This is a genomic window from Actinoplanes sp. GCM10030250, assembly GCF_042666575.1.
Classification (GTDB): Bacteria; Actinomycetota; Actinomycetes; order Mycobacteriales; family Micromonosporaceae; genus Actinoplanes.
In genome coordinates, this window is record NZ_JBHTDO010000005.1 from 171,012 (window position 1) to 226,879 (window position 55,868).

At 70.0% G+C, this 55,868-nt stretch carries 54 protein-coding genes and 1 pseudogene (2 of these 55 cut by a window edge); 18 read left to right on the forward strand and 37 right to left on the reverse strand.

Annotated features, from left to right (window positions below):
- Positions 1-2,545: the 5' portion of a hypothetical protein gene (locus ACFQV6_RS10155; RefSeq protein ID WP_378027123.1), read on the reverse strand. 2,024 nt of this gene lie to the left of the window's left edge; 2,545 of the gene's 4,569 nt are visible here — the first part of the coding sequence; it begins with the start codon at positions 2,543-2,545; its stop codon lies beyond the left edge, outside the window.
- A 385-nt stretch (positions 2,546-2,930) separates the two neighbouring features.
- Here ACFQV6_RS10155 and dnaB point away from each other — a divergent pair, with 385 nt between their 5' ends.
- Entirely contained in the window at positions 2,931-4,439 is a 1,509-nt protein-coding gene (dnaB, locus tag ACFQV6_RS10160; protein WP_378027124.1) for a replicative DNA helicase, read from the forward strand.
- Positions 4,440-4,528: 89 nt separating this feature from the next.
- Here the strand turns inward: dnaB and ACFQV6_RS10165 are convergent, their stop codons facing one another.
- The 4 genes from ACFQV6_RS10165 to ACFQV6_RS10180 form a co-directional block, all read right to left on the reverse strand.
- A complete protein-coding gene (locus tag ACFQV6_RS10165) occupies positions 4,529-4,870 on the reverse strand; it encodes a YbaB/EbfC family nucleoid-associated protein (protein WP_378027125.1) in 342 nt (113 codons plus the stop codon).
- A 609-nt stretch (positions 4,871-5,479) separates the two neighbouring features.
- Complete coding sequence (locus tag ACFQV6_RS10170; RefSeq protein ID WP_378027126.1) at positions 5,480-5,878, reverse strand: zf-TFIIB domain-containing protein; 399 nt, start codon at positions 5,876-5,878, stop codon at positions 5,480-5,482.
- A gap of 1 nt (position 5,879) precedes the next feature.
- On the reverse strand, positions 5,880-7,124 hold the full coding sequence (locus ACFQV6_RS10175) for a glycosyltransferase 87 family protein (RefSeq protein WP_378027127.1): 1,245 nt from the start codon (positions 7,122-7,124) through the stop codon (positions 5,880-5,882).
- A gap of 22 nt (positions 7,125-7,146) precedes the next feature.
- Positions 7,147-9,672 (reverse strand): putative bifunctional diguanylate cyclase/phosphodiesterase, encoded by a 2,526-nt coding sequence (locus tag ACFQV6_RS10180; RefSeq protein ID WP_378027244.1) that lies wholly within the window; start codon positions 9,670-9,672, stop codon positions 7,147-7,149.
- Positions 9,673-10,102: 430 nt separating this feature from the next.
- Here ACFQV6_RS10180 and moaC point away from each other — a divergent pair, with 430 nt between their 5' ends.
- The 4 genes from moaC to ACFQV6_RS10200 are packed head-to-tail and all read left to right on the forward strand — an operon-like array spanning position 10,103 to position 12,755.
- Positions 10,103-10,594, forward strand: coding sequence for a cyclic pyranopterin monophosphate synthase MoaC (gene moaC / locus ACFQV6_RS10185; protein ID WP_378027128.1), 492 nt, complete (start codon positions 10,103-10,105; stop codon positions 10,592-10,594).
- On the forward strand, positions 10,567-11,058 hold the full coding sequence (locus ACFQV6_RS10190; protein WP_378027129.1) for a molybdenum cofactor biosynthesis protein B: 492 nt from the start codon (positions 10,567-10,569) through the stop codon (positions 11,056-11,058). Before moaC ends, ACFQV6_RS10190 begins: the two co-directional genes overlap by 28 nt.
- 24 nt (positions 11,059-11,082) lie before the next feature.
- Entirely contained in the window at positions 11,083-12,300 is a 1,218-nt protein-coding gene (locus ACFQV6_RS10195; protein WP_378027130.1) for a molybdopterin molybdotransferase MoeA, read from the forward strand.
- Positions 12,301-12,326: 26 nt separating this feature from the next.
- Positions 12,327-12,755 (forward strand): molybdenum cofactor biosynthesis protein MoaE, encoded by a 429-nt coding sequence (locus ACFQV6_RS10200; protein ID WP_378027245.1) that lies wholly within the window; start codon positions 12,327-12,329, stop codon positions 12,753-12,755.
- A gap of 78 nt (positions 12,756-12,833) precedes the next feature.
- Here the strand turns inward: ACFQV6_RS10200 and ACFQV6_RS10205 are convergent, their stop codons facing one another.
- The 4 genes from ACFQV6_RS10205 to ACFQV6_RS10220 form a co-directional block, all read right to left on the reverse strand.
- A complete protein-coding gene (locus ACFQV6_RS10205) occupies positions 12,834-14,114 on the reverse strand; it encodes a glycosyltransferase family 87 protein (RefSeq protein WP_378027131.1) in 1,281 nt (426 codons plus the stop codon).
- A gap of 379 nt (positions 14,115-14,493) precedes the next feature.
- Entirely contained in the window at positions 14,494-15,072 is a 579-nt protein-coding gene (locus ACFQV6_RS10210) for a DoxX family protein (RefSeq protein WP_378027132.1), read from the reverse strand.
- Positions 15,073-15,100: 28 nt separating this feature from the next.
- A complete protein-coding gene (locus ACFQV6_RS10215; RefSeq protein WP_378027133.1) occupies positions 15,101-16,306 on the reverse strand; it encodes an AAA family ATPase in 1,206 nt (401 codons plus the stop codon).
- A gap of 91 nt (positions 16,307-16,397) precedes the next feature.
- Positions 16,398-17,021: a hypothetical protein gene (locus ACFQV6_RS10220; RefSeq protein ID WP_378027134.1), complete on the reverse strand. Its 624-nt coding sequence runs from the start codon at positions 17,019-17,021 to the stop codon at positions 16,398-16,400.
- A gap of 157 nt (positions 17,022-17,178) precedes the next feature.
- Between ACFQV6_RS10220 and ACFQV6_RS10225 the strand changes: the two genes are divergently transcribed.
- The gene (locus ACFQV6_RS10225; protein ID WP_378027135.1) at positions 17,179-17,865 is read left to right on the forward strand and encodes a prepilin peptidase; all 687 of its coding nucleotides are present in this window, start codon (positions 17,179-17,181) and stop codon (positions 17,863-17,865) included.
- On the opposite strand, the gene ACFQV6_RS10230 is transcribed toward ACFQV6_RS10225, so the two are convergent.
- The 5 genes from ACFQV6_RS10230 to ACFQV6_RS10250 all read right to left on the reverse strand — a co-directional run bounded on the left by ACFQV6_RS10230 (position 17,852) and on the right by ACFQV6_RS10250 (position 25,016).
- Positions 17,852-20,977 carry a UvrD-helicase domain-containing protein gene (locus ACFQV6_RS10230; RefSeq protein WP_378027246.1) on the reverse strand — a complete coding sequence of 1,042 codons (3,126 nt, stop codon included), beginning with the start codon at positions 20,975-20,977 and terminating at the stop codon, positions 17,852-17,854. The two genes, ACFQV6_RS10225 and ACFQV6_RS10230, sit on opposite strands and share 14 nt — an antisense overlap.
- A 65-nt stretch (positions 20,978-21,042) precedes the next feature.
- Positions 21,043-22,389, reverse strand: coding sequence for a metallophosphoesterase (locus ACFQV6_RS10235; RefSeq protein ID WP_378027136.1), 1,347 nt, complete (start codon positions 22,387-22,389; stop codon positions 21,043-21,045).
- Between the two features lie 291 nt (positions 22,390-22,680).
- Positions 22,681-22,923 (reverse strand): MoaD/ThiS family protein, encoded by a 243-nt coding sequence (locus ACFQV6_RS10240; RefSeq protein WP_378027137.1) that lies wholly within the window; start codon positions 22,921-22,923, stop codon positions 22,681-22,683.
- 3 nt (positions 22,924-22,926) lie between these two features.
- A complete protein-coding gene (moaA, locus tag ACFQV6_RS10245) occupies positions 22,927-23,982 on the reverse strand; it encodes a GTP 3',8-cyclase MoaA (protein ID WP_378027138.1) in 1,056 nt (351 codons plus the stop codon).
- A 155-nt stretch (positions 23,983-24,137) separates the two neighbouring features.
- Positions 24,138-25,016, reverse strand: coding sequence for a fructosamine kinase family protein (locus ACFQV6_RS10250; protein ID WP_378027139.1), 879 nt, complete (start codon positions 25,014-25,016; stop codon positions 24,138-24,140).
- Between the two features lie 56 nt (positions 25,017-25,072).
- Between ACFQV6_RS10250 and ACFQV6_RS10255 the strand changes: the two genes are divergently transcribed.
- Together ACFQV6_RS10255 and ACFQV6_RS10260 are read left to right on the forward strand one after the other, a co-directional pair.
- The gene (locus ACFQV6_RS10255) at positions 25,073-25,576 is read left to right on the forward strand and encodes a GNAT family N-acetyltransferase (RefSeq protein WP_378027140.1); all 504 of its coding nucleotides are present in this window, start codon (positions 25,073-25,075) and stop codon (positions 25,574-25,576) included.
- A 101-nt stretch (positions 25,577-25,677) separates the two neighbouring features.
- Positions 25,678-26,748: a DUF4192 domain-containing protein gene (locus ACFQV6_RS10260; protein WP_378027141.1), complete on the forward strand. Its 1,071-nt coding sequence runs from the start codon at positions 25,678-25,680 to the stop codon at positions 26,746-26,748.
- Between the two features lie 29 nt (positions 26,749-26,777).
- On the opposite strand, the gene ACFQV6_RS10265 is transcribed toward ACFQV6_RS10260, so the two are convergent.
- Positions 26,778-28,424: an alkaline phosphatase D family protein gene (locus tag ACFQV6_RS10265; protein WP_378027142.1), complete on the reverse strand. Its 1,647-nt coding sequence runs from the start codon at positions 28,422-28,424 to the stop codon at positions 26,778-26,780.
- Positions 28,425-28,495: 71 nt separating this feature from the next.
- Positions 28,496-29,323 carry a formate dehydrogenase accessory sulfurtransferase FdhD gene (gene fdhD / locus ACFQV6_RS10270; protein ID WP_378027143.1) on the reverse strand — a complete coding sequence of 276 codons (828 nt, stop codon included), beginning with the start codon at positions 29,321-29,323 and terminating at the stop codon, positions 28,496-28,498.
- 72 nt (positions 29,324-29,395) lie between these two features.
- Here fdhD and ACFQV6_RS10275 point away from each other — a divergent pair, with 72 nt between their 5' ends.
- The 3 genes from ACFQV6_RS10275 to ACFQV6_RS10285 are packed head-to-tail and all read left to right on the forward strand — an operon-like array spanning position 29,396 to position 31,410.
- Positions 29,396-29,995 (forward strand): molybdenum cofactor guanylyltransferase, encoded by a 600-nt coding sequence (locus tag ACFQV6_RS10275; protein ID WP_378027144.1) that lies wholly within the window; start codon positions 29,396-29,398, stop codon positions 29,993-29,995.
- A 37-nt stretch (positions 29,996-30,032) separates the two neighbouring features.
- Positions 30,033-30,269 carry a DUF6457 domain-containing protein gene (locus ACFQV6_RS10280; protein ID WP_378027145.1) on the forward strand — a complete coding sequence of 79 codons (237 nt, stop codon included), beginning with the start codon at positions 30,033-30,035 and terminating at the stop codon, positions 30,267-30,269.
- Between the two features lie 52 nt (positions 30,270-30,321).
- Positions 30,322-31,410 carry a hypothetical protein gene (locus ACFQV6_RS10285; protein ID WP_378027146.1) on the forward strand — a complete coding sequence of 363 codons (1,089 nt, stop codon included), beginning with the start codon at positions 30,322-30,324 and terminating at the stop codon, positions 31,408-31,410.
- A 51-nt stretch (positions 31,411-31,461) separates the two neighbouring features.
- On the opposite strand, the gene ACFQV6_RS10290 is transcribed toward ACFQV6_RS10285, so the two are convergent.
- Positions 31,462-31,923: an Lrp/AsnC family transcriptional regulator gene (locus ACFQV6_RS10290; protein ID WP_378027147.1), complete on the reverse strand. Its 462-nt coding sequence runs from the start codon at positions 31,921-31,923 to the stop codon at positions 31,462-31,464.
- 68 nt (positions 31,924-31,991) lie between these two features.
- Between ACFQV6_RS10290 and ddaH the strand changes: the two genes are divergently transcribed.
- Both ddaH and ACFQV6_RS10300 read left to right on the forward strand, forming a co-directional pair.
- Positions 31,992-32,822 carry a dimethylargininase gene (ddaH, locus tag ACFQV6_RS10295; RefSeq protein WP_378027148.1) on the forward strand — a complete coding sequence of 277 codons (831 nt, stop codon included), beginning with the start codon at positions 31,992-31,994 and terminating at the stop codon, positions 32,820-32,822.
- A 25-nt stretch (positions 32,823-32,847) separates the two neighbouring features.
- Entirely contained in the window at positions 32,848-33,411 is a 564-nt protein-coding gene (locus ACFQV6_RS10300; RefSeq protein WP_378027149.1) for a bacterial proteasome activator family protein, read from the forward strand.
- 267 nt (positions 33,412-33,678) lie between these two features.
- Here the strand turns inward: ACFQV6_RS10300 and ACFQV6_RS10305 are convergent, their stop codons facing one another.
- The 4 genes from ACFQV6_RS10305 to ACFQV6_RS10320 all read right to left on the reverse strand — a co-directional run bounded on the left by ACFQV6_RS10305 (position 33,679) and on the right by ACFQV6_RS10320 (position 37,415).
- Positions 33,679-34,473: an HAD family hydrolase gene (locus tag ACFQV6_RS10305; RefSeq protein ID WP_378027150.1), complete on the reverse strand. Its 795-nt coding sequence runs from the start codon at positions 34,471-34,473 to the stop codon at positions 33,679-33,681.
- Entirely contained in the window at positions 34,473-35,285 is an 813-nt protein-coding gene (locus ACFQV6_RS10310) for an HAD family hydrolase (RefSeq protein WP_378027151.1), read from the reverse strand. Before ACFQV6_RS10310 ends, ACFQV6_RS10305 begins: the two co-directional genes overlap by 1 nt.
- Positions 35,286-35,389: 104 nt before the next feature.
- Positions 35,390-36,652 (reverse strand): serine--tRNA ligase, encoded by a 1,263-nt coding sequence (gene serS, locus ACFQV6_RS10315; RefSeq protein ID WP_378027152.1) that lies wholly within the window; start codon positions 36,650-36,652, stop codon positions 35,390-35,392.
- A 55-nt stretch (positions 36,653-36,707) separates the two neighbouring features.
- The gene (locus tag ACFQV6_RS10320) at positions 36,708-37,415 is read right to left on the reverse strand and encodes a hypothetical protein (RefSeq protein ID WP_378027153.1); all 708 of its coding nucleotides are present in this window, start codon (positions 37,413-37,415) and stop codon (positions 36,708-36,710) included.
- A 66-nt stretch (positions 37,416-37,481) separates the two neighbouring features.
- On the opposite strand from ACFQV6_RS10320, the gene ACFQV6_RS10325 reads away from it, so the two are divergent.
- The 3 genes from ACFQV6_RS10325 to ACFQV6_RS10335 all read left to right on the forward strand — a co-directional run bounded on the left by ACFQV6_RS10325 (position 37,482) and on the right by ACFQV6_RS10335 (position 39,197).
- Positions 37,482-37,910 carry an OsmC family protein gene (locus tag ACFQV6_RS10325; protein WP_378027154.1) on the forward strand — a complete coding sequence of 143 codons (429 nt, stop codon included), beginning with the start codon at positions 37,482-37,484 and terminating at the stop codon, positions 37,908-37,910.
- Between the two features lie 84 nt (positions 37,911-37,994).
- Positions 37,995-38,336 carry a metallopeptidase family protein gene (locus tag ACFQV6_RS10330; protein WP_378027247.1) on the forward strand — a complete coding sequence of 114 codons (342 nt, stop codon included), beginning with the start codon at positions 37,995-37,997 and terminating at the stop codon, positions 38,334-38,336.
- A 123-nt stretch (positions 38,337-38,459) separates the two neighbouring features.
- Positions 38,460-39,197 (forward strand): AIM24 family protein, encoded by a 738-nt coding sequence (locus ACFQV6_RS10335; protein WP_378027155.1) that lies wholly within the window; start codon positions 38,460-38,462, stop codon positions 39,195-39,197.
- An 85-nt stretch (positions 39,198-39,282) separates the two neighbouring features.
- Here the strand turns inward: ACFQV6_RS10335 and pheA are convergent, their stop codons facing one another.
- From pheA to ACFQV6_RS10360, 5 genes are all read right to left on the reverse strand, one after another.
- Entirely contained in the window at positions 39,283-40,227 is a 945-nt protein-coding gene (pheA, locus tag ACFQV6_RS10340) for a prephenate dehydratase (RefSeq protein WP_378027156.1), read from the reverse strand.
- Between the two features lie 25 nt (positions 40,228-40,252).
- Positions 40,253-40,873 (reverse strand): hypothetical protein, encoded by a 621-nt coding sequence (locus ACFQV6_RS10345; RefSeq protein WP_378027157.1) that lies wholly within the window; start codon positions 40,871-40,873, stop codon positions 40,253-40,255.
- Positions 40,874-40,898: 25 nt separating this feature from the next.
- Positions 40,899-41,285 carry an ACT domain-containing protein gene (locus ACFQV6_RS10350; RefSeq protein WP_378027158.1) on the reverse strand — a complete coding sequence of 129 codons (387 nt, stop codon included), beginning with the start codon at positions 41,283-41,285 and terminating at the stop codon, positions 40,899-40,901.
- An 83-nt stretch (positions 41,286-41,368) separates the two neighbouring features.
- Entirely contained in the window at positions 41,369-41,827 is a 459-nt protein-coding gene (locus tag ACFQV6_RS10355; protein ID WP_378027159.1) for a hypothetical protein, read from the reverse strand.
- A gap of 90 nt (positions 41,828-41,917) precedes the next feature.
- The gene (locus ACFQV6_RS10360) at positions 41,918-42,655 is read right to left on the reverse strand and encodes a hypothetical protein (protein ID WP_378027160.1); all 738 of its coding nucleotides are present in this window, start codon (positions 42,653-42,655) and stop codon (positions 41,918-41,920) included.
- A 287-nt stretch (positions 42,656-42,942) separates the two neighbouring features.
- Between ACFQV6_RS10360 and ACFQV6_RS10365 the strand changes: the two genes are divergently transcribed.
- Complete coding sequence (locus tag ACFQV6_RS10365; RefSeq protein WP_378027161.1) at positions 42,943-44,190, forward strand: arginine deiminase; 1,248 nt, start codon at positions 42,943-42,945, stop codon at positions 44,188-44,190.
- Positions 44,191-44,203: 13 nt separating this feature from the next.
- Here the strand turns inward: ACFQV6_RS10365 and ACFQV6_RS10370 are convergent, their stop codons facing one another.
- From ACFQV6_RS10370 to ACFQV6_RS10415, 10 genes and pseudogenes are all read right to left on the reverse strand, one after another.
- Complete coding sequence (locus ACFQV6_RS10370) at positions 44,204-44,944, reverse strand: glycoside hydrolase family 16 protein (protein ID WP_378027162.1); 741 nt, start codon at positions 44,942-44,944, stop codon at positions 44,204-44,206.
- On the reverse strand, positions 44,941-45,819 hold the full coding sequence (locus ACFQV6_RS10375; protein WP_378027163.1) for a DUF5926 family protein: 879 nt from the start codon (positions 45,817-45,819) through the stop codon (positions 44,941-44,943). The genes ACFQV6_RS10370 and ACFQV6_RS10375 overlap by 4 nt, the downstream gene beginning before the upstream one ends.
- A gap of 71 nt (positions 45,820-45,890) precedes the next feature.
- Positions 45,891-47,093 carry a sensor histidine kinase gene (locus tag ACFQV6_RS10380; RefSeq protein WP_378027164.1) on the reverse strand — a complete coding sequence of 401 codons (1,203 nt, stop codon included), beginning with the start codon at positions 47,091-47,093 and terminating at the stop codon, positions 45,891-45,893.
- An 83-nt stretch (positions 47,094-47,176) separates the two neighbouring features.
- Positions 47,177-47,971 (reverse strand): glycerophosphodiester phosphodiesterase, encoded by a 795-nt coding sequence (locus ACFQV6_RS10385; protein ID WP_378027165.1) that lies wholly within the window; start codon positions 47,969-47,971, stop codon positions 47,177-47,179.
- A complete protein-coding gene (locus ACFQV6_RS10390; RefSeq protein WP_378027166.1) occupies positions 47,968-48,303 on the reverse strand; it encodes a rhodanese-like domain-containing protein in 336 nt (111 codons plus the stop codon). The genes ACFQV6_RS10385 and ACFQV6_RS10390 overlap by 4 nt, the downstream gene beginning before the upstream one ends.
- A 64-nt stretch (positions 48,304-48,367) precedes the next feature.
- Entirely contained in the window at positions 48,368-49,525 is a 1,158-nt protein-coding gene (locus tag ACFQV6_RS10395; RefSeq protein ID WP_378027167.1) for an LCP family protein, read from the reverse strand.
- Positions 49,526-49,632: 107 nt separating this feature from the next.
- Positions 49,633-50,844: an LCP family protein gene (locus tag ACFQV6_RS10400; RefSeq protein WP_378027168.1), complete on the reverse strand. Its 1,212-nt coding sequence runs from the start codon at positions 50,842-50,844 to the stop codon at positions 49,633-49,635.
- A gap of 144 nt (positions 50,845-50,988) precedes the next feature.
- Positions 50,989-52,665, reverse strand: coding sequence for a cation acetate symporter (locus tag ACFQV6_RS10405; protein ID WP_378027169.1), 1,677 nt, complete (start codon positions 52,663-52,665; stop codon positions 50,989-50,991).
- 134 nt (positions 52,666-52,799) lie between these two features.
- Positions 52,800-53,123: pseudogene (locus ACFQV6_RS10410) on the reverse strand (DUF485 domain-containing protein); the annotation flags it as partial.
- Between the two features lie 117 nt (positions 53,124-53,240).
- On the reverse strand, positions 53,241-53,765 hold the full coding sequence (locus ACFQV6_RS10415) for a flavin reductase family protein (protein WP_378027170.1): 525 nt from the start codon (positions 53,763-53,765) through the stop codon (positions 53,241-53,243).
- Positions 53,766-53,860: 95 nt separating this feature from the next.
- On the opposite strand from ACFQV6_RS10415, the gene ACFQV6_RS10420 reads away from it, so the two are divergent.
- Positions 53,861-54,157 (forward strand): hypothetical protein, encoded by a 297-nt coding sequence (locus ACFQV6_RS10420; protein ID WP_378027171.1) that lies wholly within the window; start codon positions 53,861-53,863, stop codon positions 54,155-54,157.
- Positions 54,158-54,268: 111 nt separating this feature from the next.
- On the opposite strand, the gene ACFQV6_RS10425 is transcribed toward ACFQV6_RS10420, so the two are convergent.
- Positions 54,269-55,868, reverse strand: the 3' portion of a protein-coding gene (locus tag ACFQV6_RS10425) for an ABC transporter permease (RefSeq protein ID WP_378027172.1). The gene runs 17 nt beyond the window's last position; the window shows 1,600 of its 1,617 coding nt (coding positions 18-1,617); its start codon lies off the right edge, out of view; it ends in the stop codon at positions 54,269-54,271.

Consider the following 55,868-nt stretch of genomic DNA (forward strand, 5'->3'; position numbering starts at 1 on the left):
CGCTGATGGCGAGTCGGCCGCCGACCGGTCCGCTGCCGTCGGGTCCCTCGCCACGCCGGCCGCGGCGGGGTATGGCACGACCGTCCTCGCCGCCAGGGCCGTCGTCAGGGCCGTTTCCGGCGTCACCCTTCATGGACTCCCGGCGGGCGGCTTCCGCGCGCCAGGCGAGCACACGAGGGTCGTCCTCGGCGCGGCTCCACTGCCCGGTGTCCGGGTCACGGGTCCAGTTGCTGGTGTCGGGCTCCGCCGACCAGGAGGAGGTGTCCTCCCGCCAGTCGGTGGCGTTCGCGTTGTAGCGGGCCGGCCGTCCGCCGCGGGACTGCTGGCGCTCGGGTGGCGGCGCGCTCGACTGCTCCCGGCCGTAGCGGTCGGGGTACTGGCCGGAGCCGGTGTCCGGCTCCTCGCGGCGGCCGCGGCGTCGGCCGGGCTGCTCGTCGAAGCGGCCCGGTGCGTCCGCGCGGCCGGGTGTGTCGAAGCGGCCCGGTGCGTCGGCCCGGCCTGGTGTGTCGGCCCGGCCTGGTGTGTCGAGGCGGCCCGGTGTGTCGGCGCGGGCGCCCCACGTGGGGCCCGGTGAGCCGGGTGCGGGGTCCGAATGAGGCTGGATGTTGCCGGTGTCGGTGTGGCGTGCCCAGTCGTCCGGGTCGGGGCCGGACGACCAGCCGGAACCTCCGGAGGGGGTGGCGCCCGACTCCGGGGCGCGGCGGCGGCCGCGCCGGGGAGAGGGATCCTCGTAGGCGGCTTGGCGGCGCCAGGCCGCACGGTCGTCCTCACGGACCAGGTGACGGCCGTCCTCGGCGGGTGAGCTCTGCCAGCCGGAGGCGTCGGTGTTCTCCCAGCGGTTCAGGCCGGTGGTGTTCTCGCCGGGCGGCTCGATGGCGCGGCGAGCGTCGTTGCGCTGGGGATCCATGCCGCGGCGAGGGTCCATGGCGCGGCGAGGGTCGCCGCCGCGTTGGGGGTCCATGCCGCGTTGGGGGCCGTTGTCGCGGCTCCAGGAGCCGGTGGACAGGTCGGTGCCGCGTTCCCAGGAGCCGCTGGGCTCCTCGTCGGTGCCGCGTCCCCAGGAGCCCGTGGCCTGTCCCGGTTCGCGTTGCCACGAGCCGGTGGTCTGTCCCGGTTCGCGTTGCCACGAGCCGGTGGTCTGTCCGGGTTCGCGTTGCCAGGAGCCGGTGGTCTGCTCGGCGCCGCGGTCCCAGGAACCGCTGGGCTCGTCGTCGGTGCCGCGTCCCCAGGAGCCGGAGGGTTCTTGGGGGCCGCGACCGCGAGGGCCGGTGGGTCGTTCGTCGCCGCGGCCCCAGGACGGCGAGCCGCTGGCGGCGCCGTTCGTGAGGCCGGCCGAGCCGTGGGGGCCGCCCGAGCCGTTGGGGCCGAGTGCGCCGGCCGGGCCGATTGCGCCAGCCGGGCCGCTTAGGCCGGCCGGGCCGCTTAGGCCGGCCGGGCCGCTTAGGCCAGCCGGGCCGCTTGCGGCGCCTGTCGACCAGGAGTCGCCGGAGCGCTGCCAGGAGGGTGTCTGGGCGGAGGGCTGCTGCCAGGACGGGGCGGCGGCGGGAGCGGCACCCGACCATGTCTGCTCGACGGGCCTGGTGGCACGGCCGGGGTCGTCTGAGCGCCGCCAGGAGGGGGTGTTGTCCTCTGCCGGCTGCTGCCACGAAGGCGTCTGGGGGGCCGACTGCTGCCAGGAGGGTGTCTGCGCGGCCGGTTCCTGCCAGGACGGCGCCTGCGCCGAGGGCTGCTGCCACGAAGGGGTCTGCGGAGCGGACTGCTGCCAGGAGGGTGTCTGCGCCGACTGCTGCTGCCAGGACGGAGTCTGAGCCGGGGGCTGCTGCCGCGGCGCCGGCTGTTGCGTCTGCTGCCACGACGGTGTCGAGGCGGAGGCATCCTGCCAGGACGGGGCTGCGGAGGCATCCTGCCAGGACGGGGCGTCCTGCCGGGGGGCGGTCGCGGAAGCCTCCTGCCAGGAGGGGGCCGGGGACGACGACTGCCGCCAGGAGGGGGTCGACGAGGAATCGCCGATGTCCTGGATGTCGCTGTTACCGGAATCCGCACCGGGAGTCGGCCAGGCGGTGCCGGTGATGGCGGGCCTTTCTCCTCTTTCCGCGAGTCTTTCCCTCTCCGGAGTGACGTCCTCGTCGCCGCGCCACGCCTCGGTGGTCGAACGCCAGACGTGCGAACCGGTCGAGGAGCGCCACTCGGTGGTCTGCCGCCAGCGGGCACCGGTGGCCTGCCACTCGGAGGTCTGAGTGCGCCAGCCGACGCCGTCAGCGGGGAAGGTGGGACGCCCGGCAGAGGCCACCTCGGACCAGCGGTTGGCCGGCTCGATCGCCTGGCCACCGCCGTTGTACGGCTCGACTTCTGCCTGCTGAGCCCATGCGTCAGCCCGCCGCTGCCAGGTCAGCGCTTCTTCACTGGGCGCCATGCTGCCGGTGTCGGCGAGCGAGGCCCACCGAGACTCGGATTCGTTGATCTCCGGTTCCCGGGTGAGCCGAGCCTCCGCAGCGCGCCTGTCGCGCGACATGCGGGCGCCGTAGCCCCACTCCGGTTGGTCCACGTGAAAAGGGTGACGTGCGCGGGGCGGAACCGCAACGCCTCAGTGCGACGGCTTGCTCACCCACTCCGGTATTTCCCCTGATCCAGAACCTTTTCTGCCCTCCACAGGTGGGGACAGCAAAAGTCCAGTTGGGGAAGGGAGAAGCTCCGCCGTCCCCAGAAGTTGTCCACAAGCTGTGCACAGGCAGAAGGGACATGTCCACAGGTTGTCCCGAGGCTCGTCCACCGACGTGGTTAGGCAGGTGACCGCGTGATTCGTACAGTGGTCCAGCCTCACGTGCCCACTTTGATCCGGACGTTCTTCTGATGAGGCGCTCGGATCAGCCGAAAGTGTCGTACCTGAGTTGTTCGATCGTGAGGGCGGTCACCAGTGAAAGGGGTCCGGAGTGTCGATCACCGATGACACACGGCCGGAGTCCCGGCCGCCGTCGCAATCCAGCGGTGGCTCTGCGGGCGGCGACGGGCCGCGCGGCGGCTCGGGTAGTGGTGACGGGCCCCGTGGTGGTTCGGGTAACGGCGGCGGGCCCCGTGGCGGCTCGGGCGGCGGTGGGGGCGGTGGCGGCGGCGGGTTCGACAAGGCGCCGCCTCAGGACGTCGCGGCGGAGCAGGGTGTGCTCGGCGGCATGCTGCTGTCCAAGGACGCGATCGCTGATGTGGTCGAGATCCTCAAGACCACCGACTTCTACCGGCCCGTGCATTCCACGGTCTTCGACACGGTGCTCGACCTCTACGGCCGTGGTGAGCCGGCCGACGCGCTGACCGTCGCTGCCGCGCTCGCCGACTCCGGTGATCTGCAGCGCGTCGGTGGCGTGCCCTACCTGCACACGCTCATCGAGAGCGTTCCGACGGCGGCGAACGCCTCCTACTACGCCCGGATCGTCTCCGAGCGGGCCATCCTGCGGCGCCTCGTCGAGGCCGGGACGAAGATCGTCCAGTTGGGTTACGGCACGGGGGGCAACGGCGGCCGCGATGTGGACGACATCGTCGACCTGGCCCAGCAGGCGATCTACGACGTGACCGAGAAGCGGGTCAGCGAAGACTTCGCCGCGCTCGGTGACATGCTGCAGCCGACCCTCGACGAGATCGAGGCGGTCGGTGCCTCCGGCGGCATGATGACCGGCGTTCCGACCGGTTTCCAAGACCTCGACCGCCTGCTCAACGGGCTGCACGCCGGCCAGCTGATCATCGTGGCGGGCCGCCCCGGTCTGGGTAAGTCGACAGTCAGCATGGACTTCGCCCGGAACGCGGCGATTCAGAGCGGCCACGCCAGCGCCATCTTCTCGCTCGAAATGAGCAAGATCGAGATGGTCATGCGCCTGCTCTCCGCGGAGGCCCGGGTGCCGCTGCACACGCTGCGGTCCGGGCAGCTCTCCGACGACGACTGGACGAAACTGGCACGCCGGATGGGTGAGATCAGCCAGGCGCCGATCTTCGTCGACGACACGCCCAACATGAACCTGATGGAGATCCGGGCGAAGGCTCGGCGGCTCAAGCAGCGTCACAACCTCAGGCTGCTCGTCATCGACTATCTCCAGCTGATGTCCTCGCCGAAGAAGACCGAGAGCCGGCAGCAGGAGGTCTCCGAGCTGTCCCGTGGTCTGAAGCTGCTGGCCAAGGAGATCGAATGCCCCGTGATCGCGGTGAGCCAGCTGAACCGTGGTCCCGAGCAGCGCACCGACAAGCGTCCGCAGCTCTCCGACCTGCGTGAGAGTGGATCCATCGAGCAGGACGCGGACGTGGTGATCCTGCTGCACCGCGATGACTACTACGACAAGGAGTCGCCTCGTGCGGGTGAGGCCGACTTCATCGTGGCCAAGCACCGTAACGGTCCTACCGACACGGTGACGGTGGCTGCGCAGCTGCACCTGTCGCGCTTCGTGGACATGGCGATCTGACGCGTCGCCATCGCCATCCGGTTGTCGGCAGGGCGAACTGGTTTGCCGGCGCACATCTCATTCTGAGGCGCCGTATCAATCAGACCTTTTCAGGCGCCGTCCTCGGCTGGGCGGTGATTCGTCACCAGTTGTTCGATCTGCCGGTGTTTGCCGGCGGAGGCCTGCTGAACCGTTTCCACAATGACCCGTGCGAGGGTTTCGGCATTCCATTCCCGGCAAGCCCGCTGATCCAGTCGCAAATCGACCAGGTGGCCGTCCGCGTCCACGGTGGCGTGGACGGCGCCGTCCTGGGATTCCGCGCTGACCTGCATCGTCGCCAGGCTGCGCTGGAGTTCGTCCACACCGGAGCGCAGTTCCTCATAACGTCCGTAAACGTCTTCCAGATCGTGGCGCAGCGCGTGGTCCGCCGCCCGATCCGCTGTTTCAGTCACGGTTGTTCCTCCGTTCGCCGCGACAGGGGGCGACGGAGAGAATACCCAAGATCAGAGACGTTGCGTATTCCGGCGACTTCGTAACGCACACGAAAAGAGAGGCTTATCGAAATTGTTCTCTGGGAAGTGACGAGGCGACTCCGCCCAGTGCTCACCGAGAGTGATCGATGACACAGTGGAGTGGGCGCCCAGGCTGAAGTCGATTTCAGGAAGTTGCTGCTGGGATTGTCTGAAGCGAATTCGGCGGGCGGACCACATCTCCGTCACCGATCACTGCGGGTGAGAGGAAGGCCGGGGAGCACGACGGGTGAAGCCGCGGTGTGCCGTCCCATCTTGCGGACATCGATGTGCAGCAGGTGGACCGGATTCGGTAGCCGTCAGGGCCCTCACCTGGGCGGGAAGTCACGAATCGGTCAACACCGACGAAAAGCTACAGCCGCTGGAACACCACGGCCGCAAGAACACCACGGCCGCAAGAACACCACGGCCGGTTGAGCATCACGGCCGGGCGAGCGCGCGCATGCCCCGCGCGTCACCGGCGAACCGGGACGCGCAGGACCATGCAGTCACAACAGAGCAGGACGCTCGGCGGAACAGAGAGCGGGACGCTCAGTCGAACAGGTTGTGGAGGAAGCTCCGCCGCCGGTAGTGGCCGTGGTGCTGCTGCCGGTAGTGGCCGTGGTGACCGTAGCCGGGACGACCATAAGGAGCGGCGGCCGCGGGCGGATAGGCGTGCGGCTGCGGTGCCCCGTAGCCGGGAGGCGGCGGGGGCGGGGCAACATAGCCACCGGGGTGCTGGGGCTGCTGGTGCGGGGCGGGCGGCGGAGGCGGGGCTTGTCCCGCTCCGGCGGGCGGCCGGCTGTTGAAATTCGCCTCGGCGGCGAAGAGCTTCTCCAGCTCGCCGCGGTCGAGGAAGATTCCGCGGCACTCGGAGCACTGGTCGACCGTGACGCCGCTGCGCTCGTAGACCCGCATCTCGCCGTGACACTTGGGACAGGTCATCTGCATCTCATTGACGGTACAAGGCTGTGTCATGCCGTGCAGCCGTTGTAGCTGTGTGGTTGCTGAGTGCGGTCGCCCAGACGAGCAGCGCGGCCGGGTACAGCAGGTAGCCGAATCGCGTCGTCGGCATCAGCAGGATCGCGGTGAGCAGGCCGTACCCGCAGAACAGCGCGGCCGTCGCGGCGGTGCGTGGCGGCCGGCGGAGCAGGAGCAGGCCGATGACGACGGCGGCGGCGACGAGCAGTGCGGCGGCCACGTACCGGCCACCGGGGAGTGACTGGGCGATCAGGTAGCCGGGGAACGGGGACTGTGCGGGGCTGGTGACCAGCCCGTGCCCGAGGGGGAAGCGCAGCACGTTCTCGATGAGCGCGTCCGGGTCGACCAGCAGCGGCGGGATGAGGGTCAGCAGGGGCAGGCCGATGGCGGGCGGGAGGAAACGGCGCCAGTTGCCGGTGGCGATGGCCAGGACGGCCAGGACGGCGAGCACCGGCAGGGCGAGGAGTTTGCAGGCGGCGGCCGCGCCGACGGCGGCACCGGACCAGCCGTAGCGGCCGGTGGCGGCGAGGGCCAGGGCGAGCAGGCAGAGAGCGAGTACGGGAATGTCGTCACCCCCGGTGGCCAGCGTCAACGCGGTAACCGGAAGCACAGTGGCCGACTGGATTGCCCGTACCCGATGGGGGTGGGAACGCAGCAGGGCGACCGCCGCACCCAGCGCGGCCACCGTCGCGACCGCGAACCAGATCCGCGCGTCGGTCCACCAGTGCTCACCCGCGACCGCCCGCGGCAGGCCGAAGATCGCCATGCCGGGCTGGTACGGCCGATAGCCGAGAAGCCGCTCGTCCAGCGGAATGGCCGCGATCGAGGCCCGGCCGAGATAAGGGCTGCCGCTGTGCACCAGCGACTCACCCATGTGCTCGACCACGACCACTTCCTCCTGGGCCCGATCGGTGCGCCCACCGGCCCGCTGCACCGCCTGCAACACCAGCGGAAGCAGCACCACGGCCCCGTAGGTGACCCACGCGATCACGGCCCGCCCCGCGGGACGCCGCAGCACCATCTGTCCCACCACGACCAGCGCGGCGATCAGGTAGCCCCACGCCGCGACCGCACCCCAGGCCCGATGCGGCAGCAGCGTCGAGGAGAGTGCGGTGATCAGCGCGAAGGCCGCGGACAGCAGGTACAGCCCGAGGTCGGCCGCGAGCCCGCCGGCCGCCCGGTCGACGCGGCCGAGCCAGCCGCCGATCTTCGTCACGCAGGCAAGTGTGGCAGAGGCGTCACGCGGACGAATGTGGCTGCGACGTGCGTCCCCCGCCGAACGACCGGCGGGCCGGCAACCGCACCACGGACCCGGCGTCGTAGAGGGCGGTGGCGAGCACACCGGGCTGTCCGCCGGAGCCGCGCTGGAGCACGCCGAGGAAACGCGCCGCGGAGTAGGGCCGGGCGAAGAGGTGCCCCTGACCCGCGAGGCAGCCGAGCTCCCACAGGGCCCGGCGCTGCGGTTCGCTCTCCACACCCTCGGCGACGACCGTGAGGTGCAGGTTGCGGGCGAGGTCCACGGTCGTACGGATGACCGCCGCCGCCTCGGCCGAGGTCTCGACGGCGGCGACGAACTCCCGATCGATCTTCAGCTGGTGCACCGGGATCCGGGAGAGCACGGACAGCGACGAGATGCCGGTGCCGAAGTCGTCGATCGCGAGCCGGACCCCGGCGTTGCGAAGCTCGGCCAGCGCCCGTTCGACGACGTCGAGCTGGCTGATGGTGAGTGTCTCGGTCAGCTCGAGGACGAGCCGTTCCGGCGGCACGTCGTGCCGGGCGAGCCGGGCCAGCACCGCTCCCGGGAACTTCGCGTCGAGCAGGCTGCGCGGTGACACGTTCACGGCGACGGGCAGGTCGAAACCCGCCTCCCGCCAGGTCTGCATCGCGATCAGCGACTGTTCGAGGACCGCGTCGGCGAAGGCGGGCAGCTGACCGGACCGTTCGACCGTCTCCAGGAACTGCACGGGTGAGAGGCTGCCCTGGTCGGGGTGATGCCATCGGGCCAGGGCCTCGGCGGCGACCACTTCGCCGCTGCCCAGGTCGACGATCGGCTGGAAGTCCACAGTGAACTCGTGCTCGGCGACCGCCCGGCGCAGTTCACCGGTGAGCATCAGTCGTTCCAGGTCGGCGGTGTCGCGCGCGTGTGCGTACACAACGGTCTGTTCGTTTGCGCGTTTCGCCTGGTACATCGCGATGTCGGCGCGGCGCATCAGCTCTTCGACGCTGCCGGTGCCGGCGGCCAGGGCGATGCCGCCGGCCGCCTCCACGGTGATCTGCATGCCCTCGACCTCGATGCCGGCGTCGAGCCCGGCGAGCATGCCGGTGGCGCGGTGGTTGGCGAGGGCGGGGGTGGGCAGGCCGGTGAGCAGCACCGCGAACTCGTCACCGCCCAGCCGGGCGACCAGGTCACCGGGGGCGGCCGCGTCGCGCAGCCGGTTGGCGACCTCCCGCAGCACGTGGTCGCCGGCGGCGTGGCCGAGCGTGTCGTTCACCTCTTTGAAGTGGTTGAGGTCGATCAGCAGCAGGGCGAACAGGCCCTCCTGCCGGGTGGCCCGGAAGAGCTCGCCGGCCTGGTCGTAGAGCCGCCGGCGGTTGGCGAGCCCGGTGAGCGGATCGTGGCTCGCGGCGTGTGCGTTCTCCGCGGCGATGCGCGCCAGCTCGGCATATGCCTGGGCGTTGCGGATGGCCGTGCAGACCGCGGACGCGAAGGTGCGCAGTTTGTACTGCTCGACCTCGGTGAGGCGGACCGCGCCGCCGAACGAGAGCCGCAGCACGCCGACCCGTATCCCGCCGTCGTGCGGGTCCAGGCCGACAGCGATCTCGTCGGCGCGGGAGGGTGCCGCCACCAGCGGACCGTCGGCGAGGACCCGGGAGTCGGTGGCTCTGACGGTGCGGTCGGCGCCGCCGGCGCTGAGGTCGATCGCCGCCTCGACCGCGGAGAAGATCTGCGCCGCGCGGGTGGTCGCCGAGTGCAGCACCTGCGTGAGGTCGACGGCGTTCAGCTCGTCCGTCGCCTTGGCCAGGCGCTGCCACGACTCGCGTTCCTCGCGTGTGCCCGTGCTGCGGGACTGCCACAGGTGCATGCAAGCCACAACGAGTGGGACGACCAGGAGGAGCAGGTAGTTGGCTCCGCTGGTCAGCAGGATGACCACCAGCAGGCAGGCGATCAGCCGACAGAGGTAACCGACGATCTTGATGCCGAGGTTGTGCAGCGCGATCTGCCGGGCCGGGGACCGGGTGCTCGTCGCGACCACCGGCACGAACGCCAGATGGTCGACCACGATGATCGCGCACAGCCCGAGGACGGTCGGGATGATCGCCATGGGCGGGTGGTTCAGGTCCGGCCGGATGCCCAGGAGCAGGAAGACCGTTGCCGCGGCGCTCGCGGTGAGCGCCTCCTTGGCGATCGAGAACACCGTCTTGATCGGGTCGGACCAGACCAGGATCTTGTGGATCGTGACGCCGACGACCGCACACAGCACGACCCACGGGGCCGGGACCAGGACCAGGCCGATCAGCACGGGAAGCTCGCTCCACGTGAACCGGTCCAGACTGGACCGGATCCGCACCTGTGTCCGCACCCTGTTCGACAGGACGACGGCGGTGCAGAGGGCCGCCAGCACGAGCGGCCGGGGCGTGGGGTGCGCGCTGCCGACGCCGTGGGCGGCGATCGCCGCGGCCGATCCGAGCCCGAACACGACGACGAGACCGACTAGCAGCCGGAGCTGCCGATCGGTCGCGTTGTCGTCACCTGTCGCAGTCATAGTTTCCTGATCGCCGAGCGCGACGGAGTCGTCGCTCAAAGCTCAAGGTTATTCATGCGCGCCTCTGCGCGCACCTACCACTCAGCCCCACTCAAGCCCGCGCATGTCTTTCCTCCTGCCCTGAGGTCTGTCGACCTGCTGCCAACTGGGTGTCTGTCGCGACAGGACAGACGTTAGGGCGTAAGAGGTGTCGGTTTCCAGTGAATCGTGTCGGTATGCGCAGGATGCGAGAATCGGGCGAAGATCGGTTACGTACAGTTTCTGAATGGAAACTCAATGCAATTGAGAATGCCCCACCGAAAATTGTTCCCGTTGCAGCGCACGTCTCTGAGCAGTGCTGGAAGCATGACCGCCGCTTGAGAACAAAGTGTGAAGGCAATACGGCGCAGATGCGAACGCGGCAACCTTAAGGGCTCTATAAGCTCCCGGTATGCCCCAGGAATTCCAGCTCACTCACGTCGATGAAGCGGGTGCCGCGCGCATGGTCGACGTGTCGGCCAAGGAGGTGAGCGCCCGCCGTGCTGTTGCCGCCGGTCACGTGCGCACCACCGCCGAAGTCATCAACCTCCTGCGCCGCGACGGCCTGCCCAAGGGCGACGCCCTCGCGGTGGCCCGGCTCGCGGGCATCATGGGCGCCAAGCGCACCCCCGATCTGATTCCGCTCTGTCACCCGATCGGGCTGCACGGTGTCACCGTGGAGCTGGTGCCGGGCGAGGACACGGTCGAGATCACCGCGACCACCAAGACCGCGGACCGGACCGGCGTGGAGATGGAGGCGCTCACCGCGGTCGCCACCGCCGGCCTGGCGATGATCGACATGATCAAGGCGGTGGACCCGGCCGCGAGCCTGGAAGCGGTCCGCGTGTTGCAAAAACAGGGCGGAAAGACCGGGGATTGGGTACGACCGGAGCACCGCTCGTGAAAGCCCGAGTGATCGTCGCCTCCAACCGAGCGGCGGCCGGTGTCTACGCGGACACCAGCGGCCCGCGCCTCGTCGCCGGGCTGCGTGAACTCGGGTGTGAGGTGGACGAGCCGGTTGTCGTACCGGACGGGGACCCGGTGACCGAGGCACTGCGATCGGCCGTCGCTGACGGGATCGACGTGGTGCTGACCAGCGGCGGGACGGGTGTCACCCCGACCGATCGGACCCCGGAGGCGACCCGGGGACTGCTCGACTTCGAGGTTCCGGGCATCGCTGAGGCGATTCGCGCGTACAGCCGGGATCGCGTACCGGCGGCGGCGCTCTCCCGCGGGCTGGCCGGGGTGGCCGGGCGCACGCTCATCGTGAACCTGCCCGGGTCCACCGGTGGGGCCAAGGACGGGCTCGCCGTACTCGGGCCGCTGCTGGCGCACACGGTGGACCAGATCCGCGGGGGAGATCACTGAACGGTACGGCGATAGGCTTCGACGGTGACCGAGTTGAGCCCAGCCGACTGGGAACTGGCGCGCACCCTGGCGTACCGGGCGGGACAAGAGGCGGCGGGTGGCACCGAGGAGGTTCCGCTCGCTGACGCGGACGGCCGGACCCTCACCGAGCCCCTGCGCGCCCTCACCGACCTGCCCGCGTTTCCCACCTCCAGCATCGACGGGTGGGCCGTGCGCGGTACCGGGCCGTGGCGCCGGGTGGGCCGCGTCCTGGCCGGCGGCACACCACCGCCGCTGACCGAGGACGGCACGTGCGTGGAGATCGCCACCGGCGCGATGGTGCCGGAGGGTGCCGCGGCGCTGATCCGCGTCGAGGAGTCGGCCACCGGCACCGACGGCCTGGTCTCCGGCGAGCCCCGGGCGACACCCGAGTGGCGCCTGCCGGGCGAGGAGGCCCACCGCGGCGAGGAACTGCTGCCGGCCGGGACCGCCGTCGACCCCGCGGTCATCGGCGTGGCGGCCACCTGCGGCTACGAGACTTTGACCGTACGGCGAACGCCGCGCGCCGCCCTCCTGGTCTTCGGCGACGAGCTCCTGACCGAGGGACCTCCCGGAGCGGGGCGGGTCCGCGACTCGCTCGGTCCGCAGGTCCCCGGATGGCTCCGCCGCTACGGCGCGACTGTGGAGAGCGTCACCGGGCCGGTGAAGGACACGCTGGTCGCACACGTCGACGCGCTCCGTACCGCGCTGGAGACCGCCGACCTGGTCTGCACGACCGGCGGCACCATGCACGGACCGGTCGACCATCTGCACCCGGCACTCGCCGAGCTCGGCGCCGAATATCTCGTCAACACCGTTGCCGTCCGGCCGGGTTTTCCCATGCTGCTGGCCCGGGTTCCGGGCGCTGCCGGGCGGCCCCGGTTCGTGGCGGGGCTGCCGGGTAATCCGCAGTCGGCGGTGATCGCGCTGGTGACGCTTGTCGCGCCGCTGCTGGCGGGGTTGTGCGGGCGTTCGCTGCCGCCGCTGCCTGAGGTCGAGGTGACGGTGGGGGTGCCGGGGCGGGGTGGGTTCACGCATCTGGCTCTCGCGGCCCTCGACCCGGCCGGGCGCATCGCGACGCCGGTCGGGCATGTCGGATCGGCGATGCTACGCGGGCTGGCCAACTCGCACGGGTTCGTCGTGGTGCGGCCGGGCAGTGTGGCTGTGCCCGGTGATGTGGTTCCGTTCCTGCCTCTTCCGCTACTTCCCGGGGAGCGCCCGTGACATCCGCTGCTGATCTGCCCGTCTCTGTGGGGCCCGGTGTGGTGGCTCGGGTCGAGGTGGTCGACGAACACCTCGATTTGGCTGCCCACGAGGCTGCGGTGGCCGACCCACGCGCGGGGGCGGTCGTCTCGTTCCAGGGTGTGGTCCGCGATCATGATCATGGGCGTGGGGTGACGCTGCTCGAATACGAGGGGCATCCGAGCGCTGCCGCGGTGCTGCGTGAGGTGGCTGAGGAGATCGCCGCTGATCCGGCCGTTTACTCGGTGGCCGTGTCGCACCGGATCGGGACGCTCCAGATTGGTGATGTGGCTCTGGTGGCGTCGGTCAGCACGGCGCATCGGGCGGCGGCGTTTGCGGCTTGTGCCCGGCTTGTCGACGAGGCCAAGGCGCGGCTGCCGATCTGGAAGCGCCAGGTCTTCAGGGACGGCAGCGACGAGTGGGTCAACTGCCCGTAGGCGGCGCTGATTCGTCGCACAGGTCCGCTCGCTGCCATCCCCACGGCGCTGGCGATTGAGCGGCGTCGGCGGGTGGGGTCAGCCGCCGCGGGGGACGGGGATGGCGGCGCGTTTGCGGGTGGGGCGGGGCACGGGGATGGCGGGTGCGCTGCCGTGGCGCCAGGGGAGGGCGTTGACCAGCAGGATCAGCGCGAAGGCCGTGCCGTTCCAGGTGAAGGACGACCCGGGTCCGGCGATCAGTAAGCCGTAGCCGAGCAGGGCGGCGAGGGCGAACCCGGCGCCGGCGTAGCGCGCTGAGCGGGGCAGCCGGGTGCCCAGCCTGCGGCGCATGGCGGCGTCGGCCAGGATCAGGACCGCGGGTACCAGCCAGACGGCTTCGGCGGGACCGGTCACCGGGCCGGCCACCGCGGCGGTCAGGCCCACCAGGGTGAACGCGGCTATCTCGTCGCCGTCGGCGTGGGCCGAGCGGGCCCGGATCAGGCCGACCGCCAGCAGCAGGGTGCCGAAGGAGAGCCAGACCAGTACCGGTGGGGCGGAGTAGCCGTACAGGCGGGCGAGCAGGCCGGCCAGGGACTGGTTGCCGGGGTCGCTTATCGGTGCGGTGCGGTCGAGTTCCCAGAGGGCTGTGCCGTACCAGGTCAAGGTCTCGTCGGGGGCGATGAGCAGGACACCGAGGGTCACTGTGGCGGCGGTGACGAGGGCGGTGACGGCGGCCCGTCGCTGGCGGGTGATCAGCAGGTAGACGATGAACAGCACCGGAGCGGCGGAGAGCGCGGTGGCCAGGCCGGTGCCGATGCCGGCCCAGGTGCCGGTGGCCCAGACGCGGCGCAGGCGTGCACCGGTGGAGCGGTCCCGAATGGGCTGGGCGGCGGTGCGCCCGGGCCACCAGGTGGCGCGGCTGCGGGCCCAGGCGGCTCGGCGTAACGCCACCAGGTCGGCCACGACGAGGCCGAAGAGCAGCAGGTCGGGGCGGCCCAGGCCGATCGTGGCGCGAACCGGAGTGGTCAACAGGGCCAGCGCGGCGACGACGAGGACGACGGTGGTGCGGCGGTGGCCGTAACGGCGGGCGACCGGGCCGGCGAGGACGACCGTCGCCAACAGGAGCGCGGCCATGCCGGCGAGAGCCAGCAGCCAGCCGGCGACCTCGAGTGGCAGCAGGGTCAGGGGCGCCAGCAGCAGAGCGAGGGCCGGCGACAGCGCGGCGCCAGTCTGGCTTCCGGGCATGCGGTACGCGTAGAGGCTGCCGCCGTCGAATCGGTCACGGATCGCCTCGAATTCGATGGTCAGAGCGCTCAGCCCGTACCGTTGAATGCAGAAGTTGATCATCCAGATCGTGCCCAGGCAGCCCAGAGCGACCACCGCTGACCTCGTGCGCGCAGCGCGGCGCACGCGTCTCTCGATTTCCGGCATGGCGCGACCCCCGTCTCGTCCCCGGGCACGGCACGGACTGTCGCTCAGCCCGCCCGGCACGCACAGGGCGAGCGGACGGGGTGGCGGGCAGGTCGTAAGCCGGGCGGAAGCGAGCTTAGAAGGCGCAGACCGACCGCGCGGCCCCTCGTCCGCTTTAACGCAAAGGCCGCTTATAGGTTGTTATCCGGTCAAACCCGACAGGATGACCCGCACTGAAGGTCCGCACAAGAAAACGCCGGGAAGTACGGTGCGGTGAGCTGCGAAGGGGAGAGAAACGCGGGGCACGCTGCCGGGGCGCGCCGCAGCGCGCCTCGCGGATGGCGGTGGGTCAGCCGGGCAGCTTGCGGGCGGTCGCGGCAGAGAGCGCCGCGATCTTCGCTTCGCGTTTGGCGGTACGGACGGCGCGCCGCACCGATCGCTGCGACCGATCCACGGACCGGCTCAGCGAGCGCTGGCTCCGGTCCACCGCGTGGGTGGTCCGGTAACGCAGGCTCGGCCGGCCCTCGGTGTCCGCGGCGGCGAGCAGCAGCCCGCCGAGCAGGCCCAGGTTCTTCAGGAACTGGATCTGCTGGTTGGCCCGGTCCTCCTTGGGCGCCGCCCAGAACGGGTGACCCGCCCAGGTGGTCGGGATCAACCCGGCCGCCAGCACCGCGGCGGCCGGCCGGGTGAACCGTCCGGTGGCCAGCGCGAGCCCGGCGACCACGTCGCTCGCGGCTTTCACCCGGATCAGCGTTTCGGGGTCGGTGGGCAGGCGCGGGTCGGCCTTCTCCAGCAGGGGTCCCACCCGGTCGGTGACCCGCCGGGCCGCTTCGACACGCCCGTCGCCGGGGTGCATCAGCACGCGGACCCCGCTGATCACGAAGATCGAGGCGAGCATGGCTCGGGCTGCGGTGCGTACGGGCTTCATGAACTTCGTTATACCCGCAGTCGCCGACTCATACCGGTTGCGTTCTCAGGTAACGGCCGAAGTGCGGGACGGTGAACGCGACGGTTCCCCGCTCCCCGGAGTAGATGAGTCCTTTTTTGATCAGAGCGTCCCGGGCCGGGGAGAGGCTCGCCGGCTTACGGCCGAGCGAGATGGCGATCTCCGAGGTCGGCACCGCGGCGTCCATGTCGTTGCCCGGGTCGTTGGAGAGCGCCGCCATGGCCCTCATGTACTCCCGCTCGGCCGGTGTGGCCCGCTCGAACCGGGAGCCGAAGAAGCCGACCGCCAGCTCACCCTCCGCCTCGGGCGCCGCGACCTGGACGTCGTTCGCGGTGATCGGCGTCTGCGGCGCGTGGTCCCAGGTGGCTTTCCCGTACGCCTGGACGAAGTACGGATAGCCGCCCGACTTCTCGTAGAGCAGGTCCAGCGCCTCCTGGTCGTACTCGACGCCCTCCCGCTCGGCCGGGATGCCGAGTGCCAGGTCGGCGGCGTCCCGGTCGAGCCGGTCGATCCGCTGGTACCGGAAGAGGCGCTCCGAATAGGACTTGGCCGCGGACAGCACCGCCGGCAGGTGCGGAAGCCCGGCGCCGACGACGATCAGCGGCGCGCCGAGCTGGGACAACTCGTGGCACGCCGCGCAGAGCGCCGACACGTCGGTGGCGCTGAGGTCCTGCATCTCGTCGATGAAGAGCGCGATCCCGGTGCCCACGTCGGTGGCGAGGGAGGCGGCGTCGGTGAAGAGCTCGACCAGGTCGATCTCGATGTCGCCGGAGTCGGCACGGCCACGGGCGGGCGGGACGTCGATGCCGGGGGCCCAGCGATCCCGGAGCTTCGCGTTGGCGTCGTTGGCGCGCAACGCGAACGCCTTGAGCACCGCGAGCACGTCGTCGACCCGCTCCAGATCACGGTGGTGCGGCGCCAGCTCGCGGATGGCCATGTGCAGGGCGCCGGAGACCGGGCGGCGCAGCGACTGGTCGGGCCGGGCCTCGATCTTGCCGGTGCCCCAGAGCCGGCCGATGGCTGCCGAGCGCAGGGTGTTGAGCAGCACCGTCTTGCCGACGCCCCGCAAGCCGGTGAGCACCAGGCTGCGTTCGGGCCGGCCGCGGGCGACCCGCTCCAGGACGACGTCGAAGGCGTCCAGCTCGCGGTTGCGGCCGGCCAGCTCGGGTGGGCGCTGACCGGCGCCGGGAGCGTACGGGTTCCGCACCGGATCCATGGCGTAGCACAGTATCGGGCCGTCTAGCGTCAACGCTAGAGTTCCCACGATATATCCCTCTATGGCTGTCTAGCTCCTGGGCTAGATATTGCTAGACGGGCCCATACTCTTTGAGGCAAAGCACGAAGTCGACGTCGTCGTACTCGGTGTCGTAGTAGTACCACTTGGTGTAGCCGGTCACCTTGGCACACTTGCCCATGGCGTCCTTCTCACCGGTGGTCCGCCCGTCGATGCGCTTCAGCACCTCGAAGGTGTTCGCCGCGCACACCACGATGCGCAGCTTCGGCTCGACGTTGTTGCCCTCGTTGCGGACGCACTGGCCCTTGACGGCGAAACGGGCGTCCTCGCTGGCCTGCGGGCGGGGGGCGATGACGGCGGCGGTGGTGGGCGCGGTGACGGGTGGAGTCGGTTCCTCCTCGCGTCCGAAGACGAACCAGGCGGTGGTGGCCAGGCCGCCGCCGATCAGCACGCTGAGCACGGCGACCAGGGCACCCATGGCGAAACCGCGCCGGGCCGGCTGCGGGGACGAGCCCCACGACGGAGGGGCGGCCGGGGCGGCCGGGGCAGCCTGTGCGTATGGCTGGTGCGGGATCTGCGCGGGCGGCGGGCTCCAGGACGATTCGTGACCGCCCCACGGATCGGACGGTTCCGAATACGGCTCCTCGGGGCTCCCACCCGGCCACGGCTGACCGGAGTGCGGCCCGTTCTGCGACATCGGGGGTCCCTCCAGAAGCGGTCTTCGCTGCGTGCCACGGTATCGTGCGGGCCCGAATCAGGCGGTGCCGGAATCGCGGGTACAGGGCGGACGAAACCGTACCCCTGTCGGCAACCCGATCCCCGTACCGCCCTGCGAGGCGTTACGTTCCACGATCGTGTCGGCACAGTTGGTGATCATGGCGGTCGTGTTCGGTGGGTCCACCGCTGCGTTCCTGCCCCTTCTGGTCTCCCGGTGGGCGGTCGCCTACGGGAGACCGGCCCGCGTCGTGTGCGAGGGGTGCGGGCAGGCGTTTTCGGGGTGGGTTCGGGCCGGCCGGGCCTGCCGATGCGCGGGCTGGATCGGCCCGGTGGTGACATCCGGAGTAGTGGCCGGGCTGCTCGCGGCTCGTCTCGGTCCGGTTCCACGACTTCCGGTGCTGCTCGTCGCGGCGGTCCTCGGTACCCTGCTGGCATTGATCGACATGAGGTGTCTCCGCCTGCCCGATCCGTTGGTGGCGACCCTGGCGATCGTCGGTGGAGCGCCGCTCGCGGTGCTGCGGACGAGCGAGCTCGGGACTGCCCTCGTGGCGGGGGCGGTTGTCGGGATCGGGTATCTGACGATCGCGCTGCTGCCGGGGCGAGGGCTCGGGCTCGGCGACGTGAAGCTGGGTGCGGTCCTGGCGCTGCTGCTGGGGTTCGGCGGGTGGCCGGCGGTGGCGATGGGTTTCGGTGCCGCACATCTGATCAACGGGGTGGTGGCCGGGTGGCTGCTGATCAGCGGGCGGGCGCGCGCCGGACAGGGTGTTCCGTTCGGACCGGCACTGCTGTGCGGAGCGCTGGTGGGCGTGCTTACAGCAGCCTGAGCTGGCGGTCCTTCGGCCGCGCCGGTGTCGCCTCGCCCAACCGCTCGAACAGCCCGGAATCGATCACGTCGAGGAACGGCGTGGGCGACTGCTCCCGCTCGCTCCCGTGCCGTGACCGCTTCGCCGAGTGGCTGACGTAGAGCCGGTCCTGGGCCCGGGTCAGGCCCACGAAGAACAGCCGGCGCTCCTCGGCGATCTCGTCGTCGGTCGGGGTCGAGCCCGGCCAGCGCAGCGGCAGCAGACCGTCCTCGCAGCCGACCAGGAAGACGACCGGGAACTCCAGGCCCTTGGCGGCGTGCAGGGTGAGCAGGTTGACCGCCTCGGCGCGCGGGTCCAGGGCGTCCACCTCGGCGCCGGTGTCGAGCTGCTGGAGGAAGAGGGGCAGGTCGTCGCCGACCCGCTCGGCCAGCGGCGTCAGAAGGTCGGCGGCCGACCAGATGTCCTCGGGGCTGATCTGGTCACCGTCGAGTGTCGGTGCCGCGTACCGCTGCGCCAGCACCTGTGCCGCGAGTTTGACGCGCGCCGCGAGCGATCCGCCGGGCCCGCCCGCGTGCCGCAGCTCGCGCGCGATCACCTGGACCCCCGCCCGGTCGCGGAGCCGGTTGTGCGAGCGCTTCTGCACCGGGATGCCGGCCCGGGAGAGCGCCTCGACGATCGGACCGGACTGCGCATCAGTGCGGTACAGCACAGCGATGTCCGAAAATGACAAGTTGGCGACGGCGGTGGCACGGGAGTCGACGCGTCCCGAGTCGAGGGATCGGTGTGACAGGCCGCCGACCATCTCGTCGATCGTGCGGACCACGAAGTCGGCCTCGTCGGTGACGCTGCGGGCCGGGTAACGACCCACGAGCGCGGCCTCCGGATCCAGCCGGGCCGGATCCAGCCGGCGGCCGCTGACGAGCGACGACGGCGCGATGGCCTGCACCGCGGCGGCCAGGATCGGCGCCGACGACCGGTAGTTGCGGGTCAGCCGGACCAGCCGGGCGTCCACGAAGTCGGAGTTGAAGCGGAGGAAGTACCGCACGTCGGCACCGCGGAACGAGTAGATCGCCTGATCCGGGTCGCCGATCGCGCACAGGTTGCCGTCGGCGGGACTGAGCAGGCGTAACAGCTCGTACTGGAGTTCGTCGACGTCCTGATACTCGTCCACGAAGATCCACTGCCAGCGCCGCCGGTACTTCTCGACCAGCGCCTGATCGTCGCGTAGCAGCGACACCGGCACGCTGATCAGGTCGTCCAGGTCCACCAGGTCCTGCTGGCGGAGCAGCTTGCGGTACGCCGCGTCGTCGTCGCCCGCCTGCTCCCGGGCCTGCGCCTGCTCCCGCTCGTCGGCGATCCGCCAGCCCGAGCCGAGCCCCGCGGCCTTGGCGTTCTCCTTCAGCACGGTCAGGCCCAGCGAGTGGAACGTGCCGACCGTGATGTCCTCGGCCACGTCACCGAGCAGCGCGTCGAGCCGCTCCTTCAGCTCGGCGGCGGCCCGCCGGGTGAACGTGATCGCGAGGCAGCGTTCCGGGAAGACGCCCAGCTCAGCACAGAGGTACGCGATGCGGTGCGTCAGCGTCCGGGTCTTGCCGGTGCCCGGTCCCGCCACGATCAGCAGCGGCCCGCCCGGCGCCGACGCCGCCACCCGTTGCATGGCGTCGAGGCGGTCCAGCAGCCCGGTGCCGACCTCCTCCATCCCGGCGAGCATCGGCTCGAACGGCTCATGCGGGCTGGGCGGCGGTGCGAGCGGTGGCGGAGCCGGCTTGTCCTTCGCCGGCTTGGCCTTCGGCTTCCCGGGGGCCGGCTCGGCACGCGCTTTCGGCTTCTCCGGCGCCGGAATGTCGAACAGCGTCTCCACCTGGGGGGCACTGTTACGGTTCCGCAGTTCACCGGGGTCGAACAGGGTGATGACGCCGTACTCACCGTCGTAACCGGGAACCCGCCGGACGTCGCCGCGCCGCAGCCGGGTGATCGCCTCGCGTAGTTCGTCGCCGCCGGCCTTGCCGATCTCGTCGACCGGCACCCGGCGCAGAATGTCGAGCTCCGCGCCGAGCGTGGCGACCAGATGGTTGAGCTGGGCCGCGACGGTCTTCGACTTCGGGCCGACACCGTGGATCTCGCCGAGGATCTCGTGCAGCTGGATCAGGTGCTCGACGTGGTCGTCCTTGTGGAAGCCGGCCGGGCGGTCCGCCAGGTCCTCGACCCGGCTGAGTACGCCGATCGTCAGCGGGCGGCCGCACTCGGGGCAGCGTCCCCCGGCCTCTCGTGATCGGGACGGCTCCCAGTTCACGCCGCAGGCGCGGTGGCCGTCAGCGTGGTACTTACCCTCCTCGGGGAAGAACTCGAGCGTCCCGGCCAGGCCGATGCCGTCCTTGACCGCGTAGTAGTCAGGCGTACCGGTGAAGAGTGTGGCCTCGCGGGCCAGCGCGGCCGGGGAGTGCGCGTCGGAGTTCGAGACCAGGCGATAACGGTCGAGCGAGGAGACCCGCCAGTTCATCTCCGGGTCGGAGGAGAGGCCGGTCTCCACAGCGGTGACGTGGTGGGCCAGGTCGGCGTAGCAGTCGGCGATCGCGTCGAAGCCGGACTTGGAGCCGAGCGCCGAGAACCACGGGGTCCAGATGTGCGCCGGGATGAGATATCCGCCGGCCTCGAGGGTGATCTCGAGCAGGTCCCGGGAGTCCAGGCCGAGGATCGGGCGGCCGTCGGCGGTCAGGTTGCCGATCCGGGCCAGTGCGGTGTTGATCCTGGTCACGGAGGCGAAGTCCGGGGCGTACAGGAGGTGGTGCACCTTGCGGGTGCGGTCGTCCCGCTTGTAGATCGTCGAGATCTCGACGCTGAGCATGAACCGCGCCGGCGTCGTGCCGCTCAGCGATCCCGGCAGCCGCCTGGTCACCGGCTCCTCGTCGGCCAGGCGGAACAGCCCCGGTTCGGCGGGTTCGAGGCTTTCCTTGAGGTGCTCGAACCACGCCGGATGGGTGAAGTCGCCGGTGCCGAGCAGGGCGATTCCCTTGCGCCGCGCCCACCAGGCGAGGTTCGGCAGGGTCAGATCACGGCTGCAGGCTCGCGAAAAGCGCGAGTGAATGTGGAGGTCCGCGACATATGCATCCGCGGTGACCTCCACGCCGAGCATCCTGTCACGGCCGCTGTCGCCGCCACGAGTCGCCACGCTCAAACACACTTACCGATCTTGATGGGTTACTTCGCACGCAGTTCGATGACCGTGACCTGTGGGGGCGCGCCGACCCGCACCGGAGGACCCCAGAATCCCGCGCCGTTGGTCACGTACACCGGCACGCCGTCCACCTTTCCGAAGCCGGAGACTACCGGTTGCTGCAGCTTCACCAGATAGTTGAACGGGGCCATCTGACCGCCGTGCGTGTGGCCGGAAAGTTGGAGATCCACGCCGTAGGGTGCGGCCTGGACCGCGGCCAGCGGCTGGTGCGCCATCAACACGACCGGGCGGTTGCGATCCCGGTCACCGAGCGTCCCGGCGAAGTCCGGCCCGTCGTCGAACTCCTCACCGTTCAGGTCGTTGACACCCGCCAGGTCCAGGCCGTTGATCTCCACACGCTCGTTGCGCAGCGGCCGCATACCGAGCCGGGCCACCTCCTCGACCCACTGCTCGTGGCCCGAGTAGTACTCGTGGTTTCCGGTCACGAAGAAAGTGCCGTTCCGCGACTCGATGCCGGCCAGCGGCGCCGCGAACTCGCCCAGCTCCGCGACACTGCCGTCCACCAGGTCACCGACGACGCAGACCAGGTCGGCGTTCACCGAGTTGATCACTTGGACGATGCGGCGGGCGTGATTGATACCGGTCAGCGGGCCGATGTGGATGTCGGAGACCACGGCGAGGCGTGTGCCGTCCATCGCCCGCGGGAGCTTGGCGAGGGGGATCTGCACGCGGTCGATCTGCGGGGCGCTAGTTGCGGTCCGGACGCCGTACCCGGTCACGCCCGCGGCTGTCAGGCCCGCGAAGATCGCGGCGCCGCGCGCCAGTAGCAGTCGCCGGTCGATGCCTTCCGGTTCGTCGCCCTTTTCGTCGGGTTTTCCGTCGGGTTTTCCGCCGGGTTTTTCAACGGCGACGCCTCCGTCGGCCTTGTCCGTCGGGCCGGCGCCGGCCCTGTCCGCCGGCCCGGCTGGTGACGGCGCGGTCTCGGTCGCGCCGCTTGCGCTCACTGCGCTGACCGGCTGCAACTCGGCCTCGCCGGTGCCGCTCGCTGTTTCCGTTGTGGCTTTTTCCGTACGGGAACCGCGCACCCACAGCAATTTGACGGCCAGTCGCGGGATCTCCAGAGCGACAAGTGTCACGAGGAGGTAGAACATGACCGCGATCCACAGGTATCCCGGCCAGGAGAGCCACTTGAAGTAACCGGCGCGAACCCCGATCAGCGTCAGCGGCACCAGCACACCCAGCACCACGATCAGCGCTGTGCCCGCGTTGCGCCCTCGACCCGGGCGGAGGGTGTCACGCACCAGTCGCTTCCACAGGTACAGGTGGATCAAGCCGATGACCAGCAGGATCACCGCGACGAAGCCTAACAAGAACCCTCCCCAGACGGCCCGGTCGGCCGAGCGCGCATCAGCTTGCCGCACCAAGTGTCCCCGACCCGATGCGGACTTCCCCGCAGTGCCTCTCAGCCCCGTCTCAGCATCGATGTGCAGTCCTACGATGCCGGCGGCCCCTCAAGTCTCCCGCCCGGCCCCTCGCTGGGTCCCGCGCTTCCGGATAGCCACCCGCCCGCTCCCGGCTGGCTGTGGGTGCCGCGTCATGGGCATTGAGACGGCACTGGGAGCTAGCCAGGGGTTGGGTGGCTCTGGGCGGGGTGGGGAGGATCAGCCGCCGGCGAACGGGGGGAGGATGTCGACGGTTGCAGTGGGGGGTAGAGGGGCTTGGCGGTCGTGGCGGGTCAGGCCGTCCACCAGGAAGCTGGCGGCCTTCATCACCAGGCCGAGTCGTTCGCCGTGGCGGGTGGCCAGGAGTTGGGTGAGTTCGTCGAGGGTTGCGGCGTCGACGGTTTCGGAGGAGGTGCCGCCGGCGGCGGCGCGGGCGCCGGCGAAGTAGCGGACTGTGGGCACCGGTCAGCCTCCGATGGCGGACATGGGGCGGGCGGGCTGGAGGAAGCTCGGGTCGTCGATGCCGTGCCCGGCGCGTTTGCCCCACATGGCTACCCGCCAGGCGGCGGCGATCTCGGCGTCTGATGCGTTGTCGCGGAGGAGTTTGCGCAGGTCGCTCTCGTCGGTGGCGAAGAGGCAGTTGCGGATCTGGCCGTCGGCGGTGAGGCGGGTCCGGTCGCAGTCGCCGCAGAACGGGCGGGTCACGCTGGCGATCACGCCGACCCGGGCGGGTTCGCCGGCGGCGTCGACGTGTCCGGGGACCAGCCAGGTCTCGGCCGGCGCTGTTCCACGTGAAACATCGTCGGGCTGTAGGCCGAAGGGTTCGAGGGCGGCGAGGATCTCCTGGGCGGTGATCATCTCGTGCCGGTCCCACTGGTGCTGGGCGTCGAGCGGCATCTGCTCGATGAAGCGCAGTTGATAACCGTGGTCGAGGGCGAACTGGAGCAGGGCCGGAGCCTCATCGTCGTTGACCCCGCGCATCAGGACGGTATTGATCTTCACGGGAGTCAGCCCCGCGGCGACAGCCGCTTCGAGTCCGGTGAGCACGTCCGCGTGCCGGTCACGGCGGGTGAGGGTGTGGAACCGGGCCGGGTCCAGGGTGTCGAGCGAGACGTTCACCCGATCGAGGCCGGCGTCACGGAGCGGCACCGCGATCCGGTCGAGCCCGATGCCGTTCGTGGTGACGGAGAGCCGTGGGCGCGGGTTGAGGCGGGCGGCCTCGGTCACGATGCCGACCAGACCGCGACGGATCAGCGGCTCACCGCCGGTGAATCGAACCTCGGTCACGCCCAGGTCCTCGACGGCGATCCGGACGAGCCTGCTGACCTCGGCGTCGGTGAGCTGCTGGGGCTGCGGCATCCAGGCCAGCCCTTCGGCGGGCATGCAGTAGGTACAGCGCAGATTGCACCGATCGGTCAGCGAGACGCGCAGATCGGTGGCGACGCGGCCGAAACGATCGGCGAGCACCGTCACCGCCGCCACCGCACGGTGTTGCCTGATCCCTGGAAGAGGCTCACGCATCGAATCTAGCCGCTCGCGCCCCGCAGCGCCGTTACGCATATCGCCCTGTGGACTCTCAGGGCCAGCCCCGCGGACTCTCAGGGCCAGCCCCGCGGACTTCCAGGGCCAGCCCCGCGGACTTCCAGGGCCGGCCCGTGAACTCCCAGGGCAGGCGGTCAGGCTCGGCGGAGGGCGTCGGCCGCCGCGCGTACCGCGCCGCGATATGCACTACCGAAGGCCGCTGTGTGCACGAGCAGGAGGTGCAACTGATGCAGAGGCAGGCGTACGGGCCACCCGTCCGCCAATGGCCATACCTCCCGATACGAGTCGACGATCACATCGAGATGCGCCACACCGCCGAAGAGAGCGAGCGTGGCCAGGTCGGTCTCCCGATGACCTCCGTGTGCGGCCGGGTCCACGAGCCACCCGCGGCCGTCGGCTCCCCACAGCAGATTCCCCGGCCACAGGTCGCCGTGTATCCGTGCGGGCGGTTCGGTTCCACCGTACGAATCAATGGTCTTGATGATTTCCTCGACCACCGCGACGTCGCCCGCCGAGAGTGCCCCGCGATCGGCTGAGATGGTGAGGTATGGCTGGAGGCGCCGTTCCGCGAACCAGGAACTCCAGCCGCCGGTGGTCGGCGTGTTGTCCAGTGGCAGCGGGCCGATCCAACCGGGCCAGGACGCGCCGAAGGTGTCGGCGCCGGCGCGGTGCAGACCGGCGAGCGCGCGACCGAAGTCCTCAGCGGCCCGGCGTGTCGGCTCACCGGGCTCGACCCACTCCATGGCGATCATCTCGGGGAGGGCGACAAGCACCTCGGGCACCGGGATCGTGCCCGCCTCGCGGAGCCAGGCCAGCCCGGCGGCCTCCGTGGCGAACAGCCCGTCAGGCGCGGGACCGGACGGCCAGGTCTTGGCGAACAGGGACGTTCCGTCGTCGAGGGTCAGCCTGCTGGCGGTGCAGACGCCACCGCCCACCGGAGTCTCGCGGATTCGCTGGTGGGTGAGAAATGTCGGTAGGTGCTGGGGGTGCGTGCGCAGGTACGCCAGGTCCACTCGGTTATCTTCCGCTTCTCGTGACGGACGTCCCAATTCAGAGGCAAGATGTCGGCATGACCCCTGTGGCTGTGCGTTCGTACCGCCCGAGTGACCACTCCGCGGGCCGTCGTCTGTGGGCCGAGCTGACACGGCAGCACAACGAGATGTACGGCGAACACAGTGACGACGACGGCGATGGTTTCGAGGAGTACCTGACCAGGCTGGATCTCTCCGGCCTGTGGGTCGCCGATCACGCCGACGACGGGGTCATCGGGATCGTCGGGCTGATCATTCGCGGTCGGGCCGGTGAGGTCGACCCGGTCGTGGTCACCATCAGCCACCGGCACAAGGGTGTCGGCCGGCTGCTCCTCCAGCACGTCGCGGCCGAGGCCAAGAAGCGGAACATGACGTCGCTGACCATCTCGCCCGAGTCCCGCAACGTCGAGGCGATCCGCAGCCTGCACGCCGCCGGGTACAACGTCGTCTCCTCGATCGAGCTGACGATGGATCTGGAGCGGCACAACCAGCCGTGGCACGAAGAAGGCCTGCAGCTGCACGAGTTGCCGTTCCGCTCCTAGCAGGGCTTTCTGCAAGCCCGCCTGTGGACGGATCGGCGTGTCGTCCACAGCGGCGAAGTTCGGCACGCGGGCGGGCCTGACCGGCGGCCACGCTGCCCCGCATGACAGCCGACTGTTCCGTCGTCATCCGTACGCCGTCCGAGCTCATCGCCGCCGTGCCGTTCATCATGGGCTACCACCCGGCGGACAGCCTGGCGCTCGTCGGCCTCACGAGGGCCCGGGTCGGCTTCGCGGCCTGCTTCGACCTGCCGCCGCCGGAGTGCGACGACGAAGACCTTCACGAGGGTGCGGCGGAGATCGCCGGGCTCGTCGCCCGCCAGGGGACCGCCGAGATGATGGTCGTCGGCTACGGGCCGCCGCACCGGGTCACCCCGGCGGTGCTGCGACTGGTCCAGGCGTTGCGGCTGGCAGGCGTCCGGGTGCACGACGCGGTGCGGGTCACCGGCGGGCGCTGGTGGTCCTATGTCTGTCAAGATCCGCTCTGCTGTCCGCCGGACGGCACCCCGTGCCTGCCGGGGGACAGCGTGATCGCGGCCGAGGCGACGTTCCGCGGACAGGTCGCCCTGCCCAGCCGCAGTGACCTGAACGCACAGGTGGCCCCGGTCGGCGGCGAGACCCGCGAGGCCATGGTGGCGGCCACCGGACGGGCCCGGAAGAGGTTCACCGAGCTGCTCGCGGACGGTCTGCGGGAGCAGGGCCGGGGTGCCGAGCGGTACGGCCGGCTGATCCGGCGGGCCGGCCGTACCGCGGTTCGCGACGCCGAACGGCGCTATCGTGCCGGCCGGCCTCTCAGCCACGACGACGTCGCGTGGCTCGGTGCGGTGCTGGTTCACAAGGCGGTGCAGGACTACGCGCTCGACCGGACCCATCTCGGCCCGGCCAATGTCGACCGGACCAATGTCGACCGGACCAACGACGAGGAGAAGTGGCGGATCGGGCTCTGGACCGACGTGCTGCGTCGTGTGGAACCGGCCTATGCGGCGGCGCCGGCCTGTCTGCTCAGCTATGCCGCATGGCGTGCCGGGATGGGTGCGCTGGCGCGGATCGCCGTGGACCGGGCCCTGCGCGAGGAGCCGGAGCACCAGCTCGCCGGGCTGCTGCACGAGATCCTCGGGCGGGGCCTCGGTCCACATCTGTTCGAACGGGGCGGCGCACGCCGCCGGCCGAAATGAGCGCGCTGTTCACATCGGGCGCCGCCGGGTCAGGGCCGGGAGGTCTCCTGCTGGACCGTTTCCGCACCGAGATCGGCCGGAGCGGACCGCAGCGCGGCCCCGGGAGTCGGGTTGTCGGCGACCTGCTGCAAGCCGGGCACCCGATCCTCGATCACGAACGAGGCGCGGGTGTGCGCGGCAGCACCCGGCGTCGTCACATAGGGCAGAACCACGAAGTCAGCGGTGAGCGAGTCCCCGGCGATCCGGGTCCGTACGTAACCGCGCTGGTTGTTGTAGAAGCGCAGGTGCGGGTTCCACGCCGCCCAGGGGTGGTTGCCGCCCGGCACGTCCGCGCCGTCGCCGCCGGAGGTGATCGACGAGCAGACCAGCTCGGTGCCGACCGTCCTGGAGGCCGGATCGTCGTAGTCGAGCTTGAGATCGTCGGCCCAGTGCGCGTGCACATCGCCGGTGAGCACCACCGGGTTGCGGACGCCGGCATCCACCCAGCCGCGGGTGATCCGGTCACGCGACGCCTGGTACCCGTCCCACGAGTCCATGCTGAGCACCTTCTGCGGGCCGGAGTTGTTGTCCCGCTGCCCGAAGAAGACCTGCTGCCCGAGGATGTCCCAACGGGCCGTGGACCGATGGAAACCGTCGAGCAGCCACGCCTCCTGCTCGGACCCGGTGATGCTGCGTGCCGGGTCGTAGGCGGCCGGGCAGTCCCGGTAACCGTCACCGCAGCCCTGGTCGTCCCGGAACTGACGGGTGTCGAGCAGGTGGAACGTGGCCAGCCGGCCCCAGTGCAGCCGCCGGTAGAGCTGCATGTCGATGCCCCTCGGGATCGAGGTGCGTCGCAGCGGCATGTTCTCGTAGTACGCCTGGAACGCCGCAGCCCGCCGGACCAGGAAATCCGGGTCGGGCTGCTCGGGCGTCTCGTCGGCCCAGTTGTTCTCGATCTCGTGGTCGTCCCACACGACTGCCCACGGCGCGACGGCGTGCGCCGCCTGCAGATCCGGATCGCTCTTGTACTGCGCGTGCCGCTGCCGGTAGTTCGCCAGCGTCACGGTCTCCGGTCCCTGGTGGTCGCGAGGGTTGCCGCCCGGGATGTTGTACGTGTCAGGCGCGTATTCGTACTGGTAGTCACCGAGGTGCAGGATCAGCTCCGGCTCGTCCTCGGCAAGCCTGCGGTAGGCGGTGAAGTAACCGTGCTCGAACTGGGAGCAGGAGACGAAGGCCATCGACAGGGTCCCGCCCCGCTCCCAGCGCGGCGGCGAGGTGCGGGTCCGGCCCACCGGCGAGGTGTACCGCTCGGCGTGGAAGCGGTAGAAGAACTCGCGGCCCGCGGACAGGCCGTTCAGCTCCACGTGGACGCTGTGCCCTCGTTCGGGCCGGGCGGTGACCGCACCACGGCGTACCACCCTGCGGAACCGCTCGTCGGCGGCGAGTTCCCAGGTCACCCGCACGCTCCGGTCCGGCATGCCGCCGAGGCCGTCCTCGGCGAGCGGGCTGGTGGCCAGCCGGGTCCACAGCACGAAGCCGTCCGGATCCGGGTCGCCGGACGCGACACCGAGCGTGAACGGAGAGGATTTCAGCGGACCCCGATAGGGCGTCGCGGCGGCGGAAAGGGGCCAGATCGTGGTCGATGCGGCGGCTCCGGCCGCGGAACTCAGCAGCAGGGTGCGTCGTGAGATCGGCATGCGTCGCAGCCTGGAGCTCATGGATGAAAGTGAATGGGTCAGCGGGTGACCACCGCGGGAATCTCATGTGGTCAGAGCGTGACGCGCTGCTGCCCGGTGTAGACGTTCATGCGCGGTTCACGGAGGAAGCCGACAAGGGTCATCCCGGACTCCTCCGCCAGCTCCACCGCGAGCGTGCTCGGGGCGGACACCGCGGCGAGCAGCGGCAACCCGGCCATCCAGGCCTTCTGCGTCAGCTCGAAACTGGCCCGGCCGGAGACGAGAAGCACGTGACCGGCGAGCGGCAACCGGTTCTCGCGCAGCGCCCAGCCCAGCACCTTGTCGACAGCGTTGTGCCGTCCCACGTCCTCCCGCAGCGCCAGCAGGTCGCCGGTGGCGGTGAAGAGACCCGCCGCGTGCAGGCCACCGGTCCGGTCGAAGGTGCGCTGCCGGGCACGGAGCTTCGCCGGCAACCCGGCGAGGATCTGTGCGGGGACCTCCATCGGGTCCGTGGTGATGTCGAACGGCGACCTCGTCCGGACCGCGTCGATGCTCGCCTTGCCGCAGACACCGCACGAACTGGTGGTGTAGAAGTTCCGGCTCGGATCGGTGACCGGGGGCGGGACGGCGGGGTCGAGCACGATGTCGACCACGTTGTAGGTGTTCGGCGCGTCCGTCCCGGCACAGAGTTGCGCCGTCACGACGTCGTCCGGCTTGCCGATCACGCCCTCGCCGAGCAGGAAACCCATGGCCAGGTCGATGTCGTGACCGGGCGTGCGCATGGTGACGGCGAGCGGCTGCTTGCGGATCCGGATCTCCAGCGGCTCCTCGGCGGCGAGCTCGTCGGGGCGGCGCCGGGCCGACGGCGTGGCACCGAGGTCGATGCTGACCACTGTGCGACGGGTCATGTTCCGGGCCATGAAGCGAGCCTACGACCCTCGGACGCGGGCAGCGCGGTCACGCTCGGCGCGGGCTCGGGATACGGTACTCACGTGGGGGGATTTGCGGCGGTGGTCCTGGCCGGCGGTGCGGCGCGGCGAATGGGTGGTGCGGACAAACCGACCCTCCCGGTCGGCGGCCAGTCGATGCTGACCCGAGTTCTCGCGGCGGTGCACGATGCCGACCCCCGCGTGGTGGTCGGGCGAGTGCCCCCTGAGCTGCCCGTTCCGGTGCATGTGACACGTGAGGAGCCGCCCGGCGGTGGCCCGGTGGCGGCAGCCGCGGCGGGCCTGGCCCTGGTGCCGGAGACGGTGGCGTTCACCGCTCTGCTCGCGGCAGACCTGCCTCTGCTCACCGGTGAGGCGATCGACGTGCTGCGGCTGACCATGGAGTCGGCGCCGATGGAGGGCGCGGTCTATCGGGATGCTGAGGGGCATCTGCAGGTTTTGTGCGGGGTTTGGCGTACCAGGGCGTTGCGTGCGGCGCTCGACCGGCTGGCTGAGGAACGGGGCAGCCTGCACGGCGCGTCGGTCCGGGAGCTGCTGGCCAACCTGCGGATCGCCGAGGTCTCGTGGCGGCGGCCCGGGCCTCCGCCCTGGTTCGACTGCGACACCGACGACGATCTGCGCACGGCCGAGGAGTGGGCGCGATGAGGGCCCGGGGATTCCGTACGGGTGGGGAGCGCACGCGATGACCGAGCTCGACGCGTGGCTCGTTGTGGCCGGGGCGGAACTCGGTGTTTCGCCGGACGAGGTTCCGTCGACGGAGCTGCTCGACGTCGCCCGTGATGTGGCACACAACGTTCTCCGGCCCGGGGCGCCCGTCACCGCGTACCTGATGGGCCTGGCTGTGGGCCGTGGCGCGGACCCCGCCGAAGCCGCCGCGAAGATCCGCGCACTCGCGCTTTCATGGCCGGAGCGTGCCTGAGCCACACCGGGACCGAACCGCTCGATAGGGTGACGGGAACGGAGGTGCGATCATGACGGCAGAAGGTGTCGCGAGCGAAACGTCAGAGAACGTGTTGCTCGACGAACCGACCACGGCTGACCTGCGGGCCAAGGTGACCGAGGCGTGGCGTGAGTTCGCCAGTTCGCTGGCCGGCCTGCTGCCCTCGCTGCAGCCCGGCGGGCACGTCGACCTCACCCTCGACCCGACCGCGTCGGGCACCGGCACCGCGGTCTACTCGGTGAGCATCCGGGTGCTGCCGGAGGGTGTCGTCGAGGCGCTGGCCGTCGGCAACGGTGAGCTTCCGGCGGAGTTCCGGATGAATCGGGCCGCCGTCGCCGACCTGGTCGCGCTCGGCTGGTCGCCGCCCGGTGTTCTCCCCGGCTCGGGAGACTCGTTCGGGCTGCGCTCCTCCCAGGAGAAGGCGGCCCAGCTCGCCACCGTGGTCACCCGCACCCTGCGCGACGTCTACGGCGCACCGCACCCCGCCTTCCTGGTCTACCTGGTGCACGACGAGGACGACGAGCCGATCGACGCCCCGCCGCTGGGGACGGCGCGGCACGAGCCGAGCGTCGAGCACGAGATCGACCTGGACGATCTGGAGGACGACGACGCCCTCGAGGCCGCTCTGGCGACCGTGGGTGAGGACGTCGTCCCGCTGGACGAGCGAGTGCGCACCGTCGTCGCGACCATGTCCAAGACCACCGTCGACCAGCTTCAGGTCGACGCGGACGGCGACATCGGCATCCGGGCCGGCTCCGCGATGGTCTTCGTCCGGGTCCGGGACAACCCGCCCCTGGTCGACGTCCTCTCGCCGATCCTGACCGAGGTCGAGCCGACCGAGCAGCTCTACGTGAAGCTCTCGGAGCTGACCAACCGGATGCCGATCGGCCGGCTCTACTGCGCGCAGGACACCGTCTGGGCCTCGATCCCGGTGTTCGGCCGCAACTTCCAGGCCGTCCACCTCATGCTCGCCGTGCAGGTGATGACCGGTCTCGCCGACGAGCTCGACGACCGCCTGCACGGTGAGTTCGGCGGCAAGCGCTTCTTCGGCGAGGGCGACAAGCCGGCCCCCGCCAAGGAATCCGCCTCCGACGAGCACCGCCCCGGGATGTATCTCTAGCTCGGGTGGGCCCGCCCCGGCCTTGATGGGAAGCGCCGGGCGCGGGGCTGCTCAATCCGGGAGCGCCGGCACCGCGGTCGGCGTCTCCACCAGGCGCGACAGTACGACCATGCTGCGGGTGGACGTCACGAACGGCTCCGCCCGCAGCCGTTCCAGGGCCTGCTCGAGGTGCCCGATGTCCGCGGCCCGCAGATGCACCAGCGCATCCGCCTGCCCGGAAACCGTGTAAGCCCCCACCACCTCGGGATGCCGCCGGGTCGCCACGGTGATCTGTGCAGGGGTGGTGCGGCCCGTGCAGAACAGCTCGACGAACGCCTCGGTCGTCCAGCCCACCGCCGCCGGCTCGATGACCGCGGTGAATCCTTTGATGACCCCACTGGATCGAAGCCTGTCGACACGTCGTTTGACCGCGGGCGCCGACAACGACACCCGCGCGCCGATGTCGGCATACGAAGAGCGGGCGTCGGCCACGAGCAACGCAATGATTCGATGGTCAACGACGTCCATCTGCAACGATTCGCCTCCGAGGAGCAAGATTTATGGCTGTTTGCTGCAACGCAGCCTACCTACCCTTGAACCTCATGAACCACTCCGAGCGCTTGCCGCGAAACAGGACATACCTCATGTGTCCGCCTCAGCATTTCACGGTTGAGTACGCCATCAATCCCTGGATGGACACCACCGTCGCGGTCGACGCGGCCCTGGCGCTCAAGCAGTGGGACGGCCTGCGCGGCATCCTCACCGAACTGGGTCACGTCGTGCACGTGCTCGACCCCAAACCCGGCCTGCCGGACATGGTCTACTCCGCGAACGGTGCCTTCTCCGTCGACGGGACCGTCTACGGGGCCCGCTTCCTGCACCCGCAGCGCGCCGACGAGGCGACCGAGCACCGGGCGTTCTACCTCGCCGGCAACGGGTGGAGTTTCGTCGCTCCGGAGCACGTCAACGAGGGTGAGGGCGACTTCGCGTACCTGCCCGCGGCCTACGGCGGCGTCGTCCTCGCCGGCTATGGCTTCCGCACCGACCCCGCCGCCCACGCCGAGGCGCAGGAGGTGCTGGGCCGCCCGGTCGTCTCCCTCAAGCTTGTCGATCCGGCGTTCTACCACCTGGACACCGCGCTGGCCGCCCTCGACGACCGGCACGTCACGTACTACCCCGGTGCCTTCTCGCCGGCCTCGCAGCGGGTGCTCGCCCAGCTGTTCCCCGACGCTGTGCTGGCCGACCGCGCCGACGCCGAGGCGTTCGGCCTGAACCTGGTCAGCGACGGCCGGCACGTGATCCTCAACACCGAGGCCGTCGCCATGGGTCACAAGCTGCGTGACGCCGGATATCTGCCGGTACACGTCGATCTCTCGGAGCTCAAACGCGGTGGCGGAAGTGTCAAATGTGCCGTAGCCGAACTACGTGCCTGAGCAACGGTGCGCAAAGATGGATCGCATGACCGACGACACCCGCACCACTGAGCACAAGGAAGACGGCTCCGTCATCGTCGTGGGCCCCGACGGCCGGCCGATGGGCACGGTCGAGCAGGACGGCACGCTCACCCCGGAGGAGCCGGGCAACCTCATCGAGCAGCCGGCGAAGGTCATGCGCATCGGCAGCATGATCAAGCAGCTCCTCGAGGAGGTCCGTGCCGCGCCGCTGGACGAGGCGAGCCGCGGCCGGCTGCGGGAGATCCACCAGCGGTCGATCACCGAGCTCGAGGACGGCCTCGCACCGGAGCTTCGCGAGGAGCTGGAACGCCTGTCGCTGCCGTTCGAGGGTGAGACCCCGCCGAGCGAGTCCGAGCTGCGCATCGCTCAGGCCCAGCTGGTCGGCTGGCTGGAGGGCCTGTTTCACGGGATTCAGGCCGCCCTGGTCGCGCAGCAGATGGCCGCCCGCCTCCAGCTCGAGCAGATGCGCGGTGGCGTCCCCGGCCGTCCGGCCCTGCCGATGGGCAACATCCTCCCCGGCCAGCCCGGTCAGGGCGACATCCCCGGCCGCACCGGCCAGTACCTGTAACTCGCCCCACCGCTCAAAGGCCCAGCGCCCGGTCCCGGCGGCGCGCAACACACGTCGCCGGCGGCCAGGCGAGGCGATCCGTGTCGCGTGGAGATGAGCGCGCGGCGGGTGACGGCGGCGCACCGGTGGGCCGAGAGCCGTCGGAGCGTGAGTGGGCAGGTCAGCCCGGCGCGCGCCGGACGGTCTGAGCCACGCGGTTGGCCGCGTTGAGGCGGCGTAACGGGATTGTTGGTTCTGGGGACGTCCGAAACCCGTACAAAAAAGGTTCTAAATCTCGAAAGCCTGCTCCAGATAAACCGCCACCCCGTCCTCGTCATTGCTCAGGGTGACTTCGTCGGCGACAGCGATCACCGCCGGGTGGGCGTTCGCCACAGCGACCGCGCGCCCGGCCCACGTGAGCAGCGGAATGTCGTTGGGCATGTCGCCGAAGGCCAGCACCTGCGAGGCGGGAATGCCCTCCCGCTCGCACAGCCAGGCCAGCCCCGCGGCCTTCGTCACGCCCGCCGCCGAAATCTCCACGAGCGCCGACGAGGACGAGCGCGTCGCCGTGGCGAGATCGCCGAGGGTGCCGCTGACCAGTTCCAGGAACTCGTCGGGATCGGCAGTGGCGGAGCGGGCCAGCAGTTTGACGGCCGGCGCCGCGGTCAGCTCCTCCGGCGAACCGATCACCTGGATGCGGTGATCGTGCTCCCAGCGGATGGTCCAGCTGGACTCGTGCAGGAAGGATCGACCGTCCTCGACCTCGACCGCGAGGGAGATGTCGGGCACGGCTGCGCGCAGGCGCTTGATGACATCGGTCAGCATGTCGACGGGGAGTGACTCGGCGCGCAGGATCCGGTCGGTGTCCGGGTCGTAGATGACCGCACCGTTGGCGCAGATCGCCGGGAGACGCTCCGGCAGCTGATCGTAGAGCTGGTCGAGCCAGCGCAGGGGGCGCCCGGTGACCAGCACGACGGGGACCGGGATCGCGGCGAGGGCGTCGAGGGTGCGTCTGCTGAGCGTGCGCTCGCTGGTGATCAGCGTGCCGTCGATGTCGGTGGCGACCAGCTGGAAGGGTGGCATCACCTCGACAATAGTCGGTCCAGGTAGACAGCCACCCCGTCCTCGTCATTGGTGAGCGTCACAGCGTCGGCGACCGCGAGCAGCTCGGGGTGGGCGTTGGCGACGGCGACGCGGCCCCAGCCGGCCCAGCCGAACATCGGCAGGTCGTTGGGCATGTCACCGAAGACGAGCACGTCGGCGGGATCGACGCCGACCGCCTCGGCGACGACCGCCAGGCCGGTGCCCTTGTCGACGCCGGCCGGGCAGATCTCGACGTAGTCCAGGCCGGCCTGGGTGACGGTCGCGACGTCCGGTGGGACGACCCGGCGGGCGACAGCGAGCAGGTCGTCGACGCCCAGTTCGAAGGAGCGGGCGAACGCCTTGATCACGTCGCCGGTGAGGCATTCGTTGCGCGTCCGCTTTTCGACGACCACCGGGTATCGCCAGGTGGGGTCGTAGTCGCCCCACAGTGGGGAGTCGTCGTGCTCGAGGGCCTCGAACATCACCGACAGCGGACCGGCCACCGACTCCAGCGCGCCGAGCACCCGGCCCAGCATCGGGCCGGGAAGGCGGGACTGACGCAGGTAGCGCGACTCCGCCTGGTCGAGCACCCAGCCGCCCTGTGCCAGCACGAGATAGTCGGCGACCCGGATGTCGTTGCGGGTGAGCGAGGTGAGGCGGGGGCCGCGCCCGGTGGCCGCCACGATCCGGATGCCGGCATTGCGAACCCGGTCCAGGACCTCGTGGGTGTAACTCGACACGGTGTCGTCGCTGCGGACAAGCGTGCCGTCGAGGTCGGTGGCGATGAGCTTGGGGAGACCCGGCTTGAGCATCCTTTACCTCCGAGGGTGATGAAACCCCCGCGGAGGGCGGAAGGAGAACGGTACACCGGTTCGGCCACCAGCTGCTATGACAACTGGTAGCCAACCGGTTGCGGTCACCTGACGGGTTCGAGCACGTCCCGGCCACCGAGGAACGGCTGCAGCGCCTTGGGTACGCGCACCGAGCCGTCGGGCTGCTGGTGGTTCTCCAGGATCGGGATGAGCCACCGGGTGGTGGCCAGTGTCCCGTTCAGCGTCGCCGCGGTCTGCGGTTTGCCGTTGCCGTCCCGATAGCGGATGTTGAGCCGGCGCGCCTGGAACGTGGTGCAGTTCGACGTCGAGGTCACTTCGCGGTACCGCCCCTGCGAGGGCACCCAGGCCTCGCAGTCGTACTTACGGGCCGCGCTGGTGCCGAGGTCGCCGGCTGCCACGTCGATCACCCGGTACGGGATCTCGACCTTGGCGAGCATCTCCTCCTCCATGGCGAGGAGGCGCTGGTGCTCGGCGAGGGCGTCCTCGGGCCGGCAGAACGAGAACATCTCGACCTTGTCGAACTGATGCACCCGCAGGATGCCGCGCACGTCCTTGCCGTGCGAGCCGGCCTCACGCCGGTAACACGTCGACCAGCCGGCGAACCGCTCCGGACCGCCGTCCAGGTCGACGATCTCGTTCGAGTGGTACGCCGCGAGTGCCACCTCCGACGTGCCGACCAGGTAGAGGTCGTCGGCCTCGAGCCGGTAGATCTCGCTCGCGTGGGCGCCGAGGAAGCCGGTGCCCTCCATCGACTCGGGGCGGACCAGGGTCGGCGTGATCGACGGCGTGAAACCGTGCTCCACCGCCTGCTGGATCGCCAGCTGGAGCATGCCCAGCTGGAGCAGGGCACCGACGCCGGTCAGGAAGTAGAACCGCGAGCCCGACACCTTCGCACCGCGCTCGGTGTCGATGGCGCGCAGGCCCTCGCCCAGCTCCAGGTGGTCTTTCGGCGCCGCGATGTCGGGGATGTCGCCGACCGTGCGCAGCACGGTGAAGTCGTCTTCACCGCCGGCCGGTGCCCCGTCCTCGACCAGGTTGGGCACCGCGAGATGCGCCTGGCGCAGAGCCTGCTCGGCCTCGGTCGCCGCGGCCTCGGCCGCCTTCACCTCGACGGCCAGCTCCTTGGTGCGGGCCAGCAGGGCCGCCCGCTCCTCACCCGACGCCTTCGCGACCTCTTTGCCCAGGGATTTCTGCTCCGCCCGGACGCCCTCGAACCGCTGGGTGGCGGCCCGGCGGTCCTCGTCAGCGCGCAGCAGCGTGTCCACCACCTCGGTGGACTCGCCGCGCAGCCGCTGGCTGGCACGGACCAGTTCGGGATCTTCGCGAAGCAGACGCAGGTCAATCACGGTTGTCGAGCCTACCGGTGGCCCGGTCCGATCAGCACCCGGATATCCCCTGGTGTCACGATCGGTGTGGCTCGTCGCGCTGACCGGGCAGGGTGGCGAACGGCGCCGCCGACGAGATCGTCAGCTCGAGCGGTGCGTCCGGGGCGAATTCCTCCTCCTCGGCGGCGTCGCGGACCCAGCGCGGGCCGTCGTCCGCGTCCGGTTCGCGGCCGGTCAGCCAGAGCACGAGCAGGGCGGCACTCACTCCGGCGAGCGCACACCACAGGCCTCGCCCATAGGACACCTCGGACTGCGTGGCCGCCAGCTCCATCGTGAAATAGCGCGAGATCAACCGGGTCTCGCTGCCGAGCAGGTGGACCATCGCCAGCAGCAGGGCGATCAGCACGCCGCCGACGCTGAAACCGGAGAGCCGCGCGTAGCGACGCCCGGCGGCCGGCCCGAACAGCACCAGAACGACAGAGATCACCAACAGAAAGAGCCCACAGAGGTACGCCCCGCCGAGCCCACCGAGATCGAAGAGGTCGGTCGGCAGCAACTGGACCTCACGGACCTCGCCCTCCCCCTCGAAATTCAGCGGCTCGACCGCGGTGACCTGCCACTCGGAGATCAGCGAGGCGAAGATCGCGATACCGGCGAGCCCGGCGGTCAGGACCGGCACCCGCCGATCCGTCAGCAGCCCGCGCAGGTATTCCGCCGCGGGCCGGCGCCGGGGCTCCGCGGACTCCGGTGCCCCGAACTCGACCACCTCAGATTGTGCTGACATGCGATCCATGATGGCCCCTAGTCCTTACCTGAACCAGCAGCCCGGACATGGGCTAGCGTTCTGTGCATGCCTATTCGTTCTGCTTCGGCACGCTGGGAAGGGAACCTCACCGAGGGTTCCGGCACTGTCAAGACCGGTAAGGGCGGACTTGCGGGGGACTACTCCTTCAAGTCGCGCTTCGAGGAGGGCGAGGGGACCAACCCCGAGGAACTGATCGCCGCCGCGCACGCGGGTTGCTTCTCGATGGCCTTCTCGAAGGGTCTCGCCGACGCGGGTTTCACGCCCACCTCGGTTGAGACCGTCGCCAAGGTGCGTATGGACAAGGTTGAGGGCGGCTTCGGCATCACCGGCATCGAGCTGGAGACCGTCGGCGACGTCCCCGGCATCGACGACGCCAAGTTCCAGGAGCTGGCGGAGGGCGCCAAGGAGAACTGCCCGATCTCGCGCCTGCTCAAGCCGGGTGCGCCGATCAGCCTCGTCGCGAAACTCGCCTGACCGCGGGGCGCCGGTGCGGTTCCGGCCGTGCCGGCGCTCTCCTCGCGCCGGCGTTACGGGCACAATGGGCGCGTGCCGGTCGACATGAGTCGTGAACGTTTCGAGGAACTGGTCGGTGAGGCGCTCGACGAGGTGCCCAACGAGCTGCTCTCCCTGATGAACAACGTGGTCTTCCTGGTCGAGGACCGGCCGCCGGACGGCGGTGACGACCTGCTCGGGCTGTATGAGGGAACGGCGCTCACCGATCGCGGCTGGGACTACGCCGGTGTGCTGCCCGACCGGATCACCATCTACCGGGTTCCCACCCTCAAGGTCTGCGAGTCGGAGACCGACGTCGTGGACGAGGTGGCGATCACCGTGGTGCATGAGATCGCTCACCACTTCGGCATCGACGACCACCGGCTCCACGAGCTCGGTTGGGGCTGACGGATTGAACTTTTTTCAACGTGGCGAGGCCGCGCCTTGATGGCACTGGTCGACGGCCCGGCGCCACCGGGCTCGATGCCAGGTTGAAAAGGGTTCATTGTGTGAGGTGCTTACGCTGGGTTCATGCGTAGCGAACTCTTCTCCACCGAGAACCTCGAGAAGGAGTCCGCGCAGCCCGGGCTCCGGCTGCAGAACTCCAAGATGCTGAAGGCCGAGCTCGACGGGGAGATTCTCGCCCGTACCGGTTCGATGGTCGCGTATCAGGGGCAGGTCCAGTTCGAGGCGCTCGGTTCGGGCGGCCTCGGCAAGTTCCTCAAGCAGAAGCTGACCGGCGAGGGCGTGCCGCTGATGCGGGTCCGCGGCCGTGGCGACGTCTTCCTCGCCGAGAACGCGTCCGACATCCACCTGATCGACCTGGAGCCGGGCGACGCCCTGTCGATCAACGGGGCGAACGTGCTCGCGTTCGAGTCGACCCTCCAGTACGACATCAAGATGGTCAGCGGCGTCGGGATGATGTCCAGCGCCGGCCTGTTCAACTGCGTCTTCTCCGGGCGCGGCCGGATCGCGGTCACCACCAGCGGTACGCCTGTCGTGCTCAACGTCGACGCGCCGACCTACGTCGACCCGCAGGCCGCGATCGCCTGGTCGGCGAGCCTGCAGACCGGTTACCACAAAGCCGATCAGTTCGGCCTCGGCACGCTGCTCGGGCGGAGTACCGGTGAGCGGTTCACGATGAGCTTCGCCGGTCAGGGCTTCGTGATCGTCCAGCCGTCGGAGCTGCCGCCGGGTGGCGTCGCCGGCGTCGGCAGCGGGAGCAAGAGTTCCGGCGGCAGCATCCTGAGCGACATCTTCGACGACTGATCCCCGAAAGTCGGCTTGTGCCCGAAAGTCGGCTGAGCCCCGAAGTCGGCTGAGCCCGACGAGGCTGAGCCGGACGGCTCCGGCCTCAGATCTCGCCGGCGCGGATCCTGCTCAGCCAGGCCGCCGAGTCGGCGAAGTCGGTGTCCGACAGCCCGGCCGGGGCCGCCACCGGCGGCTCCGGCTGAAGCCGGTGCTTGGGGTAACTGCCGAGGAAACGGACGTCCGCGCAGATCCGGCGCAGGCCCTGGAGGGCCTCCCCGAGGCGCGGCTCGGCCACGTGCCCGGTGCAGTCGAGGAAGAACACATACGTCCCGAGCTGCTCCCCGGTCGGCCGGGACTCGATCCGGGACAGGTTGATGCCGCGGACCGCCAGCTCGGTGAGGACCGCGAGCAGGGCGCCGACCTGATCGTGGCGGATCGACACGGCCAGCGAGGTCACGTCGTCGCCCGTCGGTGCGGCGGGCTCACCCGGCCGGCTGAGCAGCGCGAACCGGGTCACCGCCTCGGCCCGGTCGGCCACCTTCTCGGCGAGCACGGTGAGCTTGTGCTGCGAGACGCCGATCGGCGCGCACAGTGCCGCGTCGTGCTCGCCGGCCGCGGCGCTGATCGCGGCCGCGGCGTTGGAGAGCACGTCCACCACGACCGCGTCCGGCGCGTTCGCCCGCAGCCAGTGCCGGCACTGGGCGGAGGCCTGTGGGTGGGCCGCGACCGTCCGGATCTCGGCGAGCGGGGTCAGTGCGCGGGCGGCGAGCACGAACTCGACAGGCAGCAGCACCTCCCGCGTGATCATCAGTGGGCTGCCGGTGATCAGCTCGTCAAGGGTGACCGGGACGGCGCCGCCGACCGAGTTCTCCAGGGGGACCAGGGCAGCGTCCGCCTCACCCGAGCGGACCGCCTCCAGCGCCTCGGGCACGCTGCGCGCCGGCGTCCGCACGCCGTGTTCGGCTGCGGGGACGGTACGCAGGGCAGCCTCGGTGAAGGTGCCCTCGGGACCGAGGTAGGCGAAGCGCATGGGCGGCGTTCCGGGCATTCCCGGAGTCTAACGGCGCTGCCTCTCAGAGGCCGCAGGCGAGCACCCTGATGCCGGCCGGAGCCTCGGTCTGCATCCGGGCGTTGCACACGTCGGTGCCGGCCGCGACAAGCGTGAGCTGGTCACCCTTGCCGGTGCTGGAGACCATCAGCGGCTCGGCCTGGTCGGCGTTCTGACCCTTGATCCGTACGGTCGTGAACGCCCAGGTCCCCGAGCAGTACGGTCCGGCGGCCACCTCCAGCACTTTCTTCGGTACGCCGGGATCGTCCTTGATCAGCCGCAGGATCTGCGCCGCCGTCGGCTCACCCGAGCACTTCGCGGCGTGCGTGGGCGTAGGCGTCGGCGATTTCGTCAGCGGAGATGTGGGCGTGGTCGTCGTCCGCCCGCCCTGTGGTGGTGGTGTGGCGTAGCCGGGCACCGTATAGGCGGGGGTGGTGTAGGGCGGCACGGTAACGGTGGGCACCGTGTTGACCGGCATGGTGGCGACCGGTGGCATCGTGGAATCGGCGGGCACTGTCGTCGACGCGGCCGGGGAACTGGCCACGGGCACCGGGAAGACCGACGGCGGAGCCTCCGGCGGCTCACCGCAGGCAGCGGTGAGCAGGAGGGCGCCCACGGTCAGGGCGAGAGGTGTGCGGGGGAACACGCGCTCATCGTAGGAGCCCGGAGGGTCAACCCGCGATACGGTGGCCGGCCGCGGTGAGGGTATTCATCGCCTCGGTCAGCCGCACGGTTGGCACCAGCAGATAGTCGGTGTCGTACGTGGAGAACGTCACGATGTTCACCCGGGCCTCGGCCAGCGGCCCGACCAGCGACGCCAGCACGCCCGTCATGGTCAGATCGAGGCCGGCGACGCGCAGGCACCGCCAGGCGGTGTCGGCCTCGGCGTTCTCCGGCACCCGCTCGTTCGGGCAGATCACCGAGAGCTCGTCGACGCCCCAGGTGACCGAGATGACGCTCTTGTCGTCCGGACCTGTCAGCAGCGAGGCGGGCAGGGCCGAACCGGCGGGGAGCCGGCACACCGCGTATTCACCCGGTAACAGGTCTAGATCGAGCATGAACGCAGACTACGTTGCGGATCTGTAACGCCCAATGCCCTCCCGGTGCGGCGAACACCACAACTGTGGGGGCAAACCGGACTTCAGTACCGTACCGGGGACAGGAAGGTCAAAGATCCGGCCACACGATCGCCGGCGAGCAGCGGTGTGGAGACGGCGTCGAGCGTCAGCGGAGCCTCACCGTGGGGCACCACCCGCATCAGGCCGCGGGCCAGGCGCTCGCTGCGCAGGGCCAGAAGTGGCGGGATCTTCTCCGCCTCGGGCTCCTCGAGCCGACCGGCGGCGGCGGTGAAGTCGACCAGCTGCAGTGCCGTGCTGAGCCGCTGGCCGAGCGCCTCGGCGGGCTTGCCCAGCCCGAGAAGCTCACTGCACGTCGGCGAGACGGCGAGAATCGAGCCGGTGACGTCGACGATCAGGCAGGGCTCGTCAGCGATCGCCACCGTCGACGCCCAGCGCTCGACGCTGGTGACGAACTCGGCCTCGGCCGGTGTCCGCGCTTGAGGGACGAACGCTCCCGAGAGGGAGAGCTCAACATGCGCCACCCGCTCCTCCTCGCATCTTTCGCGGCGACTGCCGGCGGCGCGACCGCTGGTGCGATCACGCGCCGGCTGTCGACGGCGTCAGAAGGAACGTTACCGGCGGGTCGGCCGCTTGTCAGTGGCCGTCTGTCCGTTGCTGTACCAACGGTAGTCGCCGGCCGGCCGATAGGGCGCATTTGCCCAGGTGGCCGGGTGCTGTGCGACGGCCGAGAGTTTGCTCGCCGTAGCCGGAGAGATCTTGGCGCCTCCGGCGATCAGGAGCCGGTCGAGCTCCTTGTCGGTGGAGACGAGACAGTCCTTCGGCAGGCCGTGGACGCTGATCACACCGTTGCCGACGAACGTCAGCACCGCGGTGACCGGAACGTTGAGACCGACGGCGGCGGAGAGCGCCTTGGCTGCCCGGCGCGCGTCACGGCGTGCCTCAGCCACATACTGCGGGCGTTTTCCGTTGATCTGCACGACGTCACCGGCGATCAGGACACGGGAGCGTCCGTGGTCGGCCACCGTCACCGCATAGACCCCACCGGGGCCGATCGCGAGGAAGCCCGCGCGGTCGTCGGCCGGGTCTGGCTCCTGGTAGGCCTGCATCAGGTCGGTGCGCGGCCAATCGACGATGTGCCAGTTCGGCCCGAGACGATCGAGCCTGGTGAGCGCACGTGCACCGGCAGCCTCCAGACGACGTGCCTCACGATCAGCACGACGGCGCCGCGCCCACTCGACCGGTGTCAGGCGCGGCGCCTCCAGCACGGAGGGCGTCATCTGGCTCCGGTCGACGGGTGTCAGGGCTTTTGAAGGGACGGGCAGAGCGGGGCGGGCGGGGAAGACAGTCACTGCGACCTCCGGCAAAAGGTCAGTCGGGCTCTCTTATTCCAACTACCGTACGTGCTCGACTCCCTACAGAATAGAGCGACGGCGAGGAAAGAAAGGGGAATGAGTGCGGATGAATGCCGTATTCACGGACAACACTTCTTTCGGATGGTGAACCTGAACACCTGAGTGCTGTAGTCACGTCGCACACCCACAAGCTATCGCTGTCACCCCTCCGGTGCATGGCCGTCCCAAGATCTAGTCAGTCCGTCACGACCCGATAGCGCTCGGTACGGACTAACGTCGGCGTCGTGTACGTCGACAGTGAAGTCAGCCACCTCCGGACCGTCCTGCTCCACCGTCCCGGCCCGGAACTCGCCCGCCTCACCCCGCGCAACAACGACTCCCTGCTCTTCGACGCCATCCCCTGGGTCGGCCGCGCGCAGGAGGAGCACGACGCCTTCGCCGAGGCACTGCGCTCCCGCGGAGTCGAGGTCCTCTATCTGGGCGAGCTGCTCGCCGAGACGCTCACCGTGCCGGAGGCCAGGGCCGAGCTCACCGCCGGTGTACTGGCCGCCCGCCGGCTCGGTGACGCGCTGCGCGCCAGCGTCGGCGACTACCTGGCCGATCAGGATCCGGGCCGGCTGGCCGAGGTGCTCGTCGCCGGCCTGGCGCACGAGGAGATCAAGCCGAGTTCCGGCGGTCTCGTCTACGAGATGATGAACGATCATGACTTCGTCATCGATCCACTGCCGAACCTGCTCTTCACCCGGGACTCGTCGGTCTGGGTGCGTGACCGGGTGGCGGTGACCAGCCTGGCGATGCGGGCCCGCCGGCGGGAGACAACCATCACACATGCCATCTACCGGTACCACCCGCGTTTCGCCGGCACGACCCTCCTCTTCGACCCGTCCCTGGAGCACCTGGAGGGTGGCGACGTCCTGGTGCTGGCGCCCGGCGTGCTCGCCATCGGTGTCGGTGAGCGCACCACGCCGGCCGGTGCGGAACGCCTCGCCCGCCGGGTGATCGACGCGGGACTCGCGCACACGGTGCTCGCTGTTCCGATCGCTCAGGAGCGCGCCACCATGCACCTTGACACGATTTGCACCATGGTGGACACCGATGCGGTCGTGATGTACCCCAACATGGCGGACACCCTGCGCGCGTGGACAGTCACCGCCGGGACCAACGGGGGCCTGCGCGTTCGAGCCCCGAGGCCGTTCCTGGACGCCGCGGCGGAGGCGATGGGCATCGATCACCTGCGGATCATCGACACCGGCCTGGACCCGGTCACGGCCGAGCGGGAGCAGTGGGACGACGGCAACAACACGCTGGCCATCGCGCCCCGCCTCTGTGTCGCCTACGAGCGCAACGTGGAGACCAACACCCAGTTGGAGCGCGCGGGCATCGAGGTGGTCCGGATCAGCGGTTCCGAGCTGGGCAGCGGTCGCGGCGGGCCGCGGTGCATGAGCTGCCCGGTGACCCGGGATCCACTTCAAGATCACAGTGCAGTTCAAGATCACAATGCAGAGGTACGAGTGAGTGCACAGCCCTCGTAAGTCCGCGCGACAGTCAAGGTCCGGTCACCTCGGTGACGATCAGTTCGGGGACCGGGATCTCGCCGGAGACCAGGTGTGCCCGCTCCGGGAAGTCGAAGACGGCGATCTCCAGCTGCACCGGATAGTCCGGGGCCTGGCCGATCCGCTTCACCACCTCGCCGTCGACGGAGAACTCCAGCGAGCTGGGGCGCCACTCCACCGCGTAGGTGTGTAACCGGGAGACGTCGGCGGGAAGCGTGACCGTTCCCCACTCCTCGGTGACCGCGGGATCCCGGAAGGCGTGCAGGCCCATGCCGAAGTCGTGCGGCGCGGTGCCGAAGACCTCCATCACGCAGATCTCCGCCGAGCGCTCCGGGCGGTCCTCGACCCCGGCCAGCCAGAACGACACCATCGACCGGGGTGACAGGACGGCCCGCATCCTGATCGAGAGGCGGCCGTGGAGCGGCGTGTAGCCCCAGAACTCGGGCTGCTCCTCGCGCACGGTCAGACCGGGCAGGAACGGCTGGCCCCCGATCGTGCTGCCGACCGGCCCGGAGAAGCTCGCCGACTGGATGCCCGAGACGCGCAGCGGCGTCTCGTGAATCCCCTCGGCCCAGAGCGGCTGCTCCACCGGGATGCTGAGCCGCAGCTCCCCGCCGGCCACGGTGTAGGTGGCCCGGGACGCCGCCCGCGAGCTCCAGTGCGGCAGGTAGTGCGGGACCCAGACCGAGGGGTCCAGGTCGTCGCCCGCGAACCGCTCGTGGAACGGGCTCACCGCAGGGTGAGCTGCCGGCCGATCAGGCCCTGCTTGGCGCGGCGCGCGGCGGCGTCGAGCGGCTCGTCGACGGCGAGGGTGTCGGCGTACCGCTTGGCGAAGTCGGCGAGCGGTGCCTCCCAGTCGGTGCCCTCCGGCTCACCGGGCACGTCCCACACCGGCACGAGCAGCCCGTGCGCCCGGAACATGCCGGCGAACTTGGTCCGCTCGCCGAGCAGCAGCTCACCGGCGGCGGAGAGCCGGGCGAGAGCGTCCAGCGCCTTGTCCTCGGGCTCGGTGAGAACCCAGCGGACGTGGCTCTTGTCCGGAGCGACCCGGCACCAGTAGGCGGCCTTGGCTGCCGCGAGCCGTACGGTCGGGTAGATCGAGGCGTTGGCACGCTCCAAGGACGCCTTGACGTTCGCGTCCTGCATCTGGTCGTCGTCCAGCCAGTACTCGAAACCCTCGTGCATGGTGATCTCGAGCGGGTGGTCCACGAGCAGGTCCTGCAGGCGGGTGCCCTCGCCGGGCAGCGCGGGCACGGAGACCGTCTCGCCCGGCGTCGTCTGCAGGGCGTTCAGGATCGCCACGGCCAGGTCACGGGAGACGTCGCCGGACTGGACGTGCCGCTGCAGGCCGATGAAGATCCGGCCGTCCCGGCGGGTCATCGCGGGCCAGGCCATCGGCAGGACGGTGGAGAGGGTGACCGGGCGGTCACCGTACTCCTCGATGATCTCCGGTTTGAGGGTCAGCGGCGCGGACGCGGCCGGAACCAGCTCACGCAGAGCGACCCATTCCGGTTCGTCCGCCAGGCCCTCGAACGGACGGGCGACGAAGATGTCGCGCACCTTCGTCTTCGGTGTGGTGGTTTCACGGTGCTTGCGTCGCTTGCTCACGAGGGACCAGAGTAAGCGGTTCCCCCTCCGGAGCGGTGACGCGGGCCACGTCGTGTCTCTCGGGAGGGTGGTCAGGCACGTGGGAGACGCACCTCGGCCACCGTGCCGCCGCCGTCGCGCGGCCGCAGCGACACCCAGCCGTGCTGGCGTTCCACCAGCCTGCGGACCAGGTAGAGGCCGAGGCCCGCGCCCGGATGCGGGTGCTGGTTCTCCGAGGCCGCTTGCCAGTACCGCTCGAAGGCGCGCTCCACGTGCTCCGGCGCGATACCGGCGCCCCGGTCGGAGACCCGGAACCGCAGCGTGTCGTCGTCGGTGCCGGCGCAGACCTCGACGAGGCTGTCGGCGGGTGCATACTTCTCCGCGTTGGTGGCCAGCTCGGTGAGGATCGTCGCGATCGAGTCGCGGCTCCCGTACGCCTTCGGCAGGTCCGCCGGCAGCTCGCCGAAGTGGATCCGCTCACGCAGCGCCGCCGGCAGCTCGTCGGCCGCCGTCCGCAGCGCCTCGGCCAGGTCGAACGGGCCCGGCGAGGAGGTGCCCACCGAGCCGTCCTCGCTGGCCGCGGAGAGCAGGCGGTCGACGAGACGGGCCAGCTCACCGGCCCGGGTGCCGATCACCCGCACCGCCTCGCGCCGGCCGGGCTCGCCGAGGGTGTCCCAGTGGTTGGTGAGGGTGTCCGCGTAACCCTTGATGACGGTGACCGGGGTGCGCAGCTCGTGGCTGGTGACCGCCACCCACAGGTCGCGGTTCTCCTGCCGGCGGGCCTGTTCGGGCGCGGACTCGCCGTGTATCGGCAGGCCGGCGTGCATGCCGTAGATCTGCCCGATCTGACCGGCCAGCAGCTCCAGCACGGCGTGGTGCTCGGGGCCGGGCTCACCGGCGTCCACACCGAAGTAGACGTGCAGCGAGCCGATCATGGTGTCCCCGGTCTCGCAGCGGGCGCCGAGCATGTGCCGCAGGCTGCCGCCCTCGATCTGCCGGGCGAACTCGTCGTTCACCGAGTCGAGGGGGACGAGCAAGGTACGCCTGTCGAGCAGCCGATCGTCCGGCCGATCCACCCGGCGGCCGATCGCCGGCTCACACACCCCGGTGGCCGCGATGATCCGGCCGTGGCCCTCCGCGTACTCCGCGAAGCCGGCGCCCCGCGCCCCGAGTGCCTCGGCGGCGAGCCGGACCAGCTGCTGGAGCACGGGCAGGCCGGCGTCCCCGGAGTTGACGCGGTCGAGAACCGCGATCTGACCCCGGGTCAGGGCCGCATAGTCGGGACGGTCCGGCATGGTGCGAGTCTGCCTCGCCCGCCACGTTTTGGGCAGTCGAACCTAAGCGGATGCTGAGGTTGGCCACCCGTCCGTGGCGCACGTCACACCCCGCCGAGGTGCTCCAGCACGAAGCGTGGACGGTCGGTGATCACGCCGTCCACACGATGTTCCAGCACGAGCTCGAGATCCGGAAGCTCGTTGACTGTCCACACGTAGGTCTGGTGGCCCGCCGCACGCATCGCGGGCAGCAGTCCGGGGCGCGTCCGGACCAGGTCGATGCCCGGTCCCGCGGTCCGGGCGCCGAACGGCAGGCGGCCGCGGCCCACGCCGGGCGGCATGAGCTCCAGCAGATAGACGGTCGGGAGGGCGGGCGCCTGTGCGCGGATCCGGCGCAGCGCGAGAGCCGCGAAGGACATGACAGTCACCTGTACGGGAGCGTCCGGCTGAGGTTCGGCGAGCCCGTACTTGCGCAGCATGCGGACCAGGCGCCGTTCGACCTCGGCACCGTACCGGGACGGGTGTTTCGTCTCGATCAGCAGCCGGACCCGCCGGCCGCTGGAGCAGACGACGTCCAAAAGGCGCTCAAGCGTCAGCAACCTGGAGAAATCGGGCACGTCGTCATCGGCGGGATAGGCGGGGTGCCAGGAGCCGAAGTTCAGGGCGTCGAGTTCCGCGAGCGTCTTGGAGCTGACCAGCCCGCGCCCGTTGCTCGTGCGGTCGAGCCGGCGGTCGTGCACGCACACCAGGTGACCGTCCCGGGTCAGCCGGACGTCGCACTCCAGCCCGTCGGCGCCGGCGTCCAGCGCACGCAGATATGCGGCGAGAGTGTGCTCGGGCAGCTCGTCGGCGCCCCCTCGATGAGCGAAGACGAGGGGGCGGTAGGACCTGTCGTTCACAGCACGCGGGCCGGTTGCCCGTCGTCGGTCACCACGTCCCGGCCGGCGGCGGCCCAGGACTGCATGCCGCCGTCGAGGTTGCGCACGTTGTCCCAGCCGTTGTTCATCAGATAGGCGACGACCTGGCCGGATCGCCCGCCGGCCCGGCACACGACGACCACCTCGCCCTCGGTCGGCACCTCGGCCATCCGGGCCGGGACATCCATCATCGGCAGGTGGTGGGCGCCCGGCGCGTGGCCCGCCGTCCACTCGTCGGGTTCGCGCACGTCGAGCAGGTAGGCGCCGGGGTCGACTTGATCAGGGGTCACGCTGGGTACCTGAGGTCCGAACACGCAAAACAGAGTAAAGGTGGTCCCGGGCGGTCCGGAGAGCGGTGGCCCTACTTTCTCGCCGGCCCTACTTCTCGTTGGCAACGACTTCCGGGTTGTCGAGGACGAACTGCGCGAGCCGGTCCTCCTTGACCGCCCGGAACATCGCCCGGGTGGTGTCGGTGATGGTCTCCCGGCCGGCGTTGTTGCCGGCGAACGTGCCGTTGTTGGTCCGCAGCAGCACCATGTCGTTGGCCGCCACGTCCTTGAGCCCGAGCACGAAGTCGGGGATCCCGATCCGGCCGGTGTCCAGCACCAGCGCCTTGCCGGCCGACTGGACCACCGAACCGGCCTTGATCGGGTTGCTCAGGACGCCGCCGCTCGCCGCCTTCTTCGCCATCGCCTTGATCAGCTGCTGCTGGTGGCGCTGGCGGTCGTAGTCACCGTTCTTGAGCCCGTAGCGCTGGCGGGCGTAGTCGAGCGCCTCCCAGTCCTCCATCGGCCGGCAGCCGACCTTGTGCACCACGGGCTTCGTGGCCTTGCCGGTCTTGCGTGCCTCGGCCAGGAACATCGGCTTGCCGTCGACCAGGAGCATGTGTTTCGAGCTGACCTGCTGATCGACGCACATGGTGACGCCGCCGAGCTCGTCGATCACGTTCTTGAAGCCGGCGAAGTTGATGATCGCGGCGCCGTCGAAGCTGATGCCGGTCAGGTTCTTCAGCGTCTTGGCGAGCAGTTGCGCGCCGCCGGCCCACCCGCCACCGTTCTGCGCGCCGTGGAAGAACGCCTCGGTCGCCTTCACCGTGCCGCCGCCGTATTTGCTCGGGGCGAAGGCCGGCACGTCGACCTCGGTGTCGCGAGGAACGGAGATCAGGTACGCCTGGTCGTGGCTGGCCGGGATGTGCAGGATGATGATCGTGTCGGCGCGCAGGTCGTCCTCGGCCCAGCGCAGCCGCGCGTCCACGCCCATCAGCAGCATGTCGATCGGGCCCTCGAGGGTGTCACCGCCACCCTCGGCGGTGGTCTTTCCCGCCTCGCCGGTCAGGTTCTCCACGGCGATGTTCTCGGTGGTCTTGTTGATCAGCACCTTGCCGCCGACCAGACCACCGGCGCTAGCCACAAGAAGCACCGCCCCGAGCGAAGTGGTGAGCTTGGCCCAGAGCGGTGCGCGGCGCTTCTTTGCCTTGACCCCCGATGGGTCCACGCGATCGCGGGCCGGTGTCGGCCGATCGGTGGTGACCGTCATGCAGCACTCCAAGGGGGGAGAGGGGCTGCATTACCTTACGGACACTTCCGGGACAGCTGAAGGTCTCTTGCGTTTCAGATTGAAGTCACAGTTACTTGACAGCCGGATTACTTCTTCTTCGTCGGGTTTGCGGCCATCCACTCGTCCATCTTGTCGGCGGCCATCGCCTCGTAGAGCCCGATCGCCTTCTCCCGATCGGACACCACCACGGACTGCCCCTCGATCGTCTCGCTGCCCTTGTTGGGGCTGGTGAGGAACGTCAGGTTCTCGCCGCGCAGGCTGCGGAACTGAACCACCATGTCCTTGAGGGAGAACTTCTCGTCGACCGTCACGGCGGCCGCGGCTGCGTCCAGGAAGTCGTCGAGCTTGCCGGGGTTGGTGAGCGTGCCGCTGCTCGCGGCCTTGTCCATCACGGCCTTGAGGAACTCCTGCTGGTGCTGCATGCGGGCGAAGTCGCCACGGGCGAACTGCTTGCGCTGACGCACCCAGTCCAGCGCCTGGACGCCGTTCATGTGCATCATGCCCTTCTTGAACTGCCGGAACGGCTTGTGGATCGACGTGATCGACTGGTCGACCTTCAGGTCCACGCCGCCGAGGGCGTCGGTGACCTCCTTGAAGCCGCCGAAGTCGATCGCCATGACGTGGTCCAGGTGGACGTCGGTCATGCATTCGACGGTCCGCACCGCGCGGGGCAGGCCACCGAAGGCGAACGCCGCGTTGATCTTCGCCCGGCTGCCGGAGCTGCACGGTGCGTTGTTGTCGCTCGGGATGTTCACCCACAGGTCACGGGGGATCGAGACGACCTGGGCGGACTTGTGGTCGGCCGGCACGTGCATGATCATCAGCGTGTCGGCGCGCCACTTGCTCGCCTCGTCGTTCTTGTTGTCCGGGTCGCGGGAGTCGCTGCCGACGAGCAGGATGTTGATCGCGCCGTCGACCGTCTTGCCGGGCCGGTCCGTGGTGATCGTGGAGAAGGCGTCGGTGCGCTTGATGTCGCGGTCGAGGCCGCTCACATAGCCGTAGGCAGCGATGCCGGCGACGATCGCGAGGACCAGGACGACGATGCCGGTCACCAGTGCGATCCGCTTCCAGCGGGGCCGCGGGCCGCGCCCTTTGTAGGAACGGCCGGTGCCACCGGGACCGCCGGGGCCGGCCGGACCGCCGGGACCATAGCCACCGCCACCACCGGGCGACCACTCACGGTCGTCTCCCGGGCCACCCGTGTGGCCGACGGGACGGGCCGAGGCCCGGCCGCCGCCGTAAGCGGGCACGGAAGCCCGGCCGGACTGGTTGCCGCTGGGGGAGGTGGTAGCTGACATGAATCCAGATTACGGAGTGATTCTCGGTGATCCCGGCCCTCGACATGCATCGGCACGAAGGTAGGAGTTTTTCTCGGGAACCACACGGGCCGGTGCAGTCACTGCACCGGCCCGCGTCGTACGAAATGGCGTAGTACCGATGGATCAGTGTGCCCCGTGGCCGGTGATGGACCGGACCTCGAGCTCCGCGTACTTCTCCGGGTCGGTCTCCTTGGAGAGGACCGTGCCGAGCCAGCCGAAGAAGAAGCCGAGCGGGATGGAGATGATGCCCGGGTTGGAGAGCGGGAACCAGTGCCAGTCCTGGTCCGGGAACATGGCGGTCGCCGAGCCGGAGACCACCGGCGAGAAGAACACCAGGAAGACCGCGGAGCCGAGGCCGCCGTAGATCGACCAGAGTGCGCCCGCCGTGTTGAACCGGCGCCAGAAGAGGCTGTAGAGGATCGCCGGCAGGTTCGCCGACGCCGCCACCGCGAACGCGAGCGCCACGAGGAACGCCACGTTCAGGCTCTGCGCGAAGATCGACAGAGCGATCGCCACGGCGCCGATGAGCAGAGCGGAGTACCGGGCGACCCGGACCTCGTCCCGCTCGGACGCGGCGCCGCGCTTGATCACGCTGGCGTAGAAGTCGTGCGCGAGGCTCGACGACGACGCGAGGGTGAGGCCGGCGACCACGGCCAGGATGGTGGCGAAGGCGACCGCCGCGATGACCGCCAGCATGATCGAGCCGCCGGTGTCACCACCGAGGTAGTCGATGCCGAGCTGCTGTGCGAGCTGCGGTGCCGCGGTGTTGCCCGCCTTGTCCTGCGCGGTGATGTTCGCGCCGCCGACCAGAGCCGCCGCGCCGAAGCCGAGGGCCAGGGTGAACAGGTAGAACGTACCGATGATGCCGATCGCCCAGAGCACGCTCTTGCGGGCGATGCGGCTGGTCGGAACGGTGTAAAACCGGGTCAGGATGTGCGGCAGACCGGCTGTGCCGAGCACCAGCGCGAGGCCCAGCGAGAGCAGGTCCATCTTGCTGTAGAACGTCTTGGCCGCGTCGCCGGCTGTCTCGACGCCGTAGCGCAGACCTGGTTCCAGGAACGCCGATCCCTTTCCGGATTGTTCGGCGGCGTCACCGAGCAGCGCGGACAGGTTGAACTTGTAGTGCGCCAGCACCAGCAGAACCATGATCAGGGCGCCGCTCATCAGCATGAACGCCTTGACGATCTGGACGTACGTGGTGCCCTTCATGCCGCCGACGGTCACGTAAATGATCATCAGGGCGCCGACCAGAATGATCGTGGCGACCTTGGCGGTGTCCGCGTCCATGCCCAGGAACGTGGCACCCGGCTTGATGCCGAGCAGCAGCGAGACCAGAGCGCCGGCGCCGACCATCTGGGCGATCAGGTAGAAGATCGACACGACGATGGTGGAGACGCTGGCCGCGGTGCGTACCGGCCGCTGGCGCATCCGGAACGCCAGGACGTCGGCCATCGTGTAGCGGCCGGAGTTGCGCAGGAACTCGGCGACGAGCAGGAGTGCCACCAGCCACGCGACCAGGAAGCCGATCGAGTAGAGGAAGCCGTCGTAGCCGTACAGCGCGATCAGGCCGGCGATGCCCAGGAAGGACGCCGCCGACATGTAGTCGCCGCCGATCGCCATGCCGTTCTGGAAGCCGGAGAACTGCCGGCCGCCGGCGTAGAAGTCGGTGGCGGTCTTGGTCTGCCGGCTGGCCCACACGGTGATGCCGAGCGTGATGGCGACGAAGACCAGGAACAGGGTGATCGTGAGGGTCCGCGAGGTGCTTGTCGACGCCTCGGCGGCGAGGATCCCGGTCGGCATCAGTCCTTGCCCCCGTCGGTGGTGGCGGCCTTGTCCGCGCCGGAATCGGTGGCGGTGGTGGTCGCCGTGGTGGTGGGCGCTGTCGCAGTGGTCGGCGCTGCGGTGGTGGTCGCCGTGGTGGCCGCGGCGGGCTCGGTGACCTTGCCGTCGTTGTCCAGCTCGGCGTAGATCGCGTCGGCGAGCGGGTCCACCTTCTGCGCGGCGAACCGCGCGTAGTACCAGGCGATCAGGAACGTCGAGATGAACTGGAGCAGGCCGAAGACCAGCGCGACGTTGATGTTGCCGATCAGCTTGATGCTCATGAAGTCCCGCGCGTACGCGGAGAGCAGCACGTAAAGGGAGTACCAGACGATGAACGCTACTGTCGTCGGAAAGATGAAGCTGCGCAGCCGGTGCCGCAGCTGGGCGAACTCCTCTGAGTTTTGTACCTCGAGGTATCTCTCGGGGGAGGCCGGCACGGGATCACCACCTTCGTAGGGGGCGGACTTTCCGGCACCGTACGAAGGAGTGGGCCACGTCACCGGCCGCCGGTCGGGGTCTGCGCTGAGTGGCGGTCTGAATGCGCTGAGCGGCAGTCATGCCAGCTCGGCGTACCTCCCCCGGTAGTGCACCAGCGGCGCGGCCGAGGTAGCGATCTCAGTGGATTCGATACGGCCTTCGACCAGCAGCGCCCAGCCGTACGGGCGGTTGCCGTCGAGGCGACAGCCGGCCCAGGTGGTCGCTCGCGCGGGGACCGGACCGTACGGCGTCTGCCGCCACTCACCGGTGGCGAACAGCCCGCCCGGCGCCGGCATCAGCCCGGCGAAACGGTCGGCCAGCTGCCGGTCCGCGGGGGTCAGCGGTACGACGGCGAAGACGCCGGAGGCGAGAGCCGCGTCCCAGAAGTCGCTCTCCTCGTCGATCAGGCCCAGCACCCGGCCCGGCTCCCCGTCGGCGACCAGGGTCGACGAGACGGTCAGACCCGCTGGTCCCGGCGTCGTCCAGATCGTCACGGGCGCGGCGAACCGGCCGCGCAGCCGGCGCACCGAGGACTTCTCCGAGTCGGGCACGGCGAAGGGGTCGGATGAGTGAATGCGGCCGCCCGGCTCGTTGGGATTCATCCGATCATTCTCCCTATTACAGATTGTGCATGCGCCTATCGGAATTAATTGATCACGAACTATTTTGTAGTGGCCGAAGCAGAAGGAGGCGGCCGATGCCTCAGATGGTGTTGCGGGCGGGCGACGTCGTCCAGGTGGGCTCCGAGGCGAGCGTTCAGTTCTCGGGCGATCGAGGGCTGCTCTTCCGGATCATCCGGGTTGATCCCCGGGTCACGTATGACGGGTGGATATGGCTGGAGGGATATGTGGTCGGTCCGGCCGGTAACGCCCTGCAGCGCCGCCGGATCTTCGTGCGCCGCGACGGGCTCCGCCCGGTCATGCTCAACCGTGGCCCGGACGCGCGACCCCAGGCAACGGCACGAAACCGCCCCCGGCCCGCCGGCCGGACCTGACGCCCGCCGGCCAGACCGGACAAAGCTGGCCGACCTGACAGAAGCCGGCGGGACCTGACAAAGCCGGCCGACCTGACAGAAGCTGGCGGGACCTGACAAAGCCGACCGGACCTAACGGGAGCTGACCGCGGCCAGGACCTCGGGCATGCGCCGATCGAGGAGGTTGCCGGCGAGCCGGGAACCCAGGGCGTATGCGGCGGCGCCGTAAGCCAGCCCCACCGGCAACCCGATCCAGAGCCAGAGCGGCCCGAGCAGGTGACCGGTCAGGATCACCGGCAGTGCACCCAGAATGGCGCCGAACATTGCGGCGAGGCTGGGCAGGGCCTTGCTGAGACCGCCACCCGAGGACAGCGCGAACGGCGTCGTCGGATCGGGCAGCGCGTAGGCGGCCCGGACCGAGACCGGCAGCACCAGCGCGAGCCCGACACCGTAGACCGCGAGCAGGGTGCCGAACTGCGCCGGGATCGACTCCGGTCGCTCACCCGCCAGGAACCCGGTCACGAGAGCCACGAGCAGCAGCATCGGCACGGTGAACAGGGCGTGTGCGGCGGCTCGTGAGTGCACCTCGAGGCGGCCCGGAACGCCGGTGGCGAGGTTGGTGGCGTAAGCGCTTCCCTCGTACCCGAACTGGTTCGCCAAACCGATCGGCGCGATGGCGCCCACCAGCACCGCAAGGCTTCCCGAGGCCGCGTTCGTCCCGCCGAAGGCGCTGGACAACGGCAGGAAGACCCCCGCGACGCCCAGGGTGATCAAGGCGGCCCGGCGCCGCGTCTCCCGCCACCAGTAACGCGTCTCGCGCGCCATCAGCGCGCCGAAACGGCTCCGCGGCGACCACCGGAACAGCAGCTGGTCCACCGGGGCGCGACTGTCCGTCCGGCTACCGGCCCGGCCGCGGCGACCGGCCGTCGCGGTGCCGGCCATCGCCTGCTCCAGCGCGCGGCGCCACCACCGCAGAAGACCGCCGATGGCGACCAGAACGATCAAGAGCTTGAGGGGTACGGCCCACAGCCGGCCGTCCGCCACGTCGAGCCCCACCGTGTACGGCGCGCCGAGCGGAGTCCACCCGACCACCTCGGCGATCGTCTCGACGCTGTCCCAGTCCGCCCGGTTCACCACGCCCAGCAGCAACAACTGTGCCGGCCCGAGCGACGCCGCCACCACCGCGAGCAGGATCGTCGCCAGGTCCCGGGATCGCCGCGACCGCAGGGCGCTGGAGAACGCGCTGGTCACCGCCCGGCTCAGCGTCACACAGAGAAGCAGCCCGCAGAGGATGCCGGCCAGTTGCGCGACGGCCGCAAGGGGACCGCCGAGCCGTGCCGCGGTGTCCACCATCCCCCCGGTCGCCGCGACGGTGGCGAGCGCGGGCAGCCCGATCAGGGCGGCCACCGTCAGGCCGGCGAGCAGGGTACGGCGGGCCAGCGGCAGCAGCGCGAACTGTGCCGGGTCGAGCGCGTCGTCCACACCGAAGAAGAGCAGCGGCAGGAACAGCCAGCCGACCACCAGCAACGCCCCGCCGAACGGGAACAGCAGGCCGGCGCCGCGGGCCGAGTCCAGCAGGCCGGGTGCCGCGAAAGCCGCGTATCCGAAGATGGCCAGGCAACCGGCGGCGACGGCACCGAGGACGAACACGACGATCCGGGCCGGCCGGCCGCGCAGGCCGTTGCCGGTGATCCGCAGCTTGAGCCGGACGAACGGCCAGACCGACACCGGA

What these genes read in the sequence shown, in the direction of transcription:
- ACFQV6_RS10405 (WP_378027169.1), bottom strand. Translation starts at nt 52,665, where the DNA reads ATGCCGACCGGGATCCTCGCCGCCGAGGCGTCGACAAGCACCTCGCGG.
- ACFQV6_RS10170 (WP_378027126.1), bottom strand. Translation starts at nt 5,878, where the DNA reads ATGCAGATGACCTGTCCCAAGTGTCACGGCGAGATGCGGGTCTACGAG.
- ACFQV6_RS10415 (WP_378027170.1), bottom strand. Translation starts at nt 53,765, where the DNA reads ATGAATCCCAACGAGCCGGGCGGCCGCATTCACTCATCCGACCCCTTC.
- ACFQV6_RS10300 (WP_378027149.1), top strand. Translation starts at nt 32,848, where the DNA reads ATGACCGACGACACCCGCACCACTGAGCACAAGGAAGACGGCTCCGTC.
- ACFQV6_RS10380 (WP_378027164.1), bottom strand. Translation starts at nt 47,093, where the DNA reads ATGCCGGACCGTCCCGACTATGCGGCCCTGACCCGGGGTCAGATCGCG.
- ACFQV6_RS10305 (WP_378027150.1), bottom strand. Translation starts at nt 34,473, where the DNA reads ATGCCACCCTTCCAGCTGGTCGCCACCGACATCGACGGCACGCTGATC.
- ACFQV6_RS10285 (WP_378027146.1), top strand. Translation starts at nt 30,322, where the DNA reads ATGACGGCAGAAGGTGTCGCGAGCGAAACGTCAGAGAACGTGTTGCTC.
- ACFQV6_RS10220 (WP_378027134.1), bottom strand. Translation starts at nt 17,021, where the DNA reads ATGTCGCAGAACGGGCCGCACTCCGGTCAGCCGTGGCCGGGTGGGAGC.
- moaA (WP_378027138.1), bottom strand. Translation starts at nt 23,982, where the DNA reads ATGCGTGAGCCTCTTCCAGGGATCAGGCAACACCGTGCGGTGGCGGCG.
- ACFQV6_RS10325 (WP_378027154.1), top strand. Translation starts at nt 37,482, where the DNA reads ATGCCTATTCGTTCTGCTTCGGCACGCTGGGAAGGGAACCTCACCGAG.
- moaC (WP_378027128.1), top strand. Translation starts at nt 10,103, where the DNA reads ATGCCCCAGGAATTCCAGCTCACTCACGTCGATGAAGCGGGTGCCGCG.
- ACFQV6_RS10280 (WP_378027145.1), top strand. Translation starts at nt 30,033, where the DNA reads ATGACCGAGCTCGACGCGTGGCTCGTTGTGGCCGGGGCGGAACTCGGT.
- ACFQV6_RS10330 (WP_378027247.1), top strand. Translation starts at nt 37,995, where the DNA reads ATGAGTCGTGAACGTTTCGAGGAACTGGTCGGTGAGGCGCTCGACGAG.
- fdhD (WP_378027143.1), bottom strand. Translation starts at nt 29,323, where the DNA reads ATGGCCCGGAACATGACCCGTCGCACAGTGGTCAGCATCGACCTCGGT.
- ACFQV6_RS10350 (WP_378027158.1), bottom strand. Translation starts at nt 41,285, where the DNA reads ATGCTCGATCTAGACCTGTTACCGGGTGAATACGCGGTGTGCCGGCTC.
- ACFQV6_RS10320 (WP_378027153.1), bottom strand. Translation starts at nt 37,415, where the DNA reads ATGTCAGCACAATCTGAGGTGGTCGAGTTCGGGGCACCGGAGTCCGCG.
- ACFQV6_RS10215 (WP_378027133.1), bottom strand. Translation starts at nt 16,306, where the DNA reads ATGGATCCGGTGCGGAACCCGTACGCTCCCGGCGCCGGTCAGCGCCCA.
- ACFQV6_RS10210 (WP_378027132.1), bottom strand. Translation starts at nt 15,072, where the DNA reads ATGAAGCCCGTACGCACCGCAGCCCGAGCCATGCTCGCCTCGATCTTC.
- ACFQV6_RS10335 (WP_378027155.1), top strand. Translation starts at nt 38,460, where the DNA reads ATGCGTAGCGAACTCTTCTCCACCGAGAACCTCGAGAAGGAGTCCGCG.
- ACFQV6_RS10230 (WP_378027246.1), bottom strand. Translation starts at nt 20,977, where the DNA reads ATGCTCGGCGTGGAGGTCACCGCGGATGCATATGTCGCGGACCTCCAC.
- ACFQV6_RS10255 (WP_378027140.1), top strand. Translation starts at nt 25,073, where the DNA reads ATGACCCCTGTGGCTGTGCGTTCGTACCGCCCGAGTGACCACTCCGCG.
- ACFQV6_RS10310 (WP_378027151.1), bottom strand. Translation starts at nt 35,285, where the DNA reads ATGCTCAAGCCGGGTCTCCCCAAGCTCATCGCCACCGACCTCGACGGC.
- ACFQV6_RS10260 (WP_378027141.1), top strand. Translation starts at nt 25,678, where the DNA reads ATGACAGCCGACTGTTCCGTCGTCATCCGTACGCCGTCCGAGCTCATC.
- ddaH (WP_378027148.1), top strand. Translation starts at nt 31,992, where the DNA reads ATGAACCACTCCGAGCGCTTGCCGCGAAACAGGACATACCTCATGTGT.
- ACFQV6_RS10420 (WP_378027171.1), top strand. Translation starts at nt 53,861, where the DNA reads ATGCCTCAGATGGTGTTGCGGGCGGGCGACGTCGTCCAGGTGGGCTCC.
- ACFQV6_RS10395 (WP_378027167.1), bottom strand. Translation starts at nt 49,525, where the DNA reads ATGACGGTCACCACCGATCGGCCGACACCGGCCCGCGATCGCGTGGAC.
- ACFQV6_RS10265 (WP_378027142.1), bottom strand. Translation starts at nt 28,424, where the DNA reads ATGCCGATCTCACGACGCACCCTGCTGCTGAGTTCCGCGGCCGGAGCC.
- ACFQV6_RS10180 (WP_378027244.1), bottom strand. Translation starts at nt 9,672, where the DNA reads ATGACTGCGACAGGTGACGACAACGCGACCGATCGGCAGCTCCGGCTG.
- pheA (WP_378027156.1), bottom strand. Translation starts at nt 40,227, where the DNA reads ATGCCCGGAACGCCGCCCATGCGCTTCGCCTACCTCGGTCCCGAGGGC.
- ACFQV6_RS10400 (WP_378027168.1), bottom strand. Translation starts at nt 50,844, where the DNA reads ATGTCAGCTACCACCTCCCCCAGCGGCAACCAGTCCGGCCGGGCTTCC.